This is a genomic window from Streptomyces sp. NPDC004752 (assembly GCF_053601275.1).
In genome coordinates this window covers 1-48813 of sequence record NZ_JBSGBN010000072.1, presented here as the reverse complement: position 1 = coordinate 48813, position 48813 = coordinate 1, and the positions used below count along the sequence as shown (strand labels likewise).

43 protein-coding genes, 1 tRNA gene and 2 pseudogenes are annotated in these 48813 nt (G+C 70.9%); 36 read left to right on the top strand and 10 right to left on the bottom strand.

Going from position 1 to position 48813, the window contains the following annotated elements; all coding sequences use genetic code 11:
- Positions 1 to 3: 3 nt before the first annotated feature.
- Positions 4 to 75 (top strand) — tRNA-Val (locus ACWEKM_RS27305).
- 53 nt (positions 76 to 128) lie between these two features.
- On the opposite strand, the gene ACWEKM_RS27300 is transcribed toward ACWEKM_RS27305, so the two are convergent.
- A complete protein-coding gene (locus ACWEKM_RS27300) occupies positions 129 to 854 on the bottom strand; it encodes an exonuclease domain-containing protein (protein WP_451623884.1) in 726 nt (241 codons plus the stop codon).
- A gap of 168 nt (positions 855 to 1022) precedes the next feature.
- Here ACWEKM_RS27300 and ACWEKM_RS27295 point away from each other — a divergent pair, with 168 nt between their 5' ends.
- The 3 genes from ACWEKM_RS27295 to thrS all read left to right on the top strand — a co-directional run bounded on the left by ACWEKM_RS27295 (position 1023) and on the right by thrS (position 4922).
- Entirely contained in the window at positions 1023 to 1589 is a 567-nt protein-coding gene (locus tag ACWEKM_RS27295; RefSeq protein ID WP_451623883.1) for a DUF4365 domain-containing protein, read from the top strand.
- The gene (locus ACWEKM_RS27290) at positions 1586 to 2824 is read left to right on the top strand and encodes a hypothetical protein (protein ID WP_451623882.1); all 1239 of its coding nucleotides are present in this window, start codon (positions 1586 to 1588) and stop codon (positions 2822 to 2824) included. The genes ACWEKM_RS27295 and ACWEKM_RS27290 overlap by 4 nt, the downstream gene beginning before the upstream one ends.
- A gap of 121 nt (positions 2825 to 2945) precedes the next feature.
- The gene (thrS, locus tag ACWEKM_RS27285) at positions 2946 to 4922 is read left to right on the top strand and encodes a threonine--tRNA ligase (RefSeq protein ID WP_451623881.1); all 1977 of its coding nucleotides are present in this window, start codon (positions 2946 to 2948) and stop codon (positions 4920 to 4922) included.
- 30 nt (positions 4923 to 4952) lie between these two features.
- Here the strand turns inward: thrS and ACWEKM_RS27280 are convergent, their stop codons facing one another.
- Positions 4953 to 5609, bottom strand: a complete 657-nt coding sequence (locus ACWEKM_RS27280; RefSeq protein WP_451623880.1) for a potassium channel family protein — start codon at positions 5607 to 5609, stop codon at positions 4953 to 4955.
- A 67-nt stretch (positions 5610 to 5676) separates the two neighbouring features.
- Here ACWEKM_RS27280 and ACWEKM_RS27275 point away from each other — a divergent pair, with 67 nt between their 5' ends.
- On the top strand, positions 5677 to 6237 hold the full coding sequence (locus ACWEKM_RS27275; RefSeq protein ID WP_451623879.1) for an HIT family protein: 561 nt from the start codon (positions 5677 to 5679) through the stop codon (positions 6235 to 6237).
- 18 nt (positions 6238 to 6255) lie between these two features.
- Here the strand turns inward: ACWEKM_RS27275 and ACWEKM_RS27270 are convergent, their stop codons facing one another.
- Together ACWEKM_RS27270 and ACWEKM_RS27265 are read right to left on the bottom strand one after the other, a co-directional pair.
- On the bottom strand, positions 6256 to 7902 hold the full coding sequence (locus tag ACWEKM_RS27270) for a hypothetical protein (protein WP_451623878.1): 1647 nt from the start codon (positions 7900 to 7902) through the stop codon (positions 6256 to 6258).
- A 253-nt stretch (positions 7903 to 8155) separates the two neighbouring features.
- Positions 8156 to 10354, bottom strand: coding sequence for an elongation factor G-like protein EF-G2 (locus tag ACWEKM_RS27265; protein ID WP_451623877.1), 2199 nt, complete (start codon positions 10352 to 10354; stop codon positions 8156 to 8158).
- Between the two features lie 251 nt (positions 10355 to 10605).
- Between ACWEKM_RS27265 and pgsA the strand changes: the two genes are divergently transcribed.
- From pgsA to ACWEKM_RS27185, 16 genes and pseudogenes are all read left to right on the top strand, one after another.
- Positions 10606 to 11340, top strand: a complete 735-nt coding sequence (gene pgsA, locus ACWEKM_RS27260) for a phosphatidylinositol phosphate synthase (protein WP_451623876.1) — start codon at positions 10606 to 10608, stop codon at positions 11338 to 11340.
- Positions 11337 to 12245 carry a phosphatidylinositol mannoside acyltransferase gene (locus ACWEKM_RS27255; protein WP_451623875.1) on the top strand — a complete coding sequence of 303 codons (909 nt, stop codon included), beginning with the start codon at positions 11337 to 11339 and terminating at the stop codon, positions 12243 to 12245. The genes pgsA and ACWEKM_RS27255 overlap by 4 nt, the downstream gene beginning before the upstream one ends.
- On the top strand, positions 12242 to 13411 hold the full coding sequence (locus ACWEKM_RS27250) for a glycosyltransferase family 4 protein (protein WP_451623874.1): 1170 nt from the start codon (positions 12242 to 12244) through the stop codon (positions 13409 to 13411). Before ACWEKM_RS27255 ends, ACWEKM_RS27250 begins: the two co-directional genes overlap by 4 nt.
- Positions 13412 to 13584: 173 nt before the next feature.
- Positions 13585 to 13769: pseudogene (locus ACWEKM_RS27245) on the top strand (alpha-(1-2)-phosphatidylinositol mannosyltransferase); the annotation flags it as partial.
- Positions 13770 to 14017: 248 nt separating this feature from the next.
- Positions 14018 to 14560 (top strand): hypothetical protein, encoded by a 543-nt coding sequence (locus tag ACWEKM_RS27240; protein WP_451623873.1) that lies wholly within the window; start codon positions 14018 to 14020, stop codon positions 14558 to 14560.
- Positions 14561 to 14878: 318 nt separating this feature from the next.
- The gene (gene pdxS / locus ACWEKM_RS27235; protein WP_451623872.1) at positions 14879 to 15790 is read left to right on the top strand and encodes a pyridoxal 5'-phosphate synthase lyase subunit PdxS; all 912 of its coding nucleotides are present in this window, start codon (positions 14879 to 14881) and stop codon (positions 15788 to 15790) included.
- Between the two features lie 3 nt (positions 15791 to 15793).
- Positions 15794 to 16399, top strand: coding sequence for a pyridoxal 5'-phosphate synthase glutaminase subunit PdxT (pdxT, locus tag ACWEKM_RS27230; RefSeq protein WP_451623871.1), 606 nt, complete (start codon positions 15794 to 15796; stop codon positions 16397 to 16399).
- A 49-nt stretch (positions 16400 to 16448) separates the two neighbouring features.
- The gene (locus tag ACWEKM_RS27225; protein WP_451623870.1) at positions 16449 to 17201 is read left to right on the top strand and encodes a YebC/PmpR family DNA-binding transcriptional regulator; all 753 of its coding nucleotides are present in this window, start codon (positions 16449 to 16451) and stop codon (positions 17199 to 17201) included.
- A gap of 122 nt (positions 17202 to 17323) precedes the next feature.
- The gene (ruvC, locus tag ACWEKM_RS27220; RefSeq protein WP_451623869.1) at positions 17324 to 17863 is read left to right on the top strand and encodes a crossover junction endodeoxyribonuclease RuvC; all 540 of its coding nucleotides are present in this window, start codon (positions 17324 to 17326) and stop codon (positions 17861 to 17863) included.
- Positions 17860 to 18465 (top strand): Holliday junction branch migration protein RuvA, encoded by a 606-nt coding sequence (gene ruvA, locus ACWEKM_RS27215; RefSeq protein ID WP_451623868.1) that lies wholly within the window; start codon positions 17860 to 17862, stop codon positions 18463 to 18465. The genes ruvC and ruvA overlap by 4 nt, the downstream gene beginning before the upstream one ends.
- A 30-nt stretch (positions 18466 to 18495) precedes the next feature.
- Complete coding sequence (gene ruvB / locus ACWEKM_RS27210; protein WP_451623867.1) at positions 18496 to 19584, top strand: Holliday junction branch migration DNA helicase RuvB; 1089 nt, start codon at positions 18496 to 18498, stop codon at positions 19582 to 19584.
- 165 nt (positions 19585 to 19749) lie between these two features.
- Positions 19750 to 20337, top strand: coding sequence for a preprotein translocase subunit YajC (yajC, locus tag ACWEKM_RS27205; protein WP_451623866.1), 588 nt, complete (start codon positions 19750 to 19752; stop codon positions 20335 to 20337).
- 128 nt (positions 20338 to 20465) lie between these two features.
- Positions 20466 to 22226: a protein translocase subunit SecD gene (secD, locus tag ACWEKM_RS27200; protein ID WP_451623865.1), complete on the top strand. Its 1761-nt coding sequence runs from the start codon at positions 20466 to 20468 to the stop codon at positions 22224 to 22226.
- A gap of 3 nt (positions 22227 to 22229) precedes the next feature.
- The gene (gene secF, locus ACWEKM_RS27195) at positions 22230 to 23336 is read left to right on the top strand and encodes a protein translocase subunit SecF (protein WP_451623864.1); all 1107 of its coding nucleotides are present in this window, start codon (positions 22230 to 22232) and stop codon (positions 23334 to 23336) included.
- Entirely contained in the window at positions 23333 to 23872 is a 540-nt protein-coding gene (locus tag ACWEKM_RS27190; RefSeq protein WP_451623863.1) for an adenine phosphoribosyltransferase, read from the top strand. Before secF ends, ACWEKM_RS27190 begins: the two co-directional genes overlap by 4 nt.
- Before the next feature lie 239 nt (positions 23873 to 24111).
- Positions 24112 to 26625, top strand: a complete 2514-nt coding sequence (locus ACWEKM_RS27185) for a RelA/SpoT family protein (RefSeq protein WP_451623862.1) — start codon at positions 24112 to 24114, stop codon at positions 26623 to 26625.
- An 82-nt stretch (positions 26626 to 26707) separates the two neighbouring features.
- Here ACWEKM_RS27185 and ACWEKM_RS27180 read toward each other — a convergent pair whose 3' ends face one another.
- Positions 26708 to 27937: a DUF349 domain-containing protein gene (locus tag ACWEKM_RS27180; RefSeq protein WP_451623861.1), complete on the bottom strand. Its 1230-nt coding sequence runs from the start codon at positions 27935 to 27937 to the stop codon at positions 26708 to 26710.
- 145 nt (positions 27938 to 28082) lie between these two features.
- Positions 28083 to 28904 (bottom strand): peptidylprolyl isomerase, encoded by an 822-nt coding sequence (locus ACWEKM_RS27175; RefSeq protein WP_451623860.1) that lies wholly within the window; start codon positions 28902 to 28904, stop codon positions 28083 to 28085.
- A gap of 168 nt (positions 28905 to 29072) precedes the next feature.
- Between ACWEKM_RS27175 and ACWEKM_RS27170 the strand changes: the two genes are divergently transcribed.
- Both ACWEKM_RS27170 and hisS read left to right on the top strand, forming a co-directional pair.
- Complete coding sequence (locus ACWEKM_RS27170; protein ID WP_451623859.1) at positions 29073 to 29783, top strand: MBL fold metallo-hydrolase; 711 nt, start codon at positions 29073 to 29075, stop codon at positions 29781 to 29783.
- Between the two features lie 12 nt (positions 29784 to 29795).
- Positions 29796 to 31058, top strand: a complete 1263-nt coding sequence (hisS, locus tag ACWEKM_RS27165; RefSeq protein WP_451623858.1) for a histidine--tRNA ligase — start codon at positions 29796 to 29798, stop codon at positions 31056 to 31058.
- Positions 31059 to 31522: 464 nt separating this feature from the next.
- Here the strand turns inward: hisS and ACWEKM_RS27160 are convergent, their stop codons facing one another.
- From ACWEKM_RS27160 to ACWEKM_RS27145, 4 genes and pseudogenes are all read right to left on the bottom strand, one after another.
- Positions 31523 to 32143: a response regulator gene (locus tag ACWEKM_RS27160; protein ID WP_451623857.1), complete on the bottom strand. Its 621-nt coding sequence runs from the start codon at positions 32141 to 32143 to the stop codon at positions 31523 to 31525.
- A gap of 239 nt (positions 32144 to 32382) precedes the next feature.
- Positions 32383 to 33561 (bottom strand): annotated as a pseudogene (locus ACWEKM_RS27155) (sensor histidine kinase); the annotation flags it as partial.
- Positions 33558 to 34403: an ABC transporter permease gene (locus ACWEKM_RS27150; protein WP_451623856.1), complete on the bottom strand. Its 846-nt coding sequence runs from the start codon at positions 34401 to 34403 to the stop codon at positions 33558 to 33560. The pseudogene ACWEKM_RS27155 and the gene ACWEKM_RS27150, both read right to left, overlap by 4 nt.
- A complete protein-coding gene (locus ACWEKM_RS27145) occupies positions 34400 to 35350 on the bottom strand; it encodes an ABC transporter ATP-binding protein (RefSeq protein ID WP_451623855.1) in 951 nt (316 codons plus the stop codon). Before ACWEKM_RS27145 ends, ACWEKM_RS27150 begins: the two co-directional genes overlap by 4 nt.
- 146 nt (positions 35351 to 35496) lie before the next feature.
- Between ACWEKM_RS27145 and ACWEKM_RS27140 the strand changes: the two genes are divergently transcribed.
- The 13 genes from ACWEKM_RS27140 to ACWEKM_RS27080 all read left to right on the top strand — a co-directional run.
- Positions 35497 to 36150 carry a vitamin K epoxide reductase family protein gene (locus tag ACWEKM_RS27140; RefSeq protein ID WP_451623854.1) on the top strand — a complete coding sequence of 218 codons (654 nt, stop codon included), beginning with the start codon at positions 35497 to 35499 and terminating at the stop codon, positions 36148 to 36150.
- Positions 36151 to 36202: 52 nt separating this feature from the next.
- Complete coding sequence (locus ACWEKM_RS27135) at positions 36203 to 37558, top strand: replication-associated recombination protein A (protein WP_451623853.1); 1356 nt, start codon at positions 36203 to 36205, stop codon at positions 37556 to 37558.
- A gap of 304 nt (positions 37559 to 37862) precedes the next feature.
- A complete protein-coding gene (rpsD, locus tag ACWEKM_RS27130; protein WP_451623852.1) occupies positions 37863 to 38477 on the top strand; it encodes a 30S ribosomal protein S4 in 615 nt (204 codons plus the stop codon).
- A 270-nt stretch (positions 38478 to 38747) separates the two neighbouring features.
- Entirely contained in the window at positions 38748 to 39194 is a 447-nt protein-coding gene (locus tag ACWEKM_RS27125) for a DUF948 domain-containing protein (RefSeq protein ID WP_451623851.1), read from the top strand.
- Positions 39195 to 39201: 7 nt separating this feature from the next.
- Positions 39202 to 39546 carry a hypothetical protein gene (locus ACWEKM_RS27120; protein WP_451623850.1) on the top strand — a complete coding sequence of 115 codons (345 nt, stop codon included), beginning with the start codon at positions 39202 to 39204 and terminating at the stop codon, positions 39544 to 39546.
- Positions 39546 to 42218, top strand: coding sequence for an alanine--tRNA ligase (gene alaS, locus ACWEKM_RS27115; protein ID WP_451623849.1), 2673 nt, complete (start codon positions 39546 to 39548; stop codon positions 42216 to 42218). Before ACWEKM_RS27120 ends, alaS begins: the two co-directional genes overlap by 1 nt.
- 15 nt (positions 42219 to 42233) lie before the next feature.
- Entirely contained in the window at positions 42234 to 42698 is a 465-nt protein-coding gene (gene ruvX, locus ACWEKM_RS27110; RefSeq protein ID WP_451623848.1) for a Holliday junction resolvase RuvX, read from the top strand.
- A 119-nt stretch (positions 42699 to 42817) separates the two neighbouring features.
- Positions 42818 to 44584: an endolytic transglycosylase MltG gene (mltG, locus tag ACWEKM_RS27105; protein ID WP_451623847.1), complete on the top strand. Its 1767-nt coding sequence runs from the start codon at positions 42818 to 42820 to the stop codon at positions 44582 to 44584.
- Positions 44585 to 44671: 87 nt separating this feature from the next.
- On the top strand, positions 44672 to 45505 hold the full coding sequence (locus ACWEKM_RS27100) for a shikimate dehydrogenase (protein WP_451623887.1): 834 nt from the start codon (positions 44672 to 44674) through the stop codon (positions 45503 to 45505).
- Positions 45506 to 45671: 166 nt separating this feature from the next.
- Positions 45672 to 46856 (top strand): chorismate synthase, encoded by a 1185-nt coding sequence (gene aroC / locus ACWEKM_RS27095; RefSeq protein WP_451623846.1) that lies wholly within the window; start codon positions 45672 to 45674, stop codon positions 46854 to 46856.
- Between the two features lie 32 nt (positions 46857 to 46888).
- The gene (locus ACWEKM_RS27090) at positions 46889 to 47371 is read left to right on the top strand and encodes a shikimate kinase (RefSeq protein WP_451623886.1); all 483 of its coding nucleotides are present in this window, start codon (positions 46889 to 46891) and stop codon (positions 47369 to 47371) included.
- Positions 47368 to 48459, top strand: a complete 1092-nt coding sequence (gene aroB / locus ACWEKM_RS27085; protein WP_451623845.1) for a 3-dehydroquinate synthase — start codon at positions 47368 to 47370, stop codon at positions 48457 to 48459. Before ACWEKM_RS27090 ends, aroB begins: the two co-directional genes overlap by 4 nt.
- Before the next feature lie 187 nt (positions 48460 to 48646).
- Positions 48647 to 48813: Pro-rich N-terminal domain-containing protein (locus ACWEKM_RS27080; protein WP_451623885.1), on the top strand; the 167-nt coding region annotated here is incomplete at its 3' end.

Sequence of the window (48813 nt, the reverse complement as noted above, 5' to 3'; positions counted from 1 at the left end):
CCCGGGCGATTAGCTCAGTGGGAGAGCGCTTCGTTCACACCGAAGAGGTCACTGGTTCGAACCCAGTATCGCCCACCCGGACCGGCGGCCCGTCTGCGACTGAGCAGACGGGCCGCCGTCGTCGTTCTTCAGGCCGCCGCCGGGAGTTCCGGACGCAGCGGCCAGTCCGTGCTCACCGCCTCGTTCGAGCCGCTGCGCGCGAACCACGCCTGAAGACCGCGGGCCTGCGCCGCGTGCCAGGTCGTCTGCAGCGTGTGCAACTCGGCGGGGGACAGGCGATCCAAGCGGGTCGCGAAGCGCCGCCCGAGCGCCCGTACGACGCCCAGCGCGGCCAGCGCGTCCGCGGCGGCGTCGTGCGCGCCCTCCAGCGGCACGCCGTAGTGCGCGCACAGATCGGTCAGCGTCCGGCGGCCCTTGCGATAGCGGTCCAGATGCTTGTCCAGCACTCGCGGATCCAGGACCAGCAGCGGCGCCGACTCGAACCAGGGGCCCAGCGACGAGGCCCGATGGCGGCGCAACTCCCGGTCCAGCAACGTCAGGTCGAACGGCGCGTTCATCACCACGAGCGGCCGGCCCAGCGCCGCGTGCCCCGCCAACTCCTCGGCTATCTCGAACATCACCGGCGCCGGCCAGCGGCCGTTGCGCTGCAGGTGTTCCTCCGTCAGCCCGTGCACCGCCGTCGCCGCCCGCGGCACCGGCACACCCGGGTTCACCAGCCAGCGGGTCACCCGGGGTCGGGTGCCCGGCGCGTCCTGGACGAGGACGGCGGCCGACACGATCCGGTCGGTCTCGACATCCACGCCCGTGGTCTCCGTGTCGAAGGCGGCAAGGGGTCCCTCGTACCAGCACGTCATGCCCACACAACTCCTCGTTCACCCACGGCAGATGACGACCCGTCTTCTGCCTGTTTGGTGATACCCGGGCTGTTTGCGCCGTACGCCGCAAGGACACAACAGGAGTACGGGTCTTTGCAGTTCAGCGGCCCGTCCCGGGAAAACATCTGGCTTGGAAGGCTGTTGGTCATGGCGATAGCGCAGCCCGAGCGGGGCGGGCTGCTGCCCGAACGCACGGGCCCCCATCGCGGCACACTCGCCACCACCGCCTGCATGGAGACATTGCAGGTCGGTTACCTGCACGCGGTCGCCGCCGCCGCGGGCTGCTCGCTGTCCCAGCCGTTCCCGGACAACGGCATCGACTGGCACGTCAGCCACAGCGCCCCCGGACACACCGTCGACGACGAGGTGACCATCAAGGTGCAGCTCAAGTGCACCTACCAGATCGCGCCCAACCCCCCGGGCCGCTTCTTCTCCTTCACCCTCGACAACGACCACCTGCGCAAGCTCGCTCGCACCCCCGTCTCGGTGCACAAGATCCTGGTCGTGATGCTCGTCCCGCGCTCCCAGGACGACTGGCTGCGTGCCAGCCACGACCGGCTCGACCTGCGGCACTGCTGCTACTGGGTGAACCTGGCCGGTCACCCGGTCACCGGCCGGCACCGGACCACCGTGCGCATACCCACGGCGCGGATCTTCGACGACCGGGTGCTGTGCGAGATCATGACGCGGGTCGGGACGGGAGGCAGACCGTGAGGCACCGTCCGACCGACGAGCCCCTGCGGGAGGTCAGGCCGCACCCCGACGACGCCCGGGGGAACCACGGGGTCGAGCCCGCCGGGCTGGACCCGGCCACCGTCGACCCTGCGGTGCTCGGCGCCCTGCTGCACCGGCACGGCTGGCAGCGCCGCGGCGGCGCCGCCGGACGGTACGGCCGCTGGACCCCACCGGGGCCGGGCGGCGGCGGGACCAGCCTGCTCGTGCCCGAGAGCCGGGCCTTCCCCGACAGCGACGACCTGCTCGCCGAAGCCCTCGTCGCGCTGTCCCGCAGCGGTACGCCTTCCGCGCGCGAGGTGCTCGTCGGGCTCGCCGTGCCCAGCGACGAGATCCACTGGTGGCGGGACGTGCCGAGCGGCCCGGCGGGCGCGGCGCCCTGGGCGGTCGAGGAACAACTGCGCGCCGCCGCCCGGCAGATGCTGCTCGCGGGTGCGCTCGCCGGCCGCGGGCGCGCGGGCTACTACGGCGCCCGGCACCGTCGGTCGGCCGCCGCGACGCTGGCGGACGTCCTGGTCGGACCGGCCGCGCACGGCCACCTCACCGCCTTCGTCCCGGTGGGCACCGAACGCGCCCTGTCCGTGCGCCTGCACCAGGCCCTGCACGCCACGCGCGAGGCGATCGACTACCAGCGCGCCACCGGCGGCATGGACGCCTTCGACGCGGCCGTCGAGGCCGGCGTCAGCCGCGAGCTGACCGAGGCGCTGGTGGCCCTCGTCCGCGGCACCGAGGGCGCCCGGATCGCCGTCGCGTGGGCGCCCGCCGCCGCGGTCCCCGAGGACTGCGCGAGCGCCGCCGAGCCCGTCGAGTTCTCGCCCGGCGATCTGCCCGTGCTGCGCGAGGCCGGCGCCCGCTATCTGCGCGACGAACCCTCCGTCCCGGTCCGGGTCACCGGCACCGTGGTCCGCATGCGGCGTTCCGGCCCGCGCGGCGCGGGCACCGTACGGCTGCGGGTGATCGCCGGCGCCGAGGTGCCGCATGTCCGCGTCACCCTGGACGAGGAGGACTACCGCATCGCTGGGCACGCGCACCTCGTCGGGCTGCCGGTGCGGGTGCACGGCCGGCTGGAGAGCCGGGGCGGGTTCCGCCGGCTCACCGGCGCCCTGGGGGTGGTACCGGTGCAGGTGGACGACGCCGAGCGGGACCGTCTGATGAAGTCCCTACAGGAGAACCTCGACTTCTTCGAGGAGGCGTGCAGCGGGGACGACTGCGACTGACCGGGGGCGGCCCCTCACACAGGGCCACCGTTTCGCCGTCGGCGGGCCCCGGTCGGTACGATCCCCTATTGCGCGCGCTCCTGGTACGGCGCCCGCATCCACCAGCAGTCAGGAGAGACCGGTGTCAGACGTCCGTGTGATCGTCCAACGCGAATCCGAGCGGGAAGAGCGCACGGTGACGACGGGCACTACGGCCGCCGAGCTCTTCGCCGGCGAACGCTCGATCATCGCCGCCCGGGTGGCCGGAGAGCTGAAGGACCTCGCCTACGAGGTCGAGGACGGCGAGACCGTCGAGGGCGTCGAGATCTCCTCCGAGGACGGTCTGAACATCCTGCGCCACTCCACCGCGCACGTGATGGCGCAGGCCGTGCAGGAGCTGTTCCCGGAGGCCAAGCTGGGCATCGGCCCGCCCGTCAGGGACGGCTTCTACTACGACTTCGATGTCGAGAAGCCGTTCACGCCCGAGGATCTCAAGGCCATCGAGAAGAAGATGCAGGAGATCCAGAAGCGGGGCCAGCGGTTCTCCCGCCGTGCCGTGACCGACGAGGCCGCCCGCGAGGAGCTGGCCGCCGAGCCGTACAAGCTGGAGCTGATCGGCCTCAAGGGGTCCGCTTCCGCCGACGACGGCGCGGACGTCGAGGTCGGCGCCGGCCAGCTGACGATCTACGACAACCTGGACGCCAAGACCGGCGAGCTGTGCTGGAAGGACCTCTGCCGCGGTCCCCACCTGCCCTCCACCCGGAACATCCCGGCGTTCAAGTTGATGCGCAACGCGGCCGCCTACTGGCGCGGCAGCGAGAAGAACCCCATGCTCCAGCGCATCTACGGCACCGCGTGGCCGTCCAAGGACGAGCTGAAGGCGTACCTCGACTTCCTCGCCGAGGCCGAGAAGCGCGACCACCGCAAGCTGGGCAGCGAACTCGACCTGTTCTCCATCCCCGAGCAGATCGGCTCCGGCCTCGCCGTCTTCCACCCCAAGGGCGGCATCGTCCGCCGGGTGATGGAGGACTACTCGCGGCGCCGCCACGAGGAGGAGGGCTACGAGTTCGTCTACACCCCGCACGCCACCAAGGGGAAGCTCTTCGAGACCTCGGGCCACCTGGACTGGTACGCCGAGGGCATGTACCCGCCCATGCAGCTCGACGAGGGCGTGGACTACTACCTCAAGCCCATGAACTGCCCGATGCACAACCTGATCTTCGACGCGCGCGGCCGTTCCTACCGCGAACTGCCGCTGCGGCTCTTCGAGTTCGGGACCGTGTACCGGTACGAGAAGTCCGGCGTCGTGCACGGCCTGACCCGGGCCCGCGGCTTCACCCAGGACGATGCGCACATCTACTGCACTCGCGAGCAGATGTCCGAGGAACTGGACAAGACGCTCACCTTCGTGCTGCGTCTGCTGCGCGACTACGGTCTGACCGACTTCTACCTGGAGCTGTCCACCAAGGACCCGGAGAAGTTCGTCGGCTCCGACGAGGCTTGGGAGGAGGCGACCGAGACACTGCGCCAGGTCGCCGAGAAGCAGGGCCTGCCGCTCGTGCCGGACCCGGGCGGCGCCGCCTTCTACGGCCCGAAGATCTCCGTCCAGGCCAAGGACGCGATCGGCCGCACCTGGCAGATGTCGACCATTCAGCTCGACTTCAACCTGCCGGAGCGCTTCGACCTGGAGTACACGTCCGCCGACGGCTCCAAGCAGCGCCCGGTCATGATCCACCGCGCGCTCTTCGGCTCCATCGAGCGCTTCTTCGCGGTGCTCCTCGAACACTACGCGGGCGCCTTCCCGGCCTGGCTGGCGCCGGTGCAGGCGGTGGGCATCCCGGTCGGGGACGCGCACGTCGGGTACCTGGAGAAGTTCGCTGCCGCGGCCCGGAGGAAGGGGCTGCGCGTCGAGGTGGACTCCTCCTCGGACCGTATGCAGAAGAAGATCCGGACGGCGCAGAAGCAGAAGGTTCCGTTCATGATCATCGTTGGTGACGACGACATGAACGCGGACACGGTGTCGTTCCGCTACCGCGACGGCTCGCAGGAGAACGGCATCCCGTTCGACGAGGCCATCGCCAAGATCGTGAAGGTCGTGGAGGAGCGGGCACAGGTCTGAGCCGGCCCATGCGGCGGCCCCCGAGGAGGTTCAGCTCCTCGGGGGCCGCGCGTCGTCCTCGCGCGAGAAGACCTGAAGCATCCACGACGAGAACGACCCGGTGACCGCGCCGAGCAGGGCGAGACCGCCGGCCATCATGCCCACCGCGATCGTCCGGCCGAGCCGGGTCACCGGGACGATGTCCCCGTAGCCCACGGTGCTCAGCGTCGAGCAGGTCCACCACAGGGCGTCCCCGAACGTCCGCATGGTCGCGTCGGGCGCCCCACGCTCCTGCTGGTAGACGGCGAGCGCGCCGGAGAAGCCGAGGAGTACGGCGGACAGACCCGCGTACACGATCACACGCGCGTGCAGCGCCAGCCGGGGCCGGCCGTGCCGGTGCTGCAGGGCCTCGTAGAGGCGGACCACGCGCAGCGGGCGCAGCAACGGCAGGAGCAGCACCAGCGTGTCCAGCCAGTGCGTCCGTGCGAAGCGCAGCCGCTGACCGCTCAACCGCCACCGCACCGCGTAGTCCACGGCGAACAGTGCCCAGGCCGCGAAGAGCGCGGCCTGGCACAGGGCCCGCCACCCGGCGCCGACGCCGGGCCCCAGCACCAGGACCGCGTACGCGGCGAGGAAGACCAGCGACGTCACGGCGAGCGGCAGCTCCGCGCGGCGTTCCCAGCGATCTGGGGGACTGTCGTCGTACACCGGCCCAGCTTCGCCCGGGAGCCGGTTGCCGCAACCCCGACGACACGCCGCGAACGGGCGAAGCCATATGCTGCGTAGCATGACGAGTGAGCCGGAGCAGCAGATCGGAGTGGGGACGCAGGACGCGTTCCAGCGCCTGTGGACGCCCCACCGGATGGCCTACATCCAGGGCGAGAACAAGCCGACCGGTCCGGGGGCCGACGACGGCTGCCCCTTCTGCTCGATCCCGGCCAAGTCCGACGAGGACGGACTGATCGTCCGGCGCGGCGAGCATGTGTACGCGGTGCTCAACCTGTACCCGTACAACGGCGGCCACTTGATGACCGTGCCCTACCGGCATGTCGCCGACTACACCGATCTGACCGGGCCGGAGACCACGGAGCTGGCCGAGCTGACCAAGCAGGCGATGACGGCACTGCGCACCGCGTCCGGCGCCCAGGGCTTCAACATCGGCATGAACCAGGGCACCGTCGCGGGCGCCGGTATCGCCGCCCACCTCCACCAGCACATCGTGCCCCGCTGGGGCGGCGACACGAACTTCATGCCGGTGGTCGGTCACACCAGGGTGCTGCCGCAGCTGCTGGCGGATACGCGCACGATGCTGGCGCAGGCGTGGCCGACGCCGTGAGACGCCGGCCCGCGGGTGCTACGCGTCGTACAGATCGGCCTTCCGCGGCGACGGGTCCTGCACGTTCGAGCTGAGGAACGAAGAACGGGCGCCGAACTTGTCCGTGTCCACGCCGTGCTCCTTCAGCACCCGGATCGCCGCGGTGTGCACCACCCGCAGTACCGGCGCGGCGGCACGCAGCGCGTCGTCGGCCATGAACCGGTGCCGCCACGGCTTGTCCGTCCACACGTGCCGCAGGCCGAACGGCTCGGGCAGGCCCAGCGAGCCGCCCAGCCAGTTCAGCAGCGGCGGATACCAGGTGAGCGGCGCCCGCGCCGCGAGCCGCACCACCTCGTCGGTGCCGACCAGCGGCAGCTTGATCGACCGGGTCTCCCACGGCTTGAAGGACTTGGTGACCTGCTTCGTCGGCGCCGACGGCTTCGAGGTGAACAGCCCGTGCACCGGCCCCAGCGCGTGCCCCGTCACCTCGATGCGCAGCGTCTGGTGCAGCACGGTGACCGTGATCAGCATGTTGATGATCAACTGCCCGTCCCACAGCGTCCATTGCACGCCCAGGTAGTGCCGGTTGCCGCTGCCGAACTGCTGCTTGTTGCAGATCTCCTGTATCGCGTGCGGCTTGACCTGGAACGCCTCGACATCCGCACCGTCCGGACGGGACACCGCCTTCGCGTTCTCCCCGATCGGCGTGACGATCCAGTGGCGTATGGACGGTTTGGGGAAGCCACCGGTGTTCAGCGGGCCGCGCTCCAGCATCGCCAACTGGTCGTGGATCGCGCGGATGACGTCCCAGCTGCGGAACGGGTGGATCTCCCGGGTGGGGTCGGCGGGCAGCAGGTCCTCGGCGAGCTGCCAGCTGCCCCAGCGCGTGCCCATGCCGAGTATGCCCTTGGGCCCGGCGTAGAACACCGAGTTGGACTGCTGCTCGGCGCTGAGCCGGGCCAGGGACTGGCGCAGCTGCTCCGCGGCCGTCTCGCCCGGGCTGCTCGGCACGGCCTCGGGGACCTTGGCGCCGATGCTGGTGCCGGAGAGCAGGCCGTCCCACCGGGCCCGCAGGTCCTTCGCCGCGCGCTCGCAGATCCGCCGGGCCCAGAACCAGCCGAACACCGGCAGGACGACCGACGCGCGTGCGTACCAGGCCCAGAACCCGGTGAACGGCATCCGGATCAGGAAGATCAGGGCGATCGCGCCCACCGCGACGAGCAGGGCTGTGGCGAGCGCCCCGGCACGCTTGGCGTCGCGCTTGGCCATGTACGTACGCAGCTGGAAGACGAGCAGCCACAGCAGCAGCCCGGGCAGCACCAGCAGGCCGCACAGCACCATCACGGTACTGAGCTGGTTGTCACGGGTGCGGCGGATGTTGTTGGCCGCCAGGCAGTGCTCCACGACGACCTGCGGCTCGGAACCGAAGGACTGGATCAGCGGCTTGCGCCCGGAGCCGAGCATGCGGTCGACCACGGCCCGTGAGAACGCCTCGCCCAGGTTCGGCTTGAACAGGGCCACCCGGCCGGACTTGACGGCGGACTGATGCCAGTCGTTGTCGGCCTTCTTGATCTCCTCCAACGCGCTGTCCCGGTAGGCGGCCGAGGCCAGCGCCAAGGTCGCCGCCTGACTTCCGTCCCCTGCGATGGGTACCTGTGGCCCGTCCCACTCGGTTCCAATCGACATGCCCGCCCCCGATCGCCGCCGGTGTCGCTCCTGCGGCCTTCCCGACTTCCTTGCTCCGCACACCTGTTGAACAGGTCGTCGTGCCGATGCGGCACAACGTGATCAGGTGATCAGCGTATCCGCAGCCACCGACATCCGTCTCCGGACGGCCAAAGCTGCTCTCATGGTTCGTTCGCCTCCGGGAGCGCTCGCGACCGCCCGCACGGAAGCAACCGCTCCGTTCGGGCCGGCCGCGAGCTCCTGAACAGGCCGTCTACGAGGCTTCCTTCACCTGCGCGCGGATCTTCTCGGCGATCTGGACCGGCATCGGCTCGTGCCGGGCGTACGCGCGGCCGAAGCGGGCCGTGCCGTGCGAGAGGGAGCGCAGGTCGACCGCGTACCGGCCGATCTCGAACTCGGGCACCTCGGCCCGCACGAGCGTCCGGCCCGTGCCCACCTGTTCGGTGCCCAGCACCCGCCCGCGCCGCCCCGACAGGTCGCTCATCACGGCGCCCACATAGTCGTCGCCGACCAGGATGCTCACCTCGGCCACCGGCTCCAGCAGATGGATCGTCGCGTCCGCCGCGGCCTCCCGCAGCGCCAGCGCGGCCGCCGTCTGGAAGGCGGCGTCGGAGGAGTCCACCGAGTGCGCCTTGCCGTCCAGCAGCGTGATCCGCACGTCGACGAGCGGATACCCGGCGGCAACTCCCTTGGCGGCCTGGGCCCTTACGCCCTTCTCCACCGACGGGATGAACTGCCGCGGCACGGCACCGCCGACCACCTTGTCCACGAACTCGATGCCCGAGCCGCCCGGCAGCGGCTCGACCTCGATCTCGCAGATGGCGTACTGCCCGTGCCCGCCGGACTGTTTCACATGACGCCCGCGCCCGGCGGCCCGGACCGCGAACGTCTCCCGGAGGGACACCTTGTGCGGCACCACGTCGACCTGGACGCCGTACCGGCTGCGCAGCCGCTCCAGGGCGACGTCCGCGTGCGCCTCGCCCAGACACCACAGCACCACCTGGTGCGTGTCCTGGTTCTGCTCCAGGCGCATCGTCGGGTCCTCGGCGACCAGCCTGCCCAGGCCCTGGGAGAGCTTGTCCTCGTCCGGCTTGCTGTGCGCCTGGATCGCGAGCGGCAGCAGCGGGTCGGGCATCTGCCACGGCTCCATGAGCAGCGGGTCGTCCTTGGCCGAGAGCGTGTCCCCGGTCTCGGCCCGGCCCAGCTTCGCCACGCACGCCAGATCGCCGGCGACGGCGTGCGTCACCGGCCGCTGCTGCTTGCCGAACGGGGTGGACAGGGCGCCGATCCGCTCGTCGACGTCGTGGTCCTCGTGACCGCGGTCGGCAAGACCGTGCCCGGAGACATGCACCGTCTCCTCGGGGCGCAGCGTGCCGGAGAAGATGCGGACCAGGGAGACCCGGCCGACATAGGGGTCGGAGGAGGTCTTCACGACCTCGGCGACCAGCGGCCCGTCGGGATCGCACGGCTGCAGCACGCGCGGTCTGCCGTCGATCGTGGTGACCTCCGGCACCGTGTGCTCCGGCGGGGTCGGGAAGCCGCGCGTGACCAGATCCAGCAGCTCGACCGTGCCGAGCCCCTGGCGGGCCCCCTCGGCGGCGGGCGCGGCGGCCAGCACCGGGAAGAACGCCCCGCGCGCCACGGCCCGCTCCAGGTCCTCGATCAGCGTCTTGACGTCGACCTGCTCACCGCCGAGATAGCGGTCCATCAGGGTCTCGTCCTCGCTCTCGGAGATGATCCCCTCGATCAGCCGGTTGCGGGCGTCCTCGATCTGCGGGAGCAGGTCGGGGCCCGGTTGGGACTCCTCGCGCTCCCCGGACGAGTAGTCGAACAGCTGCCGTGACAGCAGTCCGATCAGCCCGGTCACGGGCGCGTGCCCGTCGGCGGCCCGCGGCCCGTGCAGCGGCAGATACAGCGGGAGCACGGCATCCGGGTCGTCTCCGCCGAACGCCGCCGCGCACACGCGCGTCATCTCCTCGAAGTCCGCGCGGGCCGCCTCCACATGGGTGATGACGATGGCCCGCGGCATGCCGACGGCCGCGCACTCCTCCCACACCATCCGGGTCGAGCCGTCCACGCCGTCCGAGGCCGACACCACGAAGAGGGCCGCGTCCGCGGCACGCAGACCGGCCCGCAGCTCTCCGACGAAGTCGGCGTACCCGGGGGTGTCCAAGAGGTTGATCTTGAAACCGTCCCATTCGACGGGCACCAGCGAGAGCTGTACGGAGCGCTGCTGCCGGTGCTCGATCTCGTCGTAGTCGGAGACGGTGCCGCCGTCCTCCACACGGCCCGCCCGGTTCACCGCTCCCGCGGTCAGCGCGAGAGCCTCCACCAAGGTGGTCTTGCCCGATCCGGAGTGGCCGACCAGCACCACATTCCGTACGGACGCGGGGTGGTCGGCCGCCGTAGCCCTGCCGGCGGCCCCAGGGTGTGTGTTCGCCTTGTCGCCCATGGCCTAGCCTCCCGTGCACGGTGAGGTCACAGTGGGCGCGGGGTCCCGGCATCCTCCCTCGGACTGCGTCCGGGGGTGCCCCCAGCAGTGGCGGCTCCGGCGACGCCCGCGGTTATTCGAGCTTTCCACTCCCGTCACGGTGCGTCCATACAAGCGACGTGATCGCGACGCCCGCCGTGGGTTGCGCCCCGTCCACCCGATCTCCGCGGGTCCGGGTGCCCGGACGTTGCGCACGCGCGCGCGTGGCTACGATGGGCCAGCCGGCAGCCACCAGGGGCCGCGCGGCGACACCGACCGTCGGGAAGTCCATGCTGAACAAGTACGCGCGTGCTTTCTTCACGCGTGTCCTCACACCGTTCGCCGCGTTTCTCATCCGCCGGGGCGTCAGTCCCGACACGGTGACGCTCATCGGCACGGCCGGAGTGGCCGCGGGCGCACTGGTCTTCTACCCCCGGGGCGAGTTCTTCTGGGGCACGGTCGTGATCACGCTCTTCGTCTTCTCCGACCTGGTCGACGGCAACATGGCCCGCCAGTTGGGCCGCTCCAGCCGTTGGGGCGCCTTCCTGGACTCCACCCTGGACCGGGTGGCCGACGGCGCGGTCTTCGGCGGATTCGCCCTGTGGTACGCGGGCAACGGGGACAACAATGGGCTGTGTGCCGTGTCCATCTTCTGCCTGGCCAGCGGCCAGGTGGTGTCCTACACCAAGGCGCGCGGCGAGTCGATCGGCCTGCCGGTGGCCGTCAACGGCCTCGTCGAGCGTGCCGAACGGCTGGTGATCTCGCTGGTCGCGGCGGGCCTCGCGGGCTTCCACAAGTTCGGCGTGCCGGGCATCCAGTGGCTGTTGCCGATCGCCCTGTGGATCGTCGCCGTCGGCAGCCTGGTCACCCTGGTCCAGCGCGTTGTCACGGTCCGCCGGGAGTCCGCCGAGGCGGAGGCGGCGGCGGGCCACCGCAACGAGTCCCAGGGGAGCGAGGCGGCCAAGTGAGCGCCCGTGAGCGCCTGACCGACGCCCTGTACGGAATCGGCTGGAGCGCCGTGAAGACGCTCCCCGAGCCGGTCGCCGTGCGGCTCGGCCGCACCATCGCCGACCTCGCCTGGAAGCGGCGCGGCAAGGGCGTACGGCGGCTGGAGAGCAACTACGCGCGCGTGGTGCCCGACGCGACCCCGGAGCGCCTCGCCGAACTCTCGCGGGCGGGCATGCGCTCGTACCTGCGCTACTGGATGGAGTCCTTCCGGCTGCCCGCCTGGAGCCCCGAGCGGATCAGGACCGGCTTCGAGCCCAAGGGCGTCCACCACCTGACCGACGGCCTGGCCTCCGGCCGGGGCGTCGTCCTCGCCCTGCCGCACCTGGCCAACTGGGACCTCGCGGGCGCCTGGGTCACCACCGAACTGCGCACCTCCTTCACCACCGTCGCCGAACGCCTGAAGCCGGAGACGCTCTACGACCGTTTCGTCGCCTACCGCGAGGGGCTCGGCATGGAGGTCCTGCCGCACAACGGCGGCTCCGCGTTCGGCACCCTGGCCCGGCGGCTGCGCGACGGCGGCCTGGTCTGCCTGGTCGCCGACCGCGACCTGTCCGCCTCCGGTGTGCGGGTCGGCTTCTTCGGCGAGCAGGCGCGGATGCCCGCGGGCCCGGCCCTGCTCGCCCAGCAGACGGGCGCGCTGCTCCTGCCCGTGACGCTCTGGTACGACGACTCCCCGGTCATGCAAGGCCAAATCCATCCCCCCATCGAGGTACCCGAGACAGGTACGCGGGCCGAAAAGACGTCTGTCATGACACAGGCGCTGGCCGACGCCTTCGCCTCGGGGATCGCCGAGCATCCGGAGGACTGGCACATGCTGCAGCGCCTGTGGCTCGCTGATCTGGACCCGCCGGAGGGAACCTCGTGAGGATCGGCATCGTCTGCCCGTACTCCTGGGACGTGCCGGGCGGCGTCCAGTTCCACATCCGGGACCTGGCCGAGTACTTCATCGGCCTCGGCCACCAGGTCTCCGTCCTCGCGCCCGCCGACGACGACACCCCGCTGCCGCCCTACGTCGTCTCGGCCGGCCGCGCGGTGCCCGTGCCCTACAACGGCTCGGTGGCCCGCCTGAACTTCGGTTTCCTCTCGGCCGCCCGAGTACGCCGGTGGCTGCACGACGGCGCCTTCGACGTGGTGCACATCCACGAGCCGACGTCGCCGTCGCTGGGCCTGCTGACCTGCTGGGCGGCACAGGGCCCCATCGTGGCCACCTTCCACACCTCCAACCCCCGCTCACGCGCGATGATCGCCGCGTACTCGATTTTGCAGGCCGCGCTGGAGAAGATCAGCGCGCGCATCGCGGTGAGCGAGTACGCCCGGCGCACGCTGGTCGAGCACCTGGGCGGGGACGCGGTGGTGATCCCCAACGGCGTCGACGTCGACTTCTTCGCCCACGCCGAGCCGAAGCCCGAGTGGCAGGGGGACACGATCGGCTTCGTCGGCCGCATCGACGAGCCGCGTAAGGGCCTGCCGGTGCTGATGAAAGCCCTGCCGAAGATCCTCGCCGCGCGACCGGGGACCCGGCTGCTGGTGGCCGGCCGCGGCGACGAGGAGGAGGCCGTCGAGACGCTCCCCGCCGAGCTGCGCTCCCGGGTCGAGTTCCTCGGCATGATCAGCGACGCGGACAAGGCGCGTTTCCTGCGCAGCATCGACCTGTATGTGGCGCCCAACACCGGCGGTGAGAGCTTCGGCATCATCCTGGTCGAGGCGATGTCGGCGGGCGCCCCCGTCCTCGCCTCCGACCTGGACGCCTTCGCCCAGGTACTGGACCAGGGAGCGGCCGGGGAACTGTTCGCCAACGAGGACGCCGACGCGCTCGCCGCCGCGGCGGTCCGCCTGCTCGCCGACCCGGTGCGCCGCAGCGAACTGCGTGACCGTGGCAGCGCTCATGTGCGCCGTTTTGACTGGTCCACGGTCGGGGCGGACATTCTGTCCGTCTACGAGACGGTGACGACGGGCACGGCAGCGGTGGCGACGGACGAACGCGCTTCGGGCCTACGCGCCCGCTTCGGCCTGGCCCGGGACCGGGATTGATCCGGGCGGATCGCGAGGCGACGGTGGGCGTGGTGTCGCGGCGGCGCGCCCGCGTCGGCTCGACTCGGGGCTGTGACTGAGCCTGGCGGTTCGCGAGTCGGTGGCCGTGGTCAGCCTGTCCGGCGTCTGCGGACGAGGCCACTCGGACCGAAGTGGGGGTCCGCGCTTGCCGACCGGTGCGCCGCAGTGAACCGCGCGGCCGTGGCAGTGCTCATGTGCGCCGTTTTGACTGGTCCACCGTCGGGGCGGACATCTTGTCCACCTCTACGACGGGACGACGGGCACGGCAGCGGTGGCAGCAGACGAACGGGTTTCGGACCTGCGCGCCCGCTTCGGCCTCGTCCGGGACCGTGACTGAGCCTGCCGGTTGGGGTGTGGGCGGGGTGGCTGGTTCGTCCGGGTCTGGGCTCGGGACCGTGGCTTGGCCCGGCGGTTCGAGAGGCGCTGACCATATTCAGCCCGTCCGGCGTTTGAGGACGAGGCCGCTTGGGCCGAAGCGGGGGTCCGGGGGCGGCAGCCCCCGGTGACGCTGCCTTCAGCCCGGGCAACCTACCCCAACCCCGGCCCCGCCCGACCCAGCGGAGCGCCCCGGTAGCCTTGCCCGCCGTGACCGCAACCCTCATCTGGATCCTCGTCGTTCTGGTCGCCGTCGGCCTCTACCTGAGCTGGACGGCCGGCCGCCTCGACCGGCTGCACTCCCGGATCGACGCGACCCGCGCCGCCCTCGACGCCCAGCTGCTGCGCCGGGCCTCGGTGGCCCAGGAGTTGGCGACCTCCGGAGTGCTGGACCCGGCCGCCTCGATGGTGCTGTACGAGGCCGCGCACGCCGCCAGACAGGCCGAGGAGGAGCAGCGGGAGGTCGCCGAGAGCGAGCTGAGCCAGGCGTTGCGCGCCGTCTTCGCGGAGCCCCAGCAGGTCGAGGAGGTCCGCGGGGCACCCGGCGGCGAGTCGGCCGCCCACGAGCTGACAGAGGCGGTGCGCAGGGTGCCGATGGCCCGCCGTTTCCACAACGACGCCGTGGGGGCGGCCCGCAGGCTGCGCGAGCACCGCAAGGTCCGCTGGTTCCGGCTGGCCGGTCACGCGCCCTTCCCGCTGGCCTTCGAGATGGACGACGAGCCGCCCGCGGCCCTCGTGGACCGGTCCGCCTGAGCGCTCCGCCGGAATTGCCGCGCTGTGCCGTCGGTAGTCTGCGGCACCATCGTGGCCGGTCGCTCCCCCGAGCTCTCGGCTCCGCTCGAACAGGGGGGACCCCACCGAGGCGGAGCCGCATATCGATACAGCCCCGGGCCCCTTCAGGGCGCTGTCGCACCGTAACGGGCTTCGCCGGACCTGCTTGGCCGAGCCGCACCAGCGGGCGGCCCGGCGGGCAAAAGGATCCACCGACTTGCCATTGGCCCTTGCTGTGGACTGGTCCATTCACGTTTTCTCAGTGCGGCAGAAACCTTCTTCCATCGAGTGAGGTCACCCGTGTCCAGCACGCTTCCGGAAAACCAGGCCCCCGAGACCGGCACCGCCCGCGTGAAGCGCGGCATGGCCGAACAGCTCAAGGGCGGCGTGATCATGGACGTCGTCACGCCGGAGCAGGCGAAGATCGCCGAGGACGCGGGCGCCGTCGCCGTCATGGCCCTGGAACGGGTCCCGGCCGACATCCGCAAGGACGGCGGCGTGGCCCGTATGTCCGACCCGGACATGATCGACGGCATCATCGGCGCCGTATCGATCCCCGTGATGGCCAAGTCCCGCATCGGCCACTTCGTCGAGGCCCAGGTGCTGCAATCCCTCGGCGTGGACTACATCGACGAGTCCGAGGTCCTCACTCCGGCCGACGAGGTCAACCACTCCGACAAGTGGGCCTTCACCACGCCGTTCGTGTGCGGCGCCACCAACCTGGGCGAGGCGCTGCGCCGCATCGCCGAGGGCGCCGCGATGATCCGCTCCAAGGGCGAGGCCGGCACCGGCAACGTCGTCGAGGCCGTCCGCCATCTGCGCCAGATCAAGAACGAGATCGCCCGGCTGCGCGGGTACGACAACCACGAGCTGTACGCCGCCGCCAAGGAGCTGCGCGCCCCGTACGAGCTGGTCAAGGAGGTCGCCGAACTCGGCAAGCTCCCGGTCGTGCTGTTCTCCGCCGGCGGTGTCGCCACTCCGGCCGACGCCGCTCTGATGCGCCAGCTCGGCGCCGAGGGCGTCTTCGTCGGCTCCGGCATCTTCAAGTCCGGCGACCCGGCCAAGCGCGCCGCCGCCATCGTGAAGGCCACCACCTTCTACGACGACCCGAAGATCATCGCGGAAGCGTCCCGCAACCTCGGCGAGGCCATGGTCGGCATCAACTGCGACACCCTTCCCGAGACCGAGCGCTACGCAAACCGCGGCTGGTAACCCATGAGCACTCCTGTCGTCGGCGTCCTGGCCCTCCAGGGCGACGTACGGGAACACCTCGTTGCCCTGGCCGCGGCCGACGCCGTGGCCAGGCCGGTGCGGCGCCCCGAGGAACTCGCCGCGGTGGACGGGCTCGTCCTGCCCGGCGGCGAGTCCACGACCATCTCCAAGCTCGCCGTCCTCTTCGGGCTGATGGACCCGCTCCGCGCGCGCGTGCGGGACGGCATGCCCGTGTACGGCACCTGCGCCGGCATGATCATGCTCGCCGACAAGATCCTCGACCCGCGCTCGGGTCAGGAGACGGTCGGCGGGATCGACATGATCGTGCGGCGCAACGCCTTCGGGCGGCAGAACGAGTCCTTCGAGGCGGCGGTCGCCGTCGCGGGGATCGCGGGCGATCCTGTAGAGGGCGTCTTCATCCGGGCCCCCTGGGTCGAGTCCGTCGGCGCGGCGGCCGAGGTGCTCGCCGAGCACGACGGCCACATCGTCGCGGTCCGACAGGGCAACGCGCTCGCCACGTCGTTCCACCCGGAACTGACCGGCGACCACCGCGTGCACGCCCTGTTCGTCGACATGGTGCACGCGAGCCGGGCGGCGGAGTCCTTGTAGGATCTCTGGCGTTCGTTGCAGAGATGGGTTACGCGAAGGAGACAGGCAGATGTCCGGCCACTCTAAATGGGCCACGACGAAGCACAAGAAGGCCGTGATCGACGCCAAGCGCGGCAAGCTCTTCGCGAAGCTGATCAAGAACATCGAGGTCGCGGCGCGGATGGGCGGTGTCGACCTCGACGGCAACCCGACGCTCTACGACGCCGTCCAGAAGGCGAAGAAGCAGTCGGTCCCGAACAAGAACATCGACTCCGCGATCAAGCGCGGCGGTGGCCTTGAGGCGGGCGGCGCCGAGTACGAGACGATCATGTACGAGGGCTACGGCCCCAACGGCGTCGCGGTGCTCATCGAGTGCCTCACCGACAACCGCAACCGCGCCGCCTCCGACGTCCGCGTCGCCATGACCCGCAACGGCGGCTCCATGGCCGACCCGGGCTCGGTGTCGTACCTGTTCAACCGCAAGGGCGTCGTCATCGTCCCCAAGGACGAACTCTCCGAGGACGACGTGCTCGGTGCCGTCCTGGACGCGGGCGCCGAGGAGGTCAACGACCTCGGCGAGTCCTTCGAGGTGCTCAGCGAGGCCACCGACCTGGTCGCGGTCCGCACCGCCCTACAGGACGCCGGGATCGACTACGACTCGGCCGAGGCCAACTTCGTCCCGACCATGCAGGTCGAGCTGGACGAGGAGGGCGCCAAGAAGATCTTCAAGCTGATCGATGCGCTGGAGGACAGCGACGACGTGCAGAACGTCTTCGCCAACTTCGACGTCAGCGACGAGGTCATGGAGAAGGTCGACGCGTAACACCGCGACGCACTGCACGGGCGCACGGGCCGACGGGACACACCCGTCGGCCCGTCCCTTTGCGGGGCGTTGTCGGTGGCACCCGATAGCCTGCACAAACAGCAGATCGAACGGAGGGGCGCGTGCGCGTGCTGGGGGTGGACCCGGGGCTGACCCGCTGCGGAATCGGGGTGGTCGAGGGCGTCGCGGGGCGCCCGCTCACGATGCTCGGCGTCGGCGTCGTCCGCACCCCCGCGGACGCGGAGCCGGCCCACCGGCTGGTCGCCGTGGAGCAGGGCATCGAGGCATGGCTCGACGAGCACCGTCCCGAGTACGTCGCCGTGGAGCGCGTCTTCAGCCAGCACAACGTGCGCACCGTGATGGGCACGGCCCAGGCCAGCGCCGTCGCCATGCTCTGCGCGGCCCGCCGGGGCATTCCGGTCGCCCTGCACACCCCCAGCGAGGTCAAGGCCGCCGTCACCGGCACCGGCCGCGCCGACAAGGCGCAGGTCGGCGCCATGGTCACCCGGCTGCTGCGGCTCGATGCGCCCCCGAAGCCCGCCGACGCGGCCGACGCCCTCGCCCTGGCCATCTGCCACATCTGGCGCGCTCCCGCGCAGAACCGACTCCAGCAGGCCGTGGCCCTGCACGCAGCCAAAGCACCGAAAGGCCGTACGGCATGATCGCCTTCGTGAGCGGCACGGTCGCCGCACTCGCTCCCGACACCGCCGTCGTCGAGGTGGGCGGTGTCGGCATGGCCGTCCAGTGCACGCCGAACACCCTCTCCACCCTCCGCATGGGACAGCCCGCCAAGCTGGCCACCTCCCTCGTGGTGCGCGAGGACTCGCTGACCCTGTACGGCTTCGTGGACGACGACGAGCGCCAGGTCTTCGAGCTGCTCCAGACCGCCAGCGGCGTCGGCCCCCGCCTCGCCCAGTCCATGCTGGCCGTCCACACCCCCGACGCGCTGCGCCGGGCGGTCTCCACGGGCGACGAGAAGGCGCTCGTCGCCGTCCCCGGCATCGGTAAGAAGGGCGCGCAGAAGCTGCTGCTGGAGCTGAAGGACCGGCTCGGCGCCCCGGTCGGCGCCCCGGCCGTCGGCGCCCCGGTCACCCAGGGCTGGAGCGACCAGTTGCACGCCGCCCTGATCGGCCTCGGGTACGCGACCCGCGAGGCCGACGAGGCGGTCGCCGCCGTGACCCCGCAGGCCGAGGCGGCCGGCGGCGCCCCGCAGGTCGGACAGCTGCTGAAGGCCGCCCTCCAGACCCTCAACCGCGCCCGCTGATCACCTGCGCCACGCAGCTAGGAGACCTCAGTGAACTGGGACGACACGACCGACACCCCCGCTCCCGAGGGGCTCGCCGGCCCCGAGCGGCTGGTGGGCTCTGTCGCCGACGGCGAGGACCAGGCCGTCGAGGCCGCCCTGCGCCCCAAGGACCTGGGCGAGTTCATCGGTCAGGAGAAGGTCCGGGAGCAGCTCGACCTCGTCCTGCGGGCCGCACGCGCGCGCGGCGCCACCGCCGACCATGTGCTGCTCTCCGGCGCCCCCGGCCTGGGCAAGACCACCCTGTCGATGATCATCGCGGCGGAGATGGGCGCCCCGATCCGCATCACGAGCGGCCCCGCCATCCAGCACGCCGGCGACCTCGCCGCGATCCTCTCCTCCCTCCAGGAGGGCGAGGTTTTCTTCCTCGACGAGATCCACCGCATGTCCCGGCCCGCCGAGGAGATGCTCTACATGGCGATGGAGGACTTCCGCGTCGACGTCATCGTCGGCAAGGGCCCCGGCGCCACCGCCATCCCGCTCGAACTGCCCCCGTTCACCCTGGTCGGCGCCACCACGCGCGCGGGCCTGCTGCCGCCCCCGCTGCGGGACCGCTTCGGCTTCACCGCCCACATGGAGTTCTACGAGCCCGCCGAGCTGGAGCGCGTCGTGCACCGCTCGGCCCGGCTGCTCGACGTCGAGATCGAGTCCGAGGGCGCCGCCGAGATCGCCGGCCGCTCGCGCGGCACGCCCCGCATCGCCAACCGTCTGCTGCGCCGCGTCCGGGACTACGCGCAGGTCAAGGCCGACGGCCTCATCACACGCGAGATCGCCGGAGCGGCCCTCGCCGTCTACGAGGTCGACGCCCGCGGCCTCGACCGCCTCGACCGCGCCGTCCTGACGGCCCTGCTGAAACTGTTCGGCGGCGGCCCGGTCGGCCTGTCCACCCTGGCCGTCGCCGTGGGGGAGGAGCGCGAGACGGTCGAGGAGGTCGCCGAGCCCTTCCTGGTCCGCGAGGGCCTGCTGGCCCGCACCCCGCGCGGCCGGATCGCCACGCCCGCCGCGTGGGCGCATCTCGGCCTCACTCCGCCCCGCCCGGCGACTGCGGGAAACGGACAACAGAACCTGTTCGGGGCGTGACGGCGAGCGCATTGGCCGGGGCAGGAACCCAGGTGCCATGCTGAGCGTTGTTCCATGCGCGCGGACTCGCCTAGACTCCGCCGATGCCGCCCTCGGGCGGCGCCGTCCACACCCCCAGCCACCAGGCCGCTGTCCGCCGCGGTCGTGCGAAGGAAAACCCGTCCCGTGAATACCTTGACCCTTCTCCCGTTCATCGTGCTCATCGCGGCCATGTTCCTGATGACGCGCTCGGCCAAGAAGAAGCAGCAGCAGGCCAATGACATGCGGAACCAGATGCAGCCCGGTTCCGGCGTCCGCACGATCGGGGGCATGTACGCGACGGTCAAGGAGGTCAACGAGGACACGGTCCTCCTTGACGCCGGTCCGGGCGTCGAACTCCTCTTCGCGAAGAACTCCATCGGCTCCGTCCTCACCGACGACGAGTACAACCGCATCGTGCACGGCATCGAGCACGACCTGAAGTCCGACGCCGACATCGTCCCGGACGACGCCTCCTCCCTCACCGAGGCCGACGGGCCCGCCGACGCTGCCGCCTCCGACCAGGCCGTCGACCTCGGCAAGAAGGACGCGGACGAGGAGCCCGCCGCCGACGCGAAGACGGACGCCGACGCGAAGACGGACGCCGACGCGAAGACGGATGCCGAGCCGAAGACGGACGCTGAGGCGAAGGCGGACGACGAGGCGAAGGCGGACGACGAGGCGAAGGCGGACGACGAGGCGAAGAAGACCGACGGCGGCTCCGACGCGAAGTAGTCACGTCCGGGGGCGCGCGGTTCCGGCTCGCGCGTCCCACGACGTGTGCTTCTCACAGGGGGTCCCGAACCACGTCATGGCCGCCGCCGCCACCCGGCGAGGGGCGGCCCGAGAGGGAGTACGAGAAGGTGGCAGCACCTAAGAAGGGCCGGAGCGCGAGTCCCCAGAGCAGGCCAGGGCGCTCGCTGGCCCTCATCCTGATCGCCATCGTGGCGCTCACCGGCGGTATGTTCGCCTCCGGGCACACCACCCCGCGTCTCGGCATCGACCTTGCCGGCGGTACGAGCATCACGCTTCAGGCGAAGGCCGACCAGGGGTCCGCGATCAACAAGGCCAACATGGACACCGCGGTCGAGATCATGAACCGCCGTGTCAACGGCCTGGGTGTCTCCGAGGCGGAGGTGCAGACCCAGGGGGCGAGCAACATCATCGTCAACATCCCCAAGGGCACCAACTCCGAAGAGGCCCGCCAGCAGGTCGGCACCACCGCGAAGCTGTACTTCCGCCCGGTCCTGGCCAGCGAGCCCAGCGGCTCCGCCGCCTCGCCGAGCGCCTCGCCGAGCGGCTCCTCCAGCGGCGGCGCCTCGCCGTCGCCGTCGAGCAGCGCCTCGGCGGACGAGAAGGCGTCCTCCTCCACGTCACCCTCGGCCTCCGCGACCGCCCAGGGCCGGGCCGTCACCGACGGGCTCAAGGCCGACGCGACTCCGAGCGCGACGGGCTCCGCCAGCCCCTCTGCCAGCCCTTCAGGGAGCGCCGGCACCGACTCCTCCGGCAACAAGCTGGAGGGTGAGTACGCCAAGCTGGACTGCTCCAAGCCGGCCGACCGGGCCACCGCCGGGAAGACGGCCAAGCCCGCCGAGTCGACCGTGGCCTGCGGCGAGAACAGCGGCGCCTGGTACAAGTACCTGCTCGGCCCGGCCGCCGTCGACGGCACCGAGGTCAAGAAGGCGCAGGCGGTCTTCGACACGCAGACCGCGGCCGGCTGGCAGGTCCAGATGAACTTCAACTCCAGCGGAGCGAAGAAGTTCGCCGACATCACCGGCCAGCTCGCCAAGAACTCCTCCCCGCAGAACCAGTTCGGCATCGTCCTCGACGGCGAGGTCGTCTCCAGCCCGTACGTCAGCCAGTCCATCGCCGGCGGTCAGGCGGAGATCTCCGGCAGCTTCACCCAGGAGGAGGCCCAGAGCCTCGCCAACATGCTGTCGTACGGCGCGCTCCCGCTCTCCTTCAAGGAGCAGAGCGTGACCACGGTGACCGCCGCGCTCGGCGGTGAGCAGCTGCACGCCGGTCTGCTCGCCGGCGCGATCGGTCTCGCCCTGGTCGTCATCTACCTGGTGGCCTACTACCGCGGACTGGCGGCCGTGGCCATCGCCTCGCTGCTGGTCTCCGCGGCCCTCACCTACGTGATCATGTCGCTGCTCGGCCCGACGATCGGCTTCGCGCTGAACCTGCCGGCGGTCTGCGGCGCGATCGTCGCGATCGGTATCACCGCGGACTCGTTCATCGTGTTCTTCGAACGCGTCCGGGACGAGATCCGCGAGGGACGCTCGCTGCGTCCCGCCGTCGAACGCGGCTGGCCGCGCGCCCGGCGCACCATCCTGGTCTCCGACTTCGTGTCGTTCCTCGCCGCCGCGGTGCTGTTCGTCGTGACCGTCGGCAAGGTCCAGGGCTTCGCGTTCACGCTGGGTCTGACCACGGTGCTCGACGTCGTCGTCGTCTTCTTCTTCACCAAGCCGCTGATGACCATCCTCGCCCGCCGGAAGTTCTTCGCCCAGGGCCACAAGTGGTCCGGACTCGACCCGAAGAGCCTGGGTGCCAAGCCACCGCTGCGCCGCACCCGCCGTCCCGCCGGTCCTGCCGCCGGCCCTGTCGACCCGAAGGAAGCGTGAGCGATGTCGAAACTCGGCAACCTCGGCGCGCGACTGCACCGCGGCGAGATCAGCTACGACTTCGTCGGCCACCGCAAGCTCTGGTACGGCGTCTCGATCCTGATCACCATCACGGCCATCGTCGGCCTGGCGGTGCGCGGCCTGAACATGGGCATCGACTTCCAGGGCGGCGCCGTCTTCACCACCCCGAAGACCAGCGTCTCCGTGGCACAGGCCGAGGAGTTCGCCAAGGGCGCGGCCGATCATGAAGCCGTCGTGCAGAAGCTCGGCACCGGTGGTCTGCGCATCCAGATCGCGGGCATGGACACCCAGAAGTCCGACGAGGTCAAGACCGCCCTCGCCAAGGACTTCAAGGTCAACCCGGAGTCCATCAACGCCGACCTGGTCGGGCCCAGCTGGGGCGAGCAGATCGCCAACAAGGCATGGCAGGGCCTGGCGATCTTCATGGTGCTCGTCGTGATCTACCTGGCGATCGCCTTCGAGTGGCGGATGGCCATCGCGGCGCTCGTCGCGCTGATCCACGACATCACCATCACTACCGGCATCTACGCCCTGGTCGGCTTCGAGGTCACGCCCGGCACGATCATCGGTCTGCTGACCATCCTCGGCTACTCGCTGTACGACACGGTCGTCGTGTTCGACAGCCTCAAGGAACAGACGAAGGACATCACGAAGCAGACCCGCTTCACCTACAGCGAGATCGCCAACCAGTCGATCAACGGCACCCTGGTCCGCTCCGTCAACACCACGGTCGTCGCGCTGCTGCCGGTCGCGGGCCTGCTGTTCATCGGCGGCGGCTTCCTCGGCGCCGGCACGCTCAACGACATCTCGCTGTCGCTGTTCGTCGGCCTCGCGGCCGGTGCGTACTCCTCGATCTTCATCGCCACGCCGCTCGTCGCCGACCTGAAGGAACGCGAGCCGCAGATGAAGGCTCTCAGGAAGCGGGTCAAGGCCAAGCGGGCCCAGGCCGTCGCCGAGGAGGACGTCGCGGCGAGTCGGCCCGCGCCCGCCGATGCCCAGGAGGACGCCGCACCCGCCGTGGTGGGACCGCGCAACCAGCCCGCCTCCCGTAACCGGGGCCGCGGTCGATCCTCCGGGAAGCGCCGATGACCGATATCCGGGAGCTGCTGCTCAGCCGCATCCGGGACGTGGCCGACTATCCGGAGCAGGGTGTGATGTTCAAGGACATCACCCCGCTCCTGGCGGACCCGGCGGCGTTCACGGCCCTCACCGATGCGCTGGCCGACATCGCCGGTGCCACCGGCGCCACCAAGGTCGTCGGCCTGGAGGCCCGGGGCTTCATCCTGGGCGCTCCGGTCGCCGTCCGCGCGGGCCTCGGTTTCGTCCCCGTCCGCAAGGCCGGCAAGCTCCCCGGTGCCACCCTGCGCCAGGCATACGACCTGGAGTACGGCTCGGCCGAGATCGAGGTGCACGCCGAGGACCTGACCGCGGCCGACCGCATCCTGATCGTCGACGACGTCCTTGCCACGGGCGGCACCGCTCAGGCCGCGATCCAGCTCATCCAGCGCGCGGGCGCCGAGGTCGCGGGCGTCTCGGTGCTCATGGAACTGGGCTTCCTGGACGGCCGCGCCCGGCTGGAACAGGCGCTGAATGGGGCTCCCCTTCAGTCGCTGCTCCAGCTCTGAGCGCGAGCTGCGGGACGGCGCGCGGAGGAGCGCGTGACCCGCATGAAGACCGCGGGACACCCCCCTGACACCCGTGGGACACCGCTGAGGCGGGCCCGGAGGAATCCGGCGCCCGCCTCTCGCGTTGCCCGTGTGGAGGGTCCCCACTTCGGCCTGAGGGCGATGCCGAGGCCCGGGATCGATACCATGGTGTCTCCGGAACCTGACCGGGGGACCCGGATCGCGCACGAGGAGTCCTCTTGCCAGACGAGGCCCAGCCACTGACCGCCGCCAAGCCCGAGTCCGCCTCGGCGCCCGCGGCGAAGCCCACGCTGCCCGCCAAGAAGGACACCCGCGGGCCGGTCGAGCACGCCCAGTCCGCGCCCGTCGACCAGTCGATCGAGCCCGTGCGCCCCAAGCCCGCCCCGCCCACGGTCCGCCCCGGCACCGGCCAGTCGGCCCGCTCCGGCTCCTCCAACCGGGTCCGCGCCCGCCTCGCCCGGCTCGGCGTACAGCGCGCCAACCCGTACAACCCGGTCCTGGAGCCGCTGCTGCGGATAGTGCGCAGCAACGACCCCAAGGTCGAGAACGCCACCCTGCGCCAGATCGAGCGCGCCTACCAGGTCGCCGAGCGCTGGCACCGCGGCCAGAAGCGCAAGAGCGGCGACCCGTACATCACGCATCCGCTCGCCGTCACCACCATCCTCGCCGAACTGGGCATGGACCCGGCCACCTTGATGGCGGGCCTGCTGCACGACACCGTCGAGGACACCGAGTACGGCCTCGACGACCTGCGCCGCGACTTCGGCGACGTCGTCGCCCTCCTCGTCGACGGCGTCACCAAGCTGGACAAGGTCAAGTTCGGCGAGGCCGCGCAGGCGGAGACCGTGCGCAAGATGGTCGTGGCCATGGCCAAGGACCCGCGCGTCCTGGTCATCAAGCTCGCCGACCGCCTGCACAACATGCGCACGATGCGCTACCTCAAGCGGGAGAAACAGGAGAAGAAGGCGCGCGAGACCCTGGAGATCTACGCGCCGCTCGCCCACCGGCTGGGCATGAACACCATCAAATGGGAGCTGGAGGACCTCGCCTTCGCGATCCTCTACCCGAAGATGTACGACGAGATCGTCCGGCTGGTCGCCGAGCGCGCACCCAAGCGGGACGAGTACCTCGCCATAGTGACCGACGAGGTCCAGGCCGATCTGCGGGCCGCCCGCATCAAGGCGACCGTCACCGGCCGCCCCAAGCACTACTACAGCGTCTACCAGAAGATGATCGTCCGCGGCCGTGACTTCGCGGAGATCTACGACCTGGTGGGCATCCGCGTCCTGGTGGACACCGTCCGCGACTGCTACGCGGCGCTGGGCACCGTCCACGCGCGCTGGAACCCGGTTCCGGGGCGCTTCAAGGACTACATCGCGATGCCCAAGTTCAACATGTACCAGTCGCTGCACACGACGGTGATCGGCCCCAACGGCAAGCCCGTCGAACTGCAGATCCGCACCTTCGACATGCACCGCCGCGCCGAGTACGGCATCGCCGCGCACTGGAAGTACAAGCAGGAGGCCGTCGCCGGCGCCTCCAAGGTCCGTACCGACGTGCCCAAGCCCACCGGCAAGGCCGGCAAGGAAGCCGCCGCCATCAACGACATGGCGTGGCTGCGGCAGTTGCTGGACTGGCAGAAGGAGACCGAGGACCCGGGCGAGTTCCTGGAGTCGCTGCGCTTCGACCTGTCCCGCAACGAGGTCTTCGTCTTCACCCCCAAGGGCGATGTCATCGCCCTGCCCGCCGGCGCCACCCCGGTCGACTTCGCGTACGCGGTCCACACCGAGGTCGGCCACCGCACCATAGGAGCGCGGGTCAACGGCCGCCTCGTACCACTCGAATCCACCCTGGACAACGGCGACTTGGTGGAGGTCTTCACCTCCAAGGCGGCCGGCGCCGGCCCCTCCCGCGACTGGCTGGGCTTCGTCAAGTCACCGCGCGCCCGCAACAAGATCCGCGCCTGGTTCTCCAAGGAGCGCCGCGACGAGGCGATCGAGCAGGGCAAGGACGCCATCGTCCGCGCGATGCGCAAGCAGAACCTGCCGATCCAGCGGATCCTCACCGGCGACTCGCTCGTCACGCTCGCGCACGAGATGCGCTACCCGGACATCTCCGCGCTGTACGCGGCGATCGGCGAGGGACATGTCTCCGCGCCGAACGTCGTGCAGAAGCTGGTGCAGGCGCTCGGCGGCGAGGAGGCGGCCACCGAGGAAATCGACGAGAGCGTGCCGCCCTCGCGCGGCCGGGGCCGCAAGCGCCGCTCCAGCGCCGATCCGGGCGTGGTCGTCAAGGGCGTCGAGGACGTGTGGGTCAAGCTGGCCCGCTGCTGTACGCCGGTACCCGGCGACCCGATCATCGGTTTCGTCACGCGGGGCAGCGGCGTCTCGGTGCACCGCAACGACTGCGTCAACGTGGAGTCGCTGTCGCGCGAGCCCGAGCGGATCCTGGAGGTCGAGTGGGCGCCCACCCAGTCCTCGGTCTTCCTGGTCGCCATCCAGGTCGAGGCCCTGGACCGCTCCCGGCTGCTGTCGGACGTCACCCGAGTCCTGTCCGACCAGCACGTCAACATCCTCTCCGCGGCCGTCCAGACCTCCCGCGACCGCGTCGCCACCTCCCGCTTCACCTTCGAGATGGGCGACCCGAAGCACCTCGGACACGTACTGAAGGCCGTGCGGGGCGTGGAGGGCGTCTACGACGTGTACCGGGTGACGTCGGCCCGCAGCAGGTGACGCGACCCCGCAGACGTCGTAAGGGCCCCGTACGTGTACGGAGCCCTTACGCGTGCGACGGGAGCAGCGGTCGCCGGTGGTGTCAGCCGCCGAACTCCTGGAGGCCCTTCAACGCCTGGTCCAGGAGCGCCTGGCGGCCCTCCAGCTCCCGTTCGAGCTTCTCGGCCCTGGACGCGTTGCCCTGCGCCCGGGCCTGCTCGATCTGGCCCTTCAGCTTGTCCACCGCGGTCTGGAGCTGACCGGTCAGGCCCTCGGCACGCGCGCGTGCCTCCGGGTTGGTCCGGCGCCACTCGGCCTCCTCGGCCTCCTGGATCGCCCGGTCGACCGTGTGCATCCGGCCCTCGACCTTGGGACGCGCGTCGCGCGGCACATGGCCGATGGCCTCCCAGCGCTCGTTGATCGAACGGAAGGCGGCCCGGGCGGCCTTGAGGTCGGTGACCGGCAGGAGCCGCTCGGCCTCCTCGGCCAGTTCCTCCTTCAGCTTCAGGTTCTCCGACTGCTCGGCGTCACGCTCGGCGAACACCGAACCGCGGGCGGCGAAGAACAGGTCCTGCGCACCGCGGAAGCGGTTCCACAGGTCGTCCTCGTGCTCGCGCTGGGCGCGGCCCGCGGCCTTCCACTGCGACATCAGCTCGCGGTAGTGGGCCGCCGTCGGACCCCAGTCCGTCGATGCGGACAGCGCCTCGGCCTCGGCGACCAGCCGCTCCTTGGTCCTGCGGGCCTCCTCGCGCTGCGCGTCCAACTGCGCGAAGTGTGCCTTGCGGCGCTTGGAGAACGCCGACCGCGCGTGCGAGAAGCGGTGCCACAGCTCGTCGTCCGACTTGCGGTCGAGCCGCGGCAGACCCTTCCAGGTGTCCACCAGGGCGCGCAGCCGCTCACCGGCGGCCCGCCACTGGTCGGACTGCGCCAGCCGCTCGGCCTCCGTGACCAGGTCCTCCTTGGCCGTGCGGGCCTCGTCGGACTGCTTGGCCCGCTGCGCCTTGCGCTCCTCGCGGCGGGCGTCCACGGTTGCCACGAGTTTGTCCAGCCGGGCCCGCAGCGCATCCAGGTCGCCCACCGCGTGATGCGCCTCCACCTGCTCGCGGAGGTGGCCGATCGCGGTCTGGGCGTCCTTCGCCGACAGGTCGGTGGTCTGCACTCGCTTTTCGAGGAGGCCGATTTCGACGACCAGGCCCTCGTACTTGCGCTCGAAGTAGGCCAGCGCCTCCTCGGGGGAGCCGGCCTGCCAGGAACCGACGACCTGCTCGCCGTCGGCCGTACGCACGTACACGGTCCCCGTCTCGTCGACGCGGCCCCACGGGTCGCTGCTCACAGCGCCTCCTCCACATGATGCCTGCGCAGGGCTTGTGCACCCCCGGGCATCGTCCACAGTTTCGTCACGGCCAACATAGGCGACCGGCGGGTGGCCTGTCCGCATCCCGCGCGACCGAAATTGGCCCAGCGGGCCGTCATGAGCGTCAGGACTTCGCGACCGTGGCCTTGTTGATCACGACCGTCGCGTTCGGGGCACCGTCGCCGGCGCCCGTGCTCTCGCCCGCGGCGGCGATCTTCTTGAGCACCGCCAGTCCTGCCTTGTCGATCGTCCCGAACGGTGTGTAGCTGGGCGGCAACTGGCTGTCCTGGTACACCAGGAAGAACTGGCTGCCGCCGGTGTGCGCCTGGCCGGTGTTCGCCATCGCGACCGTGCCCGCCGGGTACACATTGGCCTTCAGGCTCTTGTCCTTCAGGTTCTCGTCCGGGATCGTGTAGCCGGGCCCGCCGCTGCCGGTGCCCGTCGGATCGCCGCACTGCAGCACATAGATGCCGTTCGTGGTGAGCCGGTGGCACTTGGTGTGGTCGAAGTAGCCCTTGCCGGCGAGGAAGTCGAACGAGTTGACGGTGTGCGGCGCCGCCGAGGTCTTCAGTGCGATGCCGATGTCACCGCACGTCGTCGCCAGCTTCATGGTGTAGTCGGCCGACTTGTCGATCGTCATCGCCGGCTCCTTCTTCCAGCTGAGTTTCTCGATCGAGCCCTTGGCGGCCTTCTCGCAGGGATCGGTGGCCTTGCCGGTGGCCGAGGCGCTGGGCGTCACCTCGGCGTTCGCGTTGGCCTTGTCGTCGTCGTTCTTGAGCACTCCGGTCGTGTACAGCGCGACGCTGCCGATGACGACCACGCCCAGTACCGACGCGATCACGGAGTTGCGCATCCGTGCCTTGCGCCGCGCTGACGTACGCCGCTGCTGCTGCCGCAAGAACTTCTCCCGGGCGAGCTGACGCCGCCGCTGCTCCTGGGTGACCACCGGGTTCTCTCCTCATGCGTGTCGTGTGTCGACCGGTACGCGTGTGTCCTGTGAGCCGACCGCTGCGTGTAGGCCCGTACCGTATATGGGTTAGCTGAGGAAACGGCAGCGCCGGTAGGCTCTGACCGCAGCGGAAGCCGCCCGTAATCGACACAACGAAGGACGATCGTGCTCATTGCCGGGTTCCCCGCCGGGGCCTGGGGGACGAACTGTTATCTCGTCGCCCCCGCCGCCGGCGAGGAGTGCGTGATCATCGACCCGGGCCACCAGGCCGTCCCAGGAGTCGAGGAAGCGCTCAGGAAGCATCGCCTCAAGCCCGTCGCCGTCGTCCTCACCCACGGCCACATCGACCATGTGGCCTCGGTCGTCCCGGTGTGCGGCGCGCACGATGTGCCCGCCTGGATCCACCCCGAGGACCGGTACATGATGAGCGACCCCGAGAAGGCGCTCGGCCGCTCCATCGGCATGCCCCTGATGGGCGAGCTGACCGTGGGGGAGCCGGACGACGTCAGGGAGCTGACGGACGGGGCGACGCTGGAACTGGCCGGTCTGGAGCTGACCGTGGCGCACGCGCCGGGCCATACCAAGGGGTCGGTGACCTTCCGGATGCCCGAGGCGGCGGACGTCCCGCCGGTGTTCTTCTCGGGTGATCTGCTCTTCGCCGGCTCCATCGGACGCACCGACCTGCCCGGCGGTGACATGGCCGAGATGCTCGACTCGCTGGCCCGCGTGTGCCTGCCGCTCGACGACTCGACCGTGGTGCTGTCCGGCCACGGCCCCCAGACGACCATCGGCCAGGAGCGCGCCACCAACCCGTATCTGCGGCAGGTGTCCGCCGGCCCGGGAGCGCACGCCGACGCTCCCCGACGAGGAATGTGACGAGAGACCTTCGTGAGCACCTTCAGCGCCCCCAAGGGCACGTACGACCTGATCCCGCCGGAGAGCGCCAAGTACCTGGCCGTCCGCGAGGCGATCGCCGCGCCCCTGCGCAACTCCGGCTACGGCTACATCGAGACGCCCGGCTTCGAGAACGTGGAACTCTTCGCGCGCGGTGTCGGTGAGTCCACCGACATCGTGACGAAGGAGATGTACGCCTTCGAGACCAAGGGCGGCGACCGGCTCGCCCTGCGTCCCGAGGGCACGGCGTCCGTGCTGCGCGCGGCGCTGGAGGCCAACCTGCACAAGACGGGCAACCTCCCGGTCAAGCTCTGGTACTCCGGCTCGTACTACCGCTACGAGCGCCCGCAGAAGGGCCGTTACCGCCACTTCTCCCAGGTCGGCGCCGAGGCGATCGGCGCCGAGGACCCGGCGCTGGACGCCGAGCTGATCATCCTGGCCGACCAGGCGTACCGCTCGCTGGGGCTGCGGCAGTTCCGGATCCTGCTCAACAGCCTCGGCGACCAGGAGTGCCGGCCGGTGTACCGGGCCGCGCTCCAGGAGTTCCTGCGCGGCCTCGACCTGGACGAGGACACCCGCCGCCGCATCGAGATCAACCCGCTGCGGGTACTCGACGACAAGCGCGAGTCGGTGCAGAGGCAGTTGGCGGGCGTGCCGCTGCTACGCGACTACCTGTGCGATGCCTGCAAGACGTATCACGAGGAGGTCCGTGAGCTGATCACCGCGGCGGGCGTGGCCTTCGAGAACGATCCCAAGCTGGTGCGCGGCCTGGACTACTACACGCGCACCACCTTCGAGTTCGTGCACGACGGCCTCGGCTCGCAGTCCGCGGTCGGCGGCGGCGGACGCTACGACGGCCTCTCGGAGATGATCGGCGGCCCGGCGCTCCCGTCGGTCGGCTGGGCCCTCGGCGTCGACCGTACGGTGCTGGCCCTGGAGGCGGAGCGGGTCGCACTCGACCTGCCGGCCCCGACCAGCGTGTTCGCGGTCCCGCTCGGGGAGGAGGCGCGGCGCGTGCTGTTCGCCAAGGTGACCGAGTTGCGCAAGGTGGGCGTCGCGGCGGACTTCTCCTACGGCGCCAAGGGGCTCAAGGCCGCGATGAAGGCGGCCAACCGCTCCGGGGCCCGGTACGCCCTCGTGCTGGGCGAGCGCGACCTGGCCGAGGGCGTCGTCCAGGTCAAGGACATGGAGTCCGGGGAGCAGCAGCCGGTCGGGGTGAACGAGATCGTGGCCGAGCTGGAAGCACGGCTCGGCTGACCGGCGGGCCGACGGGCCGACGGGCCGTCCGGCACGTGGCCTTGCCACCGGCCACCGGCCTGCGGCCGTGCTGCCCCGTCTGTCGTGGGCTCCGGGAAGCCCTGGCCCACGATGCCTTGATGCACCGCGGCGGCCGAAGCCCGCGGACGCTGGGCCAGGTGAGCTGCCGGGCCACGGCCAGGCGAGCAGGGCGACGCCGATGAGCCGGCGGATGTCCGGATGCGCACCGGCCGTGCCGGTCGCGCCGGTCCCGCCCGTCTCGGTACGCGTCGTGCCTGGCCGGGCGGGCCTGCCCGCGGCCCTGCGTCGGCCGGGACCGTGCTCCGCGTCGGCCGGGACCGTGCTCCGCGTCGGCCGGGACCCCGCTCCGTCTCGGTGCGCGCCCTTCATGGCGCCCGGACCACCCCCGCACGGCGGGGAACAGCAGCCGAAGCACCGGGGTCGACGAGCCGCGAACGCGAACGTCACAACAGCCCGTTGCGCATCGCGGTGGTCACCGCCGCCGTCCGGTCGGCCACGCCGAGCTTGCCGAAGATCCGCAGCAGGTGGGTCTTCACCGTGGACTCCCCGATGAACAACTCCCGCCCGATCTCGGCGTTGGTGCGGCCCTCGGCCACCAGCCGCAGCACCGCGACCTCGCGCTCCGACAACCGCGGGCGCTCCGGCTTGGTCCGCAGCCGGTCCACCAGCCGCGCCGCGACCGACGGCGCCAGCACCGTCTCGCCGCGCGCGGCGGCCCGTACCGCGGCGGCCAGTTCGCCCCGCGCCAGGTCCTTGAGCAGATAGCCGGCGGCCCCCGCCTCCACGGCCCGCAGAATGTCCCGGTCCGTCTCGTACGTCGTCAGCACGATCACCCGGCACGTCAGCCCGGCCTCGGCCATCCGCACGATGGACTCGACGCCCCCGCCGCCCGGCATCCGCAGGTCCATCAGCACGATGTCGGGCCGCAGTTCGGCCGCCAGCGCCTCCGCCTGCGGACCGCTGGACGCGTCCGCCACCACCTTCAGGTCCGGCTCGGCGCTCAGCATGGCCCGCAGGCCCTCCCGCACGACGGGATGGTCGTCGGCCAGGACGATCCGGATCACGGGATCTCACTCCTCACGGCGAACGGAACGGCGACGGAGACCGGGGCGGCGACGGCGCCGGATCCGGTACGGGGAGCCGTGCCGGAATCGGCGCCCGGTCCGGTAGGGGGACCGGCGGCAGGTTCGTCGGCGGGACCGGTGTCGGGTTCGTTGCCAGGGCCGGCGTCGGGATCGGTACCGGCATCGGCCGCAGGAACGGTACCGGCATCGGCCGCGGGATCGGCGTCGGCATCGGCCGCGGGAACGGGCAGGCACACGGTGACGGTCGTACCGGCACCCGGCGCGCTGCGCACCGCGGCCGTCCCGCCCACCTCGGCGGCCCGGGCGCGCAGCCCCGCCAGACCGTAACCGCCGCGGACGGCCGCCGGGTCGAAGCCGCACCCGTCGTCCCGCACCGAGACGGTGAGCGTCCCGGCGGCGTACCGGAGACTGATGCCCACCGATGCCGAACTCCCCGCGTGCTTGCGGGCGTTCGCCAGTGCCTCCTGGCAGGAGCGCAGCGCCACCACCTCCGGCCCGGCGGGCAGGGACCGCACCGGACCGGTCACCTCGAGCGCCGCCCCGTGCCGGGCCGCCAGTCGGCCCAGGGCGTCCGGCAGGGACACGCCGTCGAGGTCGGCCGGGGTGCCCCCGGCCACCAGCGCCCGGGCCTCGGCGAGGTTCTGCCGGGCCGTCTCGTCCATCAGTGCCAGATGGCGCCGGGCGAGCGGCAGATCGTGTTCCAGCTCGGCCTCGACCGCCTGGACCAGCATCAGCAGGCTGGTGAAGCCCTGGGCGAGGGTGTCGTGGATCTCACGCGCCATCCGCTCGCGTTCGGCCAGCGCGCCGTGCGCGGCCGACAGCCGGGAGACCTCGTGCCGGCTAGCGTCCAACTCCGCGATCAGCTTCGCCCGTTCCCGGCTCTGCTCGATGATCCGGAGGGCCCAGCCGCCGACCGCCACCGAGAAGGCCAGGGCGACCACGGCGAAGAGCGCCTCGGCGAACAGCTCCGGGCCGGCCGGCCGCCACAGCAGCGCCCCGCCGAGCACCGGTACCAGGTTGATCACGGTGACCGCCACCAGCGACCGGCGCATCCGCAGGGTCATGAAGCACTGCGGGACGAGCGCGAACGCCGTCAGCCGTGCCTCGCCCGCCAGCACGGCCGCCGACAGATACAGCGCGATCGCCCCGGCGAGATAGCGCACCGCCCGCCGTCCGTCAGGCATGTCCTCCTGGAGCAGCGGCCGGCCCAGCGCCACGTACCAGGGCACCAGCGGGAGCAGCAGCCCGGCGGCGAGGGCCCGGACGGGCCAGCCCGGTTGCCCCGCCGTGAGGACGAAGGTCAGGGTGGCCGCCCAGGCGATGGCGAAGTACGCGTCCCAGAGCCGGATCGTGCGGTCCCAGGCGTGCGCGTCGCGCGCCGAGACCCGGCCGGTCATCCGTCGCGCCGGCTTTTCCAGCGGAAGGTCAGCAGACACAGCGCCAATCCTCCGATGCACCAGGCGGTGAGCACCAGTGCGATCCGGCCGAACTCCCAGCTGCCCGCCTGTTCCAGCACCTGCGCGGAGTCGGGCAGGAACACCCCGCGCAGCCCCTGGCACATCCACTTCAGCGGGAACAGGGCGCCGATGTTCAGCATCCAGTCCGGGATGGTGCTGATGGGGATGTAGACCCCTGAGATGAACTGGACGACCAGGAACGGCAGTACGACGACGGAACTCGCGCTCCTGGCCGACCTGGGCACCGAGCTGACCGCGATGCCGAGCAGCGCACACCCGGTCAGACCGAGCACGAAGATCCACACGAAGTCGAACCACCGGCCCGCGTCCGACGGCAGGTCGACGCCGTACAGGGTGGTGCCCACGAGCAGCAGGACCACCGTCTCCAGGATCCCGGTGACCAGAACCAGCCAGACCTTGCCGAGGAAGTACGCCGTCGGCGGCATCGGTGTGCCATGCAGCCGTCGCAGCACCTTCTCGTCCCGTTCCACGGCGATGGAGATGCCCAGCGACTGGAAACTCGTCGTCATGATGCCCGAGGCCATCATCGCGGGCACGTACAGCTGGGAGGCGGTCACGCCGCTGCCGCGCACGGTGTCCTGGAAGATCGACGCGAACAGGAAGAGGAAGACGACCGGGAAGGCGAAGGTGAACACCACCTGATCGCGCTGCCGGAAGAACTGCTTGATCTCCAGTGCGCCCCGGTCCAGTCCGACGGCCCAGGCGCCGGGCAGCCGGTCGGCGGGCGCCTGCGCGCGGGGGCGCGCCCCGGTCGTGGTCATCGCGCCTCCTCCCGCCCGACGAGGTCTTCGGTGAGTTCGTCGGCCAGGTCCGCGCCGTGTTCTGCGACGGGCCGTACGCCGAGCCCGTGCGTGACCTGTCCGGTCAGCCGGAGATAGACGTCCTCCAGCGTCGGGCGGCCGACCCGCAGCCCCGGGATCTCGCCGTCGAAGCGCTGCATGAGCTGTGCGACGGTGCGCGTCGGGGTGTCCGTGTGCTCCGTGCGCACCTGGCCGTCGGGCTCGGTCCACTCCACGGTGGCTTCGTTGCCGTACCGCTCGCGCAGTTCGCCGGGCTCGCCCGTGGCGACGACCCGGCCCCGGGCGACGACGGCGAGCCGGTCGGTGAGCGCCTCGGCCTCCTCCAGGTAGTGCGTGGTCAGCAGGATTGTCGTGCCCTCGTCGGCGAGCAGCCGGATCAGCTCCCAGAACCGCCGGCGGGCGGCCGGGTCGAAACCGGTCGTCGGCTCGTCCAGAAGCAGCAGCTCGGGATCGCCGATCACGCCGAGCGCCACATCGAGGCGGCGGCGCTGCCCGCCGGAGAGGGCCTTGATCCGACTGCCCGCCTTCTCCTGGAGACCGACCAGGCCGATCACCTCATCCGGGTCGCGCGGACGCGGGTAGTAGCGGGCGAAATGCCGCACGGTCTCGCGCACCGTCAACTCGGCGGGTGCCGATTCGTCCTGCCAGACGATTCCCACACGGGATCGCCACGCGCGCGTGGCCGTCGCCGGGTCCGCCCCGAGAACCGAAACCTCGCCGCCGTCCCGGGACCGGTTGCCCTGGAGGATCTCCACCGTGGTGCTCTTGCCCGCCCCATTGGGTCCGAGCAGGCCGAACACCTCACCCCGCCGGATACCGAGATCGATGCCGTCCACCGCGGTCACGTCCCCGTACTGCTTGCGCAGCCCCCGTACGTTCACCGCGAAGTCGTTCGCGTGTGCTGTCATGGCACTGATGGTCGGCCAGAAACGAGCGCTCCGGGACGACCGTGCGTACCTCCTTATGTCCACCGAACGGTGGACAGGACCCCCGGTGCGGCACAATGGCCCCTGCCCTAAGAAGGTCCACCTCTCCAGCAGACGGAATCGGCGTGATGAGCAAGTCGACAGTCAAGGACGTCTCCACCGAGCCCGGGTCCGAGCGGGCCGACGGAGCGCGGACGGAGGGCGGCAGCCGCGCCTTCGCCCTGCTGCTGGTGATCACCGGTGCGGCCGGCCTGCTCGCCGCGTGGGTCATCACGATCGACAAGTTCAAGCTGCTGGAGGCGAAGGTCGAGGGCAAGACCTTCACCCCCGGGTGCAGCCTCAACCCGGTCGTCTCCTGCGGCAGCGTCATGGAGAGCAAGCAGGCCGCCGCCTTCGGCTTCCCGAACCCCATGCTCGGCCTGGTCTGCTACGGCATCGTCGTCTGCGTCGGCATGAGCCTGCTCGCCCGGGCCCGCTTCCCGCGCTGGTACTGGCTGACCTTCAACCTCGGCACGCTCTTCGGCGTCGGCTTCTGCACCTGGCTGCAGTTCCAGTCCCTGTACCGGATCAACGCGCTGTGCCTGTGGTGCAACCTGGCCTGGGTCGCCACGATCGTCATGTTCTGGTACGTGACGTCGTTCAACGTCCGCAAGGACTTCCTGCCCGCCCCGCGCTGGCTGAAGGGCTTCTTCGGCGAGTTCACCTGGGTGCTCCCGGTGCTGCACATCGGCATCATCGGCATGCTGATCCTGACCCGCTGGTGGGACTTCTGGACCAGTTGAGCCCGGACCGGGGCCCGGCCGCGTTGTCAGTGCGGTGATTTAGGGTTTCAGCGTGGAACCCGACCTGTTCACCGCGGCGGCGGAAGAGCGCCAGGAGAAGGATCCGGCAGGCAGCCCCCTGGCGGTGCGGATGCGCCCGCGCACCCTTGACGAGGTGGTGGGCCAGCAGCATCTGCTGAAGCCCGGCTCGCCTCTGCGCCGGCTGGTCGGCGAGGGCGCGGGCGGCCCGGCCGGACCCTCCTCGGTGATCCTCTGGGGCCCGCCCGGCACCGGCAAGACGACCCTGGCGTACGTCGTCTCCAAGGCCACCGACAAGCGCTTCGTGGAACTGTCCGCGATCACCGCGGGCGTCAAGGAGGTCCGCGCGGTCATCGACGGCGCGCGCCGGGCCACCGGGGGTTTCGGCAAGGAGACCGTCCTCTTCCTGGACGAGATCCACCGCTTCAGCAAGGCCCAGCAGGACTCCCTGCTCCCGGCGGTGGAGAACCGCTGGGTGACCCTGATCGCGGCCACCACCGAGAACCCGTACTTCTCGGTGATCTCCCCCCTGCTGTCCCGTTCCCTCCTGCTCACCCTCGAACCCCTCACCGACGACGACGTGCGCGGGCTGCTCCGCCGCGCGCTGGCCGACGAGCGCGGCCTCGGCGGGTCCGTCGCCGTCCCCGAGGACACCGAGGACCACCTCCTGCGGATCGCCGGCGGCGACGCCCGCCGGGCCCTGACCGCCCTGGAGGCGGCGGCCGGTGCCGCGCTCGACAAGGGTGAGCCGGAGATCGCCCTGAGCACCCTGGAGGAGACGGTCGACCGGGCCGCCGTGAAGTACGACCGCGACGGCGACCAGCACTACGACGTGGCCAGCGCGCTCATCAAGTCCATCCGCGGCTCCGACGTGGACGCGGCCCTGCACTACCTGGCGCGGATGATCGAGGCCGGCGAGGATCCCCGCTTCATCGCCCGCCGACTGATGATCTCGGCCAGCGAGGACATCGGCCTCGCCGATCCGAACGCCCTGCCGCTCGCCGTGGCCGCCGCCCAGGCCGTCGCCATGATCGGCTTCCCGGAGGCGGCCCTCACCCTCAGCCACGCCACCATCGCGCTGGCCCTCGCCCCCAAGTCCAACGCCGCGACCACGGCGATCGGCGCCGCCCTGGAGGACGTGCGCAAGGGGCTGGCGGGTCCGGTCCCGCCCCATCTGCGCGACGGGCACTACAAGGGCGCCGCCAAGCTGGGCCACGCCCAGGGGTATGTGTATCCGCACGACCTGCCCGAGGGCATCGCCGCCCAGCAGTACGCGCCGGGAGCCCTCCAGGGCCGCGAGTACTACACCCCGACCCGGCACGGCACCGAGGCCCGGTACGCGGACGCGGTCGAATGGACCAGGAAACACCTCGGTCGCAAGCGGCCCTGACCGCCCTGTAGAATGCGCCGAAGCGCTGAGTCCCGCGCAGTCAGAGCGGGACAACCAGCCGGAGACCCAGTCCCTCGGGGCTGGCTCCAGGAGCGTCGCGCACCGTCGAACGGTGTCGCGGGCAGCCCACCACCACCCGGAGTCCGGGACCGGCCGGTGGGCCACTCGCGTGCTGCACGTATGTGCCCAGACCAGGGGAGCGGCTGCCCGGCAGGTCCCATGCGGACCCTACGGGATTCCCCGGCTGCGGATGCGACCTCCCTCAACGCTGACAAGCCGAGAACGACGAAAGAAGACAGAAACAGTGGCGAACCAGTCCCGCCCCAAGGTCAAGAAGTCGCGTGCCCTCGGCATCGCGCTGACCCCGAAGGCCGTCAAGTACTTCGAGGCCCGTCCCTACCCGCCGGGTGAGCACGGCCGCGGCCGCAAGCAGAACTCGGACTACAAGGTCCGTCTGCTGGAGAAGCAGCGCCTGCGCGCTCAGTACGACATCTCCGAGCGCCAGCTGGTGCGCGCCTACGAGCGTGCGTCCAAGGTCCAGGGCAAGACCGGTGAGGCCCTGATCGTCGAGTTGGAGCGCCGTCTCGACGCGCTGGTCCTGCGTTCGGGCATCGCCCGCACGATCTACCAGGCCCGCCAGATGGTCGTCCACGGCCACATCCAGGTCAACGGCCAGAAGGTGGACAAGCCGTCCTACCGTGTGCGCCCGGACGACGTCATCCAGATCCGCGACCGCAGCAAGGACAAGACGCTCTTCCAGATCGCCCGCGAGGGCGGCTTCGCCCCCGACGGCGAGACCCCGCGCTACCTCCAGGTGAACCTCAAGGCCCTGGCGTTCCGCCTGGACCGCGAGCCGAACCGCAAGGAGATCCCGGTGATCTGCGACGAGCAGCTCGTCGTCGAGTACTACGCCCGCTGATCACCCTCGGCGGCGGCAGTACCACCGGGCCTCGCGCCCCCGCCCGCCGCTTCCCACCACACCGGTGGGAAGCGGCGGGCGCTTTCGTCCACCCCTTGCCCCACCCGTAGAATCGACGCGGCGCCCAGACGCCCTTCCGGAAGGCGAAATCCGGTACGGCGGGCCGCCCGTGGCGCGATAGGGTCGGATGGCGACTTTCGAGAGTGCCCGTCGGCCAGTGCCCGGTGACAGTCCATGGGCACTCCAGTGATCAGCAGGGAGCGGTGCAGCGTGTCCGGTGGAGAGGTTGCCGGGATCCTGGTGGCCGTCTTCTGGGCGATCCTGGTGTCCTTCCTCGCCGTCGCCCTGGCGAGGCTGGCCCAGACGCTCAAGGCGGCCACCAAGCTGGTGGCGGACGTGACCGACCAGGCCGTCCCGCTGCTCGCCGACGCCTCCGCCACGGTGCGCTCCGCGCAGACCCAGATCGACCGGGTCGACGCCATCGCCTCGGACGTCCAGGAAGTCACGTCCAACGCCTCGGCGCTGTCGACGACCGTCGCCGCCACCTTCGGCGGCCCCCTCGTCAAGGTCGCGGCGTTCGGCTACGGCGTGCGCCGAGCCCTCACCGGCCGGCGCGAGGACGTGCCCGACAAGGCGCCCCGGCGTACCGTGATCGTGGGCCGCACCCTCCCGTCAACGCGACGGGGGAAGCGGAACACCCGGGAAAAGAGAGACTGACCGAGCGATGTTCCGCCGTACGTTCTGGTTCACCACGGGCGTCGCCGCCGGTGTGTGGGCCACCACCAAGGTCAACCGCAAGCTGAAGCAGCTGACCCCCGAGAGCCTCGCCGCGACCGCGGCCGACAAGGCGCTGGTGACGGGTCGGCGCGTCAAGGATCGTGCGGTGGGCTTCGCCCTCGACGTCCGCGACAACATGGCCCACCGGGAAGCCGAACTCGAAGACGCCCTCGGCATCCGCGAGGACCCGGAACTCCCCGCTCCCAGGCGCCGTACGGCCATCGAGAACCGCAGCAACCCGACGTACGTCAACCCCACGACGTACTCGTACAACCGGAATGAGGACCACTGATGGAGTCGGCCGAGATTCGTCGCCGCTGGTTGAGCTTCTTCGAGGAGCGCGGTCACACCGTCGTCCCTTCGGCGTCGCTCATCGCGGACGACCCGACTCTGCTCCTCGTCCCGGCCGGCATGGTGCCCTTCAAGCCCTACTTCCTGGGTGAGGTCAAGCCGCCGTTCCCGCGCGCCACCAGTGTGCAGAAGTGCGTGCGCACGCCGGACATCGAAGAGGTCGGCAAGACCACCCGGCACGGCACGTTCTTCCAGATGTGCGGCAACTTCTCCTTCGGCGACTACTTCAAGGAAGGCGCCATCGAGTTCGCCTGGGAGCTGCTCACCACGCCCCAGGACAAGGGCGGTTACGGCCTCGACCCCGAGCGTCTGTGGATCACGGTCTACCAGGACGACGACGAGGCCGAGCGGATCTGGCACGAGGTCGTCGGCGTGCCCAAGGAGCGCATCCAGCGCCTGGGCATGAAGGACAACTTCTGGTCCATGGGCGTCCCGGGTCCATGCGGCCCCTGCTCCGAGATCAACTACGACCGCGGGCCCGAGTTCGGCGCCGAGGGCGGCCCCGCCGTCAACGACGAGCGGTATGTGGAGATCTGGAACCTCGTCTTCATGCAGTACGAGCGCGGCGAGGGCACCGGCAAGGACAACTTCGAGATCCTCGGCGACCTGCCGAGCAAGAACATCGACACGGGCCTCGGCATGGAGCGGCTCGCCATGATTCTGCAGGGCGTGCAGAACATGTACGAGATCGACACCTCCATGGCCGTCATCAAGAAGGCCACCGAACTGACCGGTGTCGCCTACGGCGCCGCCCACGACTCGGACGTCTCCCTGCGAGTGGTCACCGACCACATGCGCACCGCCACCATGCTCATCGGCGACGGCGTGACCCCCGGCAACGAGGGCCGCGGCTACGTCCTGCGCCGCATCATGCGCCGCGCCATCCGCAACATGCGGCTGCTGGGCGCCACCGGTCCGGTCGTCGAGGACCTGATCGACACCGTGATCGGCACGATGGGCCGGCAGTACCCGGAGCTGGTCACCGACCGCGAGCGCATCGAGAAGGTCGCCCTCGCCGAGGAGGTCGCCTTTCTCAAGACGCTGAAGGCCGGCACCAACATCCTCGACACCGCCGTCACCGAGACCAAGGCCACCGGCGGCACGGTGCTGCCCGGCGACAAGGCGTTCCTGCTCCACGACACCTGGGGCTTCCCGATCGACCTCACCCTGGAGATGGCCGCCGAGCAGGGCCTCGCCGTGGACGAGGAGGGCTTCCGCCGCCTGATGAAGGAGCAGCGGGAGCGCGCCAAGGCCGACGCCCAGGCCAAGAAGACCGGCCACGCCGACCTCGGCGCCTACCGGGAGATCGCCGACTCGGCCGGCGAGACCGGCTTCTTCGGCTACACCGACACCGAGGGCGAATCCACGGTCGTCGGCATCCTGGTCGACGGCGTCTCCTCGCCCGCCGCCACCGAGGGCGACGAGGTCGAGATCGTCCTCGACCGCACCCCGTTCTACGCCGAGGGCGGCGGCCAGATCGGCGACACCGGCCGCATCAAGGCCGACTCCGGGGCCGTCATCGAGGTCCGCGACACCCAGAAGCCGGTCCCGGGCGTGTACGTCCACAAGGGCGTCGTACAGGTCGGCGAGGTGACGGTCGGCGCCAAGGCCCACGCCTCCATCGACTCCCGCCGCCGCAAGGCCATCGCCCGCGCCCACTCGGCCACCCACCTTACCCACCAGGCCCTGCGCGACGCCCTCGGCCCGACCGCCGCCCAGGCCGGCTCGGAGAACCAGCCCGGCCGGTTCCGCTTCGACTTCGGCTCCCCGTCCGCCGTGCCCACGGCCGTGATGACCGACGTCGAACAGAAGATCAACGAGGTGCTCGCCCGCGATCTCGATGTGCACGCCGAGATCATGGGCATCGACGAGGCCAAGAAGCAGGGCGCCATCGCCGAGTTCGGCGAGAAGTACGGCGAGCGGGTCCGCGTGGTCACCATCGGGGACTTCTCCAAGGAGCTGTGCGGTGGCACACACGTGCACAACACCGCCCAGCTGGGCCTGGTGAAGCTGCTCGGCGAGTCCTCCATCGGCTCCGGTGTGCGCCGTATCGAGGCCCTGGTCGGCGTGGACGCCTACGCCTTCCTCGCCCGCGAGCACACGGTCGTCAACCAGCTGACCGAACTACTCAAGGGCCGCCCGGAGGAGCTGCCCGAGAAGGTCTCCTCGATGCTCGGCAAGCTGAAGGACGCCGAGAAGGAGATCGAGAAGTTCCGGGCCGAGAAGGTGCTCCAGGCCGCCGCCGGTCTCGCCGAGTCCGCCAAGGACGTCCGCGGGATCGCCGTCGTCACCGGTCGGGTGCCGGACGGCACCACGCCGGACGACCTGCGCAAGCTGGTCCTCGACGTGCGCGGGCGCATCCAGGGCGGCCGGGCCGCCGTGGTCGCCCTCTTCACGGTCAAGGGTGACAAGCCGCTGACCGTCATCGCCACCAACGAGGCCGCCCGCGAACGCGGCCTCAAGGCCGGTGACCTGGTCCGTACCGCCGCCAAGACGCTCGGCGGCGGCGGTGGCGGCAAGCCGGACGTGGCCCAGGGCGGCGGCCAGCACCCGGCCGCCATCGGCGACGCCGTGGTCGCCGTCGAGCGCCTGGTCGCCGAGACCGCCAAGTAGGGGACGGTCGGGATCATGCGCACTGGACGCCGGCTCGCGATCGACGTCGGGGACGCCCGTATCGGGGTCGCCTCGTGCGACCCCGACGGGATCCTCGCCACCCCCGTGGAGACCGTCCCTGGCCGGGACGTCCCGGCCGCCCACCGCCGGCTCGGTCAACTCGTCGAGGAATACGAGCCGATCGAGGTCGTCGTCGGCCTGCCCCGCTCCCTCAAGGGGGGCGAGGGCCCGGCCGCGGCCAAGGTGCGCGTTTTCGCCCGGGAACTGGCCAAGGGCATCGCGCCCGTCCCGGTGCGGCTCGTCGACGAGCGGATGAGCACCGTGACGGCCGGTCAGGGACTGCGTGCCTCGGGGGTCAGTTCGAGGAAGGGCCGCTCGGTCATCGACCAGGCGGCCGCCGTCGTCATTCTCCAGCAGGCCCTCGAATCCGAACGGGTGTCAGGCGATGCACCCGGCGAGGGCGTCGAAGTGGTCATCTGATCGCGATACGGTAACGTTCCGCGCGATGCGGCGGTGTTCGAACAGCCGCCCCACAGCAAGAGGCGGAACGGGAACCGGCGGCAGCCTCGTGACCGCCGCCTCGCGGCTCTAGGGGATCGATGACTGAGTATGGCCGGGGCCCAGGCTCCGAACCGTGGCATCCGGAGGACCCGTTGTACGGGGACGGCGGATGGGGAGGACAGCAGGCCCAGGCGGGTCAGCAGGTCCCCTACGGCGGCCTGCAACAGCACCATCCACAGCAGCCGCAGCACGGCGGCTGGAACGAGCAGCAGTCCGGGTACGACCAGCAGCAGTACCCGTATTACGGCGAGCAGGGCCACCAGCAGTACGCACAGCAGGGCAACGAGCATTACGCCGGTCAGGACCAGCAGCACTACGGGGGGCACGACCAGCAGCAGTACGCCGGGCACGGCCAGCAGCAGTACTCGGCGCAGTCCCAGCCGCAGTACCCGCAGGGCGGCTGGGACGCCAGCGGCACCCATGGGCAGCTGCCGTACGCCGCCGATCCGGGCGACCCCTACGGTCAGCAGCCCGCGGCATACGGCGCGGAGCAGCCCGACCGCTACGGCACGCCCGATGCCTATCCGCCGCCCCAGCCGCCCGGCCGCAGACGTCCCGAGCCGGAGCCCGAGACCGACTGGGATCCCGGCCCGGACCAGGGCGAGCACGCGTTCTTCGCAGGCGGGGGCGACGACTCCGACGACGATCTCGACGACGACCCGAAGGCGCGCCGCGGGCGCGGCGACCGCAGGGGCAAGGCCGCGAAGGGCGGCAAGGGAGCCAAGAAGCGGCGCAACGGCTGCGCGTGCATGGTGGTCGTCCTGGTCTTCGGCGGCGGCCTCGGCGGGGTCGGATACTTCGGATTGAAGTTCTACCAAAATCGTTTCGGCGCGTCCCCGGACTATGCGGGCGGCGGCACCAGCGAAACCGTGATGGTGGAAATCCCCAAAGGGGCGGGCGGTTATGAGATCGGGCGACGGCTGAAGGACTCCGGGGTCGTCAAGAGCGTCGACGCGTTCGTCTCCGCCCAGTCGCAGAATCCCGAGGGCGGCACCATCCAGGCCGGCGCCTATGTGCTGAAGAAAGAGATGTCCGCCGCGAGCGCCGTGAAAATGATGCTCGACCCGAACAGTCAGAGTAATGTGCTCGTCAAGCCGGGTGAGCGCAATGTCCAGGTGTATCAGGCGATCGACAAACAACTCGGCCTCGCGTCCGGCACCACGAAAAAGGCGGCCGAGAAGGATTACAAGAAACTCGGGATGCCGAGCTGGGCGCAGAGCAACGGCCGGATCCGGGACCCGTTGGAGGGCTTCCTCTTCCCCGGCACCTACCCGGCCGCGAAGGGCATGAAGCCCGACGTCGTCCTGAAGCAGATGGTCACCCAGGCCAAGCAGAAGTACGCCGCCTATGGCCTGGAGGCAAAGGCCAAGCAACTCGACCTGGCCAACCCCTTCCAACTCGTCACGGTCGCGAGCCTGGTCCAGGCCGAGGGCAAGACGCACGACGACTTCCGCAAGATGGCGGAAGTGGTCTACAACCGTCTCAAGCCCACGAACACCGAGACCAACCGGCTGTTGCAGTTCGACTCGACCTACAACTACCTGAAGGGTCAGAGCAACATCCATATCGGCGAGTCCGAGATCCACAGCAACAAGGACCCGTACAACACCTACACCAACGCGGGCCTGCCGCCCGGACCGATCGGAAACCCGGGCGACGACGCCCTGAAGGCCACGCTGAATCCGACCCACGACGGCTGGATCTACTTCGTGGCGACCGACGGTCAGAGCAACACGGAATTCGCCAAGACCTTCGACGAATTCCAGAAACTGAAGGACAAGTTCAACGCCAACAGCGGTCGCTGACCCGGCCCGTCTGCCTGCCGTGCCCGGCGGCTCCGGTACCGTTGCGGCCCGATGCGTATCGGGACGGCGAAGAGCGGCGGAGCGGTGATGGAGAACGTACGGAACAAGCGGGCCGCCGTGCTCGGATCGCCCATCGCGCACTCGCTCTCCCCGGTGCTGCACCGCGCCGCGTACGCCGAACTCGGGCTCACCGACTGGGTGTACGAGCGCTTCGAGGTCGACGAGGCCGGATTGCCCGGCTTCTTCGAGCGGCTCGGCCCCGAGTGGGCGGGACTGTCGCTGACCATGCCGCTCAAGCGCGCGGTCATCCCGCTGCTCGACGAGATCAGCGCGACGGCCGCCTCCGTCGACGCGGTCAACACGGTCCTGTTCACCGAGGACGGCCGTCGCGTCGGCGACAACACCGATGTCCCGGGCATGGTGGCCGCGCTGCGCGAGCACGGAATCGAACAGGTCGACTCCGCCGCGGTCCTCGGCGCCGGGGCCACCGCCTCCTCCGCGCTCGCCGCCCTGGCCCGGATCTGCACCGGCGAGGTCGTCGCCTACGTCCGCGGCACGGCCCGCGCCGCCGAGATGCGGCAGTGGGGCGAACGGCTCGACATCGAGGTCAGCACCGCGGACTGGGCCGACGCAGCCGAGGCACTGCACGCCCCGCTGGTGATCGCCACCACACCGGCGGGCAGCACCGACGCCCTTGCCACCGCCGTACCGGAGCGGCCCACCACCCTCTTCGATGTGCTCTACGAGCCCTGGCCGACCGCCCTCGCGGCCCGCTGGTCCATGTGCGGCGGGGCCGTCGTCGGCGGCCTCGACCTCCTCGTCCACCAGGCCGTGCTCCAGGTCGAGCAGATGACCGGCCGCGCCCCGGCCCCGCTGGACGCCATGCGCCGGGCGGGCGAGAAGGCCCTCGCCGAACGCTGACATGTCCGTTTCGCGTCCGCCTGCTGGACCGGCGACCGGGACTTCGCCACGTACGTGGGAGGATCGGAGGTGGCGGACCGGGGCCGCGCACCCGGGCACGCCGTCGCCGTACGCGAGGACACGCGTACGCAGGGCAGTACCGGGGCGCGATCTCTGAGGAGCACCGTTGAGCAGGCTGCGTTGGCTGACCGCGGGGGAGTCCCACGGTCCCGCACTCGTCGCGACGCTGGAGGGGCTTCCCGCCGGCGTGCCCATCACCACGGAGATGGTGGCGGACCATCTGGCGCGGCGGCGGCTGGGGTACGGCCGGGGCGCTCGGATGAAGTTCGAGCGGGACGAGATCACGTTCCTGGGCGGGGTCCGGCACGGGCTGACGCTGGGCTCGCCGGTGGCGATCATGGTGGGCAACACGGAATGGCCCAAGTGGGAACAGGTCATGGCGGCCGATCCGGTGGATCCGCAGGTGCTGGCGGGGCTCGCCCGCAATGCGCCGCTGACCCGGCCGCGGCCCGGCCACGCCGACCTGGCGGGGATGCAGAAGTACGGGTTCGACGAGGCCCGGCCGATCCTGGAGCGGGCCTCCGCTCGGGAGACCGCGGCGCGGGTGGCGCTCGGCGCGGTGGCCAGGTCGTACCTGAAGGAGACCGCCGGCATCGAGATCGTCAGCCATGTCGTGGAACTGGCGTCGGCGAAGGCACCGTACGGCGTGTACCCGACCCCCGACGACGTGGAGCGGCTGGACGCGGACCCGGTGCGCTGCCTGGACGCCGACGCGTCCAAGGCGATGGTCGCGGAGATCGACCAGGCCCACAAGGACGGTGACACGCTCGGCGGTGTGGTCGAGGTGCTGGCCTACGGTGTGCCGGTGGGACTCGGCTCACATGTCCACTGGGACCGGAAGCTGGACGCCCGGCTGGCCGCCGCGCTGATGGGGATCCAGGCGATCAAGGGCGTCGAACTGGGCGACGGGTTCGACCTGGCGCGGGTGCCGGGGTCGAAGGCGCACGACGAGATCGTGGCCACGCCGGAAGGGATCCGGCGCGCCTCGGGCCGCTCCGGCGGGACCGAGGGCGGCCTGTCGACGGGGGAGTTGTTGCGGGTACGGGCGGCGATGAAGCCGATCGCCACGGTGCCGCGGGCGCTGCGGACGGTGGACGTGTCCACCGGCGAGGAGACCCAGGCGCACCACCAGCGCTCCGACGTGTGCGCGGTGCCGGCGGCGGGGATCGTCGCGGAGGCGATGGTCGCCCTGGTGCTGGCCGACGCGGTCGCGGAGAAGTTCGGCGGGGACAGCGTGGCGGAGACCCGCCGCAATGTGCGCTCCTACCTCGACAGCCTCCCGATCCGGTGACCGCCGTGCCTGCGATCGTGCTCGTGGGCCCCATGGGCGTGGGCAAGTCCACCGTCGGGGAGCTGCTGGCGGGGCGCCTCGGCGTGGCCTACCGGGACACCGACGACGACATCGTGGCCGCCGAGGGGCGCACCATCTCCGAGATCTTCGTGGACGACGGCGAGGCCGCGTTCCGCGCCATCGAGAAGCGGGCCGTGCGCACCGCGCTCGCCGAACACAACGGCGTGCTGGCGCTGGGCGGCGGCGCGATCCTCGACGCGGACACCCGGGCCCTGCTGTCCGGGCACCGGGTGGTCTACCTCTCCATGGACGTGGAGGAGGCGGTCCGGCGCACCGGCCTGAACGTGGCCCGGCCGCTGCTGGCGGTCAATCCGCGCCGACAGTGGCGGGAACTCATGCAGGCGCGCCGGCATCTGTACGAGGAGGTCGCCACGGCGGTCGTGCCGACCGACGGCCGCACGCCCGAAGAGGTCAGCCAAGCAGCCCTGGACGCACTGGAGTTGAAGGAAGCATGAGCGAGACGGTGACGCGGATCCAGGTCGGCGGCACAGCGGGCACCGAACCGTACGAGGTTCTGGTCGGCCGTCGGCTCCTGGGCGAACTGCCCGGGCTGGTGGGGCCGCGGGCCAAGCGGGTCGCGATCGTCCACCCCGAGGCGCTGGCCGAGACCGGCGACGCGCTCCGCGCCGACCTGGCCGAGCAGGGCCATGAGGCGATCGCCATCCAGGTGCCGAACGCCGAGGAGGCCAAGACCGCCGAGGTCGCCGCCTACTGCTGGAAGGCGCTCGGCCAGTCCGGGTTCACCCGCACCGACGTCATCGTCGGCGTGGGCGGCGGCGCGACCACCGACCTCGCCGGATTCGTCGCCGCGAGCTGGCTGCGCGGCGTGCGCTGGATCGCCGTACCGACGACCGTGCTGGCCATGGTGGACGCGGCGGTCGGCGGCAAGACCGGCATCAACACGGCCGAGGGCAAGAACCTCGTGGGCGCCTTCCATCCGCCCGCGGGCGTGCTGTGCGACCTCGCGGCGCTGGAGACGCTGCCCGTCCACGACTACGTCTCCGGTCTCGCCGAGATCATCAAGGCCGGGTTCATCGCCGACCCGGTCATCCTGGACCTCATCGAGTCGGACCCCGAGGCCGCGCGCACCCCGGCGGGCCCGCACACCGCCGAGCTGATCGAACGGTCGATCCGGGTGAAGGCGGAGGTGGTCTCCGCCGACCTGAAGGAGTCCGGCCTGCGGGAGATCCTCAACTACGGCCACACGCTCGGCCACGCCATCGAGAAGAACGAACGCTATCAGTGGCGGCACGGCGCCGCGGTGGCCGTGGGCATGCACTTCGCCGCCGAACTCGGCCGCCTCGCGGGCCGGTTGGACGACGCGACGGCCGACCGCCACCGCCTGGTCCTTGAGTCGGTCGGGCTGCCCCTGCACTACCGCCACGACCAGTGGCCCAAGCTGCTGGAGACGATGCGGGTCGACAAGAAGTCCCGCGGCGACCTGCTGCGCTTCATCGTCCTGGACGGGCTGGCCAGGCCCACCGTCCTGGAGGGTCCGGACCCGGCCGTGCTGCTCGCCGCCTACGGCGAAGTGGGGCAGTAGGTCCGCCGCCGCTCCATCCGCCCGACTCGCCGTACGCAACGGGCACTTCGGGCCGCCCCCGTCCGTTTCACCAAACGACGGCCGGGGGCGGTACGGTTCGGTGGCGAGCGGGGGCTCGTACTTTGCTGTCGGCGCCAAGGGCCAGCGGCGGACCGAGCCCGAGAAGAACGAGACGGAGTGGCACCGGATGCAGCACGCAGTGGGTTCTCCGCTGCCGCCGCCCCACCAGCCGGGGCAGGGACCGGCCGCCGGCTGGTCGCCGGCCGCACATCACCCGGGAGCGGGAGCCCACCAGGGTCCCGCACCCGTGCCCCCGCCGCCACCCGCGCCGGGCTTCACCGGCGCCGGCGCACC

What these genes read in the sequence shown, in the direction of transcription:
- pgsA (WP_451623876.1), top strand. Translation starts at nt 10,606, where the DNA reads ATGGGCCAGCCGGCAGCCACCAGGGGCCGCGCGGCGACACCGACCGTC.
- ACWEKM_RS27225 (WP_451623870.1), top strand. Translation starts at nt 16,449, where the DNA reads ATGTCCGGCCACTCTAAATGGGCCACGACGAAGCACAAGAAGGCCGTG.
- ACWEKM_RS27120 (WP_451623850.1), top strand. Translation starts at nt 39,202, where the DNA reads ATGTTCCGCCGTACGTTCTGGTTCACCACGGGCGTCGCCGCCGGTGTG.
- ACWEKM_RS27145 (WP_451623855.1), bottom strand. Translation starts at nt 35,350, where the DNA reads ATGACAGCACACGCGAACGACTTCGCGGTGAACGTACGGGGGCTGCGC.
- alaS (WP_451623849.1), top strand. Translation starts at nt 39,546, where the DNA reads ATGGAGTCGGCCGAGATTCGTCGCCGCTGGTTGAGCTTCTTCGAGGAG.
- secF (WP_451623864.1), top strand. Translation starts at nt 22,230, where the DNA reads ATGTCGAAACTCGGCAACCTCGGCGCGCGACTGCACCGCGGCGAGATC.
- mltG (WP_451623847.1), top strand. Translation starts at nt 42,818, where the DNA reads ATGACTGAGTATGGCCGGGGCCCAGGCTCCGAACCGTGGCATCCGGAG.
- ruvX (WP_451623848.1), top strand. Translation starts at nt 42,234, where the DNA reads ATGCGCACTGGACGCCGGCTCGCGATCGACGTCGGGGACGCCCGTATC.
- aroB (WP_451623845.1), top strand. Translation starts at nt 47,368, where the DNA reads ATGAGCGAGACGGTGACGCGGATCCAGGTCGGCGGCACAGCGGGCACC.
- ACWEKM_RS27265 (WP_451623877.1), bottom strand. Translation starts at nt 10,354, where the DNA reads ATGGGCGACAAGGCGAACACACACCCTGGGGCCGCCGGCAGGGCTACG.
- ACWEKM_RS27140 (WP_451623854.1), top strand. Translation starts at nt 35,497, where the DNA reads ATGAGCAAGTCGACAGTCAAGGACGTCTCCACCGAGCCCGGGTCCGAG.
- ACWEKM_RS27275 (WP_451623879.1), top strand. Translation starts at nt 5,677, where the DNA reads ATGCTGCGTAGCATGACGAGTGAGCCGGAGCAGCAGATCGGAGTGGGG.
- ACWEKM_RS27090 (WP_451623886.1), top strand. Translation starts at nt 46,889, where the DNA reads ATGGGCGTGGGCAAGTCCACCGTCGGGGAGCTGCTGGCGGGGCGCCTC.
- ACWEKM_RS27150 (WP_451623856.1), bottom strand. Translation starts at nt 34,403, where the DNA reads ATGACCACGACCGGGGCGCGCCCCCGCGCGCAGGCGCCCGCCGACCGG.
- ACWEKM_RS27190 (WP_451623863.1), top strand. Translation starts at nt 23,333, where the DNA reads ATGACCGATATCCGGGAGCTGCTGCTCAGCCGCATCCGGGACGTGGCC.
- ACWEKM_RS27295 (WP_451623883.1), top strand. Translation starts at nt 1,023, where the DNA reads ATGGCGATAGCGCAGCCCGAGCGGGGCGGGCTGCTGCCCGAACGCACG.
- ruvA (WP_451623868.1), top strand. Translation starts at nt 17,860, where the DNA reads ATGATCGCCTTCGTGAGCGGCACGGTCGCCGCACTCGCTCCCGACACC.
- ACWEKM_RS27100 (WP_451623887.1), top strand. Translation starts at nt 44,672, where the DNA reads ATGGAGAACGTACGGAACAAGCGGGCCGCCGTGCTCGGATCGCCCATC.
- ACWEKM_RS27300 (WP_451623884.1), bottom strand. Translation starts at nt 854, where the DNA reads ATGACGTGCTGGTACGAGGGACCCCTTGCCGCCTTCGACACGGAGACC.
- pdxT (WP_451623871.1), top strand. Translation starts at nt 15,794, where the DNA reads ATGAGCACTCCTGTCGTCGGCGTCCTGGCCCTCCAGGGCGACGTACGG.
- ACWEKM_RS27270 (WP_451623878.1), bottom strand. Translation starts at nt 7,902, where the DNA reads ATGTCGATTGGAACCGAGTGGGACGGGCCACAGGTACCCATCGCAGGG.